General features: G+C 72.1%; 33 protein-coding genes and 1 riboswitch. Of the genes, 17 read left to right on the top strand and 16 right to left on the bottom strand.

The genetic code is table 11. The annotated features are described in order from the left end of the window. Nucleotides 1–82: 82 nt before the first annotated feature. Nucleotides 83–3,643, bottom strand: a complete 3,561-nt coding sequence (locus FQY79_RS06270) for a sensor histidine kinase (RefSeq protein ID WP_342779008.1) — start codon at nt 3,641–3,643, stop codon at nt 83–85. Nucleotides 3,644–3,827: 184 nt separating this feature from the next. Here FQY79_RS06270 and FQY79_RS06275 point away from each other — a divergent pair, with 184 nt between their 5' ends. From FQY79_RS06275 to FQY79_RS06285, 3 genes are read left to right on the top strand one after another with little or no spacing between them, the layout of a single operon-like run. Beyond that, nucleotides 3,828–4,490 carry a YceI family protein gene (locus FQY79_RS06275; RefSeq protein ID WP_146311932.1) on the top strand — a complete coding sequence of 221 codons (663 nt, stop codon included), beginning with the start codon at nt 3,828–3,830 and terminating at the stop codon, nt 4,488–4,490. Beyond that, nucleotides 4,487–5,077, top strand: a complete 591-nt coding sequence (locus FQY79_RS06280; protein WP_146311764.1) for a cytochrome b — start codon at nt 4,487–4,489, stop codon at nt 5,075–5,077. The genes FQY79_RS06275 and FQY79_RS06280 overlap by 4 nt, the downstream gene beginning before the upstream one ends. After that, nucleotides 5,067–5,630: a YceI family protein gene (locus tag FQY79_RS06285; RefSeq protein ID WP_146311765.1), complete on the top strand. Its 564-nt coding sequence runs from the start codon at nt 5,067–5,069 to the stop codon at nt 5,628–5,630. Before FQY79_RS06280 ends, FQY79_RS06285 begins: the two co-directional genes overlap by 11 nt. A 24-nt stretch (nt 5,631–5,654) precedes the next feature. Here FQY79_RS06285 and FQY79_RS06290 read toward each other — a convergent pair whose 3' ends face one another. Then, the gene (locus FQY79_RS06290) at nt 5,655–5,882 is read right to left on the bottom strand and encodes a glutaredoxin family protein (protein WP_027072787.1); all 228 of its coding nucleotides are present in this window, start codon (nt 5,880–5,882) and stop codon (nt 5,655–5,657) included. A 104-nt stretch (nt 5,883–5,986) separates the two neighbouring features. Between FQY79_RS06290 and FQY79_RS06295 the strand changes: the two genes are divergently transcribed. Continuing rightward, complete coding sequence (locus tag FQY79_RS06295; RefSeq protein ID WP_146311767.1) at nt 5,987–7,369, top strand: L-serine ammonia-lyase; 1,383 nt, start codon at nt 5,987–5,989, stop codon at nt 7,367–7,369. Nucleotides 7,370–7,408: 39 nt separating this feature from the next. On the opposite strand, the gene FQY79_RS06300 is transcribed toward FQY79_RS06295, so the two are convergent. Genes FQY79_RS06300 through metX form a run of 3 tightly spaced genes read right to left on the bottom strand, consistent with a single transcriptional unit; the run spans nt 7,409 to nt 10,739 of the window. After that, nucleotides 7,409–8,500, bottom strand: a complete 1,092-nt coding sequence (locus tag FQY79_RS06300) for a homoserine dehydrogenase (protein ID WP_146311769.1) — start codon at nt 8,498–8,500, stop codon at nt 7,409–7,411. Further along, nucleotides 8,497–9,729: an O-succinylhomoserine (thiol)-lyase gene (locus FQY79_RS06305; RefSeq protein WP_146311771.1), complete on the bottom strand. Its 1,233-nt coding sequence runs from the start codon at nt 9,727–9,729 to the stop codon at nt 8,497–8,499. Before FQY79_RS06305 ends, FQY79_RS06300 begins: the two co-directional genes overlap by 4 nt. Further along, nucleotides 9,726–10,739: a homoserine O-succinyltransferase MetX gene (gene metX, locus FQY79_RS06310; protein WP_146311773.1), complete on the bottom strand. Its 1,014-nt coding sequence runs from the start codon at nt 10,737–10,739 to the stop codon at nt 9,726–9,728. The genes FQY79_RS06305 and metX overlap by 4 nt, the downstream gene beginning before the upstream one ends. A 99-nt stretch (nt 10,740–10,838) precedes the next feature. After that, a riboswitch (SAM riboswitch) is annotated at nt 10,839–10,966 on the bottom strand. A gap of 93 nt (nt 10,967–11,059) precedes the next feature. Here metX and FQY79_RS06315 point away from each other — a divergent pair. The 5 genes from FQY79_RS06315 (at nt 11,060) to FQY79_RS06335 (ending at nt 17,647) form a co-directional block, all read left to right on the top strand. Continuing rightward, a complete protein-coding gene (locus FQY79_RS06315) occupies nt 11,060–12,151 on the top strand; it encodes a 6-bladed beta-propeller (RefSeq protein WP_146311775.1) in 1,092 nt (363 codons plus the stop codon). Then, the gene (locus tag FQY79_RS06320; protein ID WP_146311777.1) at nt 12,148–13,065 is read left to right on the top strand and encodes a M23 family metallopeptidase; all 918 of its coding nucleotides are present in this window, start codon (nt 12,148–12,150) and stop codon (nt 13,063–13,065) included. Before FQY79_RS06315 ends, FQY79_RS06320 begins: the two co-directional genes overlap by 4 nt. A gap of 127 nt (nt 13,066–13,192) precedes the next feature. Next, the gene (locus FQY79_RS06325; RefSeq protein ID WP_146311779.1) at nt 13,193–14,794 is read left to right on the top strand and encodes a peptide chain release factor 3; all 1,602 of its coding nucleotides are present in this window, start codon (nt 13,193–13,195) and stop codon (nt 14,792–14,794) included. A gap of 173 nt (nt 14,795–14,967) precedes the next feature. After that, nucleotides 14,968–15,606, top strand: coding sequence for a PAQR family membrane homeostasis protein TrhA (gene trhA / locus FQY79_RS06330; RefSeq protein ID WP_146311934.1), 639 nt, complete (start codon nt 14,968–14,970; stop codon nt 15,604–15,606). A gap of 94 nt (nt 15,607–15,700) precedes the next feature. Further along, entirely contained in the window at nt 15,701–17,647 is a 1,947-nt protein-coding gene (locus FQY79_RS06335) for an AsmA family protein (RefSeq protein ID WP_146311781.1), read from the top strand. A 15-nt stretch (nt 17,648–17,662) separates the two neighbouring features. Here the strand turns inward: FQY79_RS06335 and FQY79_RS06340 are convergent, their stop codons facing one another. Genes FQY79_RS06340 through mtgA form a run of 3 tightly spaced genes read right to left on the bottom strand, consistent with a single transcriptional unit; the run spans nt 17,663 to nt 19,903 of the window. Further along, nucleotides 17,663–18,091, bottom strand: coding sequence for a CBS domain-containing protein (locus FQY79_RS06340; RefSeq protein ID WP_146311783.1), 429 nt, complete (start codon nt 18,089–18,091; stop codon nt 17,663–17,665). Continuing rightward, nucleotides 18,051–19,079: a glycosyltransferase family 2 protein gene (locus FQY79_RS06345; protein ID WP_146311785.1), complete on the bottom strand. Its 1,029-nt coding sequence runs from the start codon at nt 19,077–19,079 to the stop codon at nt 18,051–18,053. The genes FQY79_RS06340 and FQY79_RS06345 overlap by 41 nt, the downstream gene beginning before the upstream one ends. A 47-nt stretch (nt 19,080–19,126) precedes the next feature. Next, the gene (gene mtgA / locus FQY79_RS06350; protein WP_425463182.1) at nt 19,127–19,903 is read right to left on the bottom strand and encodes a monofunctional biosynthetic peptidoglycan transglycosylase; all 777 of its coding nucleotides are present in this window, start codon (nt 19,901–19,903) and stop codon (nt 19,127–19,129) included. A 58-nt stretch (nt 19,904–19,961) separates the two neighbouring features. Between mtgA and hslO the strand changes: the two genes are divergently transcribed. From hslO to FQY79_RS06365, 3 genes are all read left to right on the top strand, one after another. Continuing rightward, complete coding sequence (gene hslO / locus FQY79_RS06355) at nt 19,962–20,870, top strand: Hsp33 family molecular chaperone HslO (RefSeq protein WP_146311789.1); 909 nt, start codon at nt 19,962–19,964, stop codon at nt 20,868–20,870. Nucleotides 20,871–20,980: 110 nt separating this feature from the next. Further along, entirely contained in the window at nt 20,981–21,826 is an 846-nt protein-coding gene (locus tag FQY79_RS06360; RefSeq protein WP_146311791.1) for an XOO1806 family protein, read from the top strand. A 217-nt stretch (nt 21,827–22,043) separates the two neighbouring features. After that, nucleotides 22,044–24,920, top strand: coding sequence for a TonB-dependent receptor domain-containing protein (locus tag FQY79_RS06365; protein ID WP_146311793.1), 2,877 nt, complete (start codon nt 22,044–22,046; stop codon nt 24,918–24,920). A 189-nt stretch (nt 24,921–25,109) separates the two neighbouring features. Here FQY79_RS06365 and FQY79_RS06370 read toward each other — a convergent pair whose 3' ends face one another. The 4 genes from FQY79_RS06370 to FQY79_RS06385 form a co-directional block, all read right to left on the bottom strand. Beyond that, complete coding sequence (locus FQY79_RS06370; protein WP_146311795.1) at nt 25,110–25,850, bottom strand: 2OG-Fe(II) oxygenase; 741 nt, start codon at nt 25,848–25,850, stop codon at nt 25,110–25,112. 87 nt (nt 25,851–25,937) lie between these two features. Beyond that, entirely contained in the window at nt 25,938–26,273 is a 336-nt protein-coding gene (locus FQY79_RS06375; protein ID WP_146311797.1) for a hypothetical protein, read from the bottom strand. After that, nucleotides 26,266–28,191 carry a tetratricopeptide repeat protein gene (locus tag FQY79_RS15775; RefSeq protein WP_146311799.1) on the bottom strand — a complete coding sequence of 642 codons (1,926 nt, stop codon included), beginning with the start codon at nt 28,189–28,191 and terminating at the stop codon, nt 26,266–26,268. Before FQY79_RS15775 ends, FQY79_RS06375 begins: the two co-directional genes overlap by 8 nt. Next, nucleotides 28,188–28,673, bottom strand: a complete 486-nt coding sequence (locus FQY79_RS06385) for a hypothetical protein (RefSeq protein ID WP_146311801.1) — start codon at nt 28,671–28,673, stop codon at nt 28,188–28,190. The genes FQY79_RS15775 and FQY79_RS06385 overlap by 4 nt, the downstream gene beginning before the upstream one ends. 122 nt (nt 28,674–28,795) lie before the next feature. Between FQY79_RS06385 and FQY79_RS06390 the strand changes: the two genes are divergently transcribed. Next, entirely contained in the window at nt 28,796–30,310 is a 1,515-nt protein-coding gene (locus FQY79_RS06390) for a tetratricopeptide repeat-containing sulfotransferase family protein (protein WP_146311803.1), read from the top strand. Nucleotides 30,311–30,329: 19 nt separating this feature from the next. On the opposite strand, the gene FQY79_RS06395 is transcribed toward FQY79_RS06390, so the two are convergent. Then, nucleotides 30,330–30,971 carry a TetR/AcrR family transcriptional regulator gene (locus FQY79_RS06395; protein WP_146311805.1) on the bottom strand — a complete coding sequence of 214 codons (642 nt, stop codon included), beginning with the start codon at nt 30,969–30,971 and terminating at the stop codon, nt 30,330–30,332. A 158-nt stretch (nt 30,972–31,129) separates the two neighbouring features. On the opposite strand from FQY79_RS06395, the gene FQY79_RS06400 reads away from it, so the two are divergent. Then, on the top strand, nt 31,130–33,607 hold the full coding sequence (locus tag FQY79_RS06400) for an acyl-CoA dehydrogenase (RefSeq protein ID WP_146311807.1): 2,478 nt from the start codon (nt 31,130–31,132) through the stop codon (nt 33,605–33,607). Between the two features lie 109 nt (nt 33,608–33,716). Then, complete coding sequence (locus tag FQY79_RS06405) at nt 33,717–34,187, top strand: hotdog fold domain-containing protein (protein ID WP_146311809.1); 471 nt, start codon at nt 33,717–33,719, stop codon at nt 34,185–34,187. Between the two features lie 182 nt (nt 34,188–34,369). On the opposite strand, the gene FQY79_RS06410 is transcribed toward FQY79_RS06405, so the two are convergent. Further along, nucleotides 34,370–35,749, bottom strand: a complete 1,380-nt coding sequence (locus FQY79_RS06410) for an NTP/NDP exchange transporter (RefSeq protein ID WP_146311810.1) — start codon at nt 35,747–35,749, stop codon at nt 34,370–34,372. A 74-nt stretch (nt 35,750–35,823) separates the two neighbouring features. On the opposite strand from FQY79_RS06410, the gene FQY79_RS06415 reads away from it, so the two are divergent. After that, the gene (locus tag FQY79_RS06415) at nt 35,824–37,434 is read left to right on the top strand and encodes a GMC family oxidoreductase (RefSeq protein ID WP_146311812.1); all 1,611 of its coding nucleotides are present in this window, start codon (nt 35,824–35,826) and stop codon (nt 37,432–37,434) included. 22 nt (nt 37,435–37,456) lie between these two features. On the opposite strand, the gene FQY79_RS06420 is transcribed toward FQY79_RS06415, so the two are convergent. Beyond that, entirely contained in the window at nt 37,457–39,349 is a 1,893-nt protein-coding gene (locus FQY79_RS06420; RefSeq protein WP_146311814.1) for a M48 family metallopeptidase, read from the bottom strand. A gap of 123 nt (nt 39,350–39,472) precedes the next feature. Next, on the bottom strand, nt 39,473–40,075 hold the full coding sequence (locus FQY79_RS06425; RefSeq protein ID WP_146311816.1) for a LemA family protein: 603 nt from the start codon (nt 40,073–40,075) through the stop codon (nt 39,473–39,475). Between the two features lie 85 nt (nt 40,076–40,160). Here FQY79_RS06425 and FQY79_RS06430 point away from each other — a divergent pair, with 85 nt between their 5' ends. Then, nucleotides 40,161–41,555, top strand: coding sequence for a serine hydrolase domain-containing protein (locus FQY79_RS06430; RefSeq protein ID WP_342779010.1), 1,395 nt, complete (start codon nt 40,161–40,163; stop codon nt 41,553–41,555). Nucleotides 41,556–41,866: the final 311 nt, after the last annotated feature.

The following is a 41,866-nucleotide window of genomic DNA, read 5'->3' on the forward strand; positions in this document are numbered from 1 at the left end:
CGCACGGCCTCGCGCGTATCGGCCCCACTCCGACGCTCGGGTCGGATCATGGCGCGTGCGCGCGTCGGTCCCGACCCTGCGACTAGGCCGACGGCCTGGCCGGAAGCACGGCCGCCAACGCCTGCGCCAGCATCGCCCCGGTGACCGGCTTGCGCAGGAATGCGTCGAAACCCGCCTTGGCCGCAGCGGCCTCGGCGTCGGCGTCGGTGCGGGCGGTGACGGCGACCAGGGGCCCGGCGAAGCCGTTCTGGCGCAGCAGCGGCGCCAGGGCCAGGCCGTCGATGCCGGGCAGGTCGAGGTCGAGCAGGGCCGCGTCGAACGGCTGGCCGGCGATCTCCGACAAGGCGGCCAGGCCATGCGCGACGCGGCGGACACGATGGCCCTGGCCTTCGAGCAGGCCGGCGATCACGTCGGCGACGGCATCCTCGTCCTCGACCAGCAGCAGGCGCAGGCCGTGCGGTGCCCGCCCCTCGGGTGGAGCGTCCGGAGCGCCGGGTGGGGCGGCGGCGGAACGCAGCGGGAGCAGCACGCGGAACGTCGTGCCCTCGCCCGGCGCGCTCTCGAGTTCGATCCGCCCGCCCATCGCCGCGGCCAGCTCCTGCGAGATCGCCAGTCCCAGCCCGCTGCCGCCATAGCGGGCGCTGGTGCGCGCGCCCTCGGCCTGCTCGAAGCGGCGGAACAGGCGCTGCTTCTGCTCCTCGTTGAGGCCGGGGCCGGTATCGCGCACGGTCAGGCACACGCCGCCGGGATACGGTGCAGCCTGCAGCGCGACGCTGCCGCGCTCGGTGAACTTGGCCGCGTTGCCGAGCAGGTTGAGCAGGATCTGCCGCACCCGTCCGGCGTCGCCGAGGACCCAGCGCGGCAGCGCCGGGTCGATGCTGCAATCGAACCCGAGCCCCCGCCGTTCGAGCAGCGGCGCGTGGAACGCCGCGGTCTCGCGCACCAGCGCGTGCAGGTCGAGCGGCTCGTCCACCAGCTCCAGCCGGCCGGCCTCGATCTTCGCCAGGTCGAGCGCGTCATTGACCAGGCGCAGCAGGTGCTCGCCGGCGCGGCGGATCGACTCGACGTGGCCGCGCTGGCGGGCGTCCAGCTGGGTGCTCGCCAGCAGCTCGCTCATGCCCAGCACCGCGGTCATCGGCGTGCGCACCTCGTGTCCCAACGTCGCCAGGAACCGGGTCTTGGCGACCGAGGCCTGGAGTGCGAGTTCGTGCCGCTGTTCGGCCAGCTGCCATTCGTGGCGCCGCTTGAGCCGCGCGCGGTACTGCAGCCCGAGCAGACCGAGCAGCGCCAGCGCGGCCAGCGTCCAGGCCGCCATCGCCGCCGGCGTGCGCCACCAGGGCTGCTGTACCTCCAGCGCCAGGCGCCGCGCCGGCATCCAGTCGTCGTCGGCGGTGCGCGCCTGCACCTCCAGCCGGTAGCGGCCGTGGTCCAGGCGCGGGAACTGGCGCTCGCCCACCGCGCCGACCTCGACCCAGGCCGGGTCGTAGCCCTCGAGCCGGAAGCGGTAGCGATGGGCGTGGGCGTCGGTGAACGAGAGCAGGCGCGCGGACACGCGCAGGTCGCGGTCGTCGTGGCGCAGCCGGATCGGGGCATCGGGCGCGAAGTCGACCGTGCGGTCGCCGCGGCGCACGCTCACCGACTCGATCGCCAGGTTCGGCGAGCGTGCACCCTCCTGCACCTGGCGCGGATGGAACAGCAGCAGGCCGTCGGCGGTCCCGACCGCGATGTAGCCGCGGGCCGAGGGCTCGAACTGGTATTCGCTGAACTGCTGGCTGGGCAGGCCGTCGAGCACGCTGTACAGGCGCAGGCGGTCGTGGCCGGGGTCGTAGCGCACCAGGCCGCGCGGCGTGCTCATCCACACCACGCCCTGGCCGTCGGCGACCAGGCCGCCGGGCGCCACCGCCGGCAACCCCTGGCGCGCGTCGACGGTGCGCTCGGCCACCAGTTCGGCGCCGTCCCAGCGGTAGGCCACCAGCATGCCGTTGCCGCCCACCCACACCCGGTCGCCGGCGCCGAAGCCGAACGCGAACACCTGCCAGTCCGGGCCGCCGGGCACCGGCTCGAACCGGCGCGCGCCGGCGTTCCACATCAGCAGGCCGACGCGGGTCGCCAGCCACAGCGCGCCGTCGGGGCCGCGCGACATCTGGCGCAGGGCGTTGTTGGCGGGGAAGCCCTCCGGGCCGCCGGCCTCGATCACCTGGCGGACGCGGCCGTCGGCGTCGCGCCGCTGCAGCATGTCGTTCGCGCCCAGCCACACGCCGCCATCGGGTTCGCCCACGATGTAGCCCACGATGCCGCCGGGCGCGGCGTCGACCGCGTCGCTGCGATGCCAGCGCGACACCCGGCCGCTGCCCGGCTCCCAGCGCGTCACCGTGCCGTGGCAGCCGATCCACACGCTGCGGTCGACCATTTCGCGCGCCACGTACGGCAGCCGGTCGCCACAGACGCGCTCGAGCCGGTGCTCAAGCCGCGCCGAATGCGGATCGAGCCAGTCGAGCACGCCGCCGGTCCCCACCAGCCACAGCCCACCGTCACGCGCGGCGGTGACGCTGTAGACGAAGGCGTTCGCCGCCGAGGCCGGGTCGTCCAGCACCCGCCGCAGCACGGTGAAGTTGCGCCAGTTGGCCGGCAGGTGCCACAGCCCCATCTCGGAGCTGGCGAACCACAGGCCACCCTCGCGGTCCTCCAGCGCCGCCGACCACGACGGACGCACCAGGCCGCGGCTGGTGTTGCTGTAGAGCGGGACGTCGTGCACCACACCGTCGCGTTCGACCGACAGCCCGCTGCGCGTGTCCAGCCAGTGCGCGCCCTGGCGGTCCTGCACCAGCATGCCCAGCGGCGGATGGCCCAGCACCGGGTCGCGCCAGGGCGCCTGCTCCATGCGCCCGCTGGCGGCGCGGTGCACGAAGGCGCCGGCGGCGGTGGCGATCCACATGTCGCCGTCGCGGTCGGGCACCAGCGCGTTCACCGCCGGGGGCGGGTGCATGTCGTGCATCAGGCGCTCGAAGTCGCGGCCGGTCCAGCGCGCCACGCCGTGGTAGGTGCCGACCCACAGCCGCCCCGCGGCGTCGGTCCGCAGCCAGGTCACCGAGGCCGAGGGCAGGCTGCGCGGGTCGCCCGGCTCGGGCATGAAGCGGGTGATGCGCCCGTCGCGGCCGAGCCGGTGCAGGCCACCGTCGGCGGTGCCGAACCAGATCGCGCCATCGGACGTCTGCGCCAGCGACCAGACGTCGTTGCTGCCGATGCGCGGATCGCCATCGCGGCCGTAATGGGTGAAGGCCCGGCGCTGCACGTCGAGCATCGACAACCCGCCGTTCTGGGTGCCCACCCACACCCGGTCCTCGCGGTCGACCAGCACCGTCCACACGTGGTTGTCGCGCAGGCCGTCGCCCACGCGCCAGACGCGGTAGCCCACGCCGTCGTAGCGCGCCAGCCCGTCGCGGGTGGCGATCCAGAGATAGCCCTGGCGGTCCTCGGCCAGCGCATTGATGCGGTTGGACGGCAGCCCGTCGTAGACGCTGATCTGGCGCGGCATCGGCAGCGGCGGCCCGCCCGCCGCCATGGCGGTCTCCACGCCGGCCGCCGGCGGCGCGCACAGCGCCAGCGCGGCCAGCAGCCCGCCCGCGCATGCTGTCGTGACCAATCCCCGCACCCGGCCTCCCGGTCTGTCGTGCCTCCCTGGCGCCCGCGGCACGTGGCCCGGCATCCTCGCAACGCAACGTTGCCGGTGCAAGTGCGCGCGGCCGGCCTAGAATGCCCGCGTGCAAGCCGCCACCGCCACCGCGCCTTCCCCACGCCGACGCCGGCGTCCGCCGCCGGCCTGGCTGCTGCTGGCGCTGGCGGCGCTGCCGGCCTGGGCGCAGCCGCCCGCCTGGACGCTGGACCCGGTTCACACCCGGGTGCTGGTCGCGGTCGACCACGCCGGGTTCTCCAGCGCGCTGGGCACGCTGTCCGGGGCCACCGGCACGCTGCGCTACATGCCTGGCGACTGGACCGGCGCGGAGGTGGAGGTCGAGATCCCGCTGCAGCGCCTGGACTTCGGCGACGCGGCCTGGAACCGGGCCACGCTCGGCCGCGGCCTGCTCGACGCTTCCACCTACCCGGTGGCCCGCTTCCGCTCCACCCGGGTGGAGCCGATCGACGAGCGGCATGCGCGCGTCGCGGGCGTGCTCAATCTGCGCGGGATCGAGCGCGAGGTGGTGCTGGAGGTGCGCATGAACGCCGCCAGGCGCCACCCGCTGCCGCCGTTCCGGCGCACGGTCGGCTTTTCCGCCGCCACGGTGCTCAGCCGCAGGGCGTTCGGCGTCGACGCCTGGCCGTCGATGATCGGCGATCGGGTCGAGCTATGGATCGAAGCCGAGGCAACGCGCACCCGCGGCAGCCGTGACGAGGCGCCGGACGATCCCGATCCCGCGCAGGCCGCGGACGCCGCCGCAAACCACGACGCCACCCCGACTCCCCCGCCCTCCGACACCGATCCAGGACCATGACCCTGAAGAACACTCCCGAACGCTGGGGCGCGGTCAGCCAGGCCTTCCACTGGCTGGTCGTGCTGCTGATCCTGGCCGTGGCCACCGTCGGCCTGGTCATGGATGAACTGCCACGCACGCCGAAGTACTTCTGGGTGTACACCGCGCACAAGTCGCTGGGCATCACCGTGCTGGCGCTGATGCTGCTGCGGCTGGCCTGGCGGCTGTACGCCGGCGCCGCGCCGCCGCTGCCCGGCACGCCGCGCTGGCAGCGCGCGGTGGCCAGCGCCACGCACTGGGCGCTGTACGTACTGGCGCTGGCGATGCCGCTGTCGGGCTGGCTCTACGACTCGGCCAGCGGCCTGCGGCCGTTCCGCTGGTTCGGCCTGTTCACCATGCCCAAGCTCACCGGCCCGAATGAATGGCTGGCCGACCGCGCGCGCGACGCGCATGAACTGCTGTTCCTGCTGCTGGTCGCACTGGTGGTGCTGCACGCCGCCGCGGCGCTGTGGCACCACCTGATCGTGCGCGACGAAACCCTGGCGCGGATGCTGCCCCGACGCCGCACGCGCACCCCCGAACCCGAGGACCCGGACCATGACGCCTAGGCTCACCACCCCCGCCGCCGTCGCCGCCATGCTGGTGGCGATGATGGCCGCCCCCGCCCGCGCCGCCGACTACGTGCAGGCGCCGGGCTCCTCGCTCGCCTTCGCCACGAAGTACGACGGCGAGGTGTTCAGCGGCCGCTTCGGCGGATTCGACACGAAGCTGCGCTTCGACCCCGAGCGGCTCGACGACGCGCGTCTCGAGGTGACGATCCAGCTCGCCGGCACCTCGACCGGCAACGCCGACCGCGACTCCACGCTGGCCGGCAGCGACTTCTTCAACGTCGGCAGGTTCGCCCGCGCGACGTACGTGGCCGAACGCTTCCGCGCCGTGGACGACGGGTACGTGGCCGACGGCACCCTCACCCTGCGCGGGGTGAGCCGGCCGGTCGCGCTCCACTTCACCTGGACGCCGGGCAACCCGGCGCTGCTCTCGGGCCGGGCGACGGTGAAACGGCTGGAATTCGGCGTCGGCGGCGGGGACTGGGCCGATACCGCGCTCATCCCCGACGAGGTCGCGATCAGCACCCGGGTGTTCCTGCATCCCGCGCCCTGATCGGGGACCAAGGGCGGCGTGCGTTCAGCGGGCCCAGTCGCGCACGGTCCCGGGGTCGAACGGCCAGTCCAGCTCCCGCCCGGTCTCGACCTGGCGCAACACCGGCACCCGCGTGCCGTAGCGCGCCTCCAGTGCGTCGTCGCCGTCGATGAACACGCTGCGCGGCTCCGGGAACCGGGCCCGCGCCAGCAGCTCCAGGGCCTGGTCGCACAGGTGGCAGTCGTCGCGCTGGTAGAGGATGTAGCGGTCCATGGCCGTTCGTCGCACGGGGCCGGCGAGTGTAGCGGCCGCCGGGTCGCGCCGACAGTTGCGACGGCAACCAATACAATGCGGGCCAGGACTCCACGGATTCCGCCATGGCCGTCAGCACCTTCGACATCTACAAGATCGGCATCGGACCGAGTTCCTCGCACACGGTCGGTCCGATGCGCGCGGCCGCGCGCTTCGTCCAGCGCCGCCTGGCCGAGCCGGGGCTGCTGCCGCGGGTGGCGCGCATCCGCGCCGAGGTGTTCGGATCGCTGGCGCTGACCGGGCGCGGCCACGGCACCGACAAGGCGCTGCTGCTCGGGCTCGAAGGCCACCAGCCCAACCTCATCGACCCCGACATCATCCCCGCCGCGCTCGAACGCATCCGCGGCGAGCGCCGGGTGGTGCTCGGCGGTACCCATCCGGTCGCGTTCGAGGAAAAGCGCGACCTGGTGATGAACAAGCGCCAGAAGCTGCCGCACCACCCCAACGGCATGCGCTTCACCGCCTACGACGCCGGCGACGCCATGCTGGCCACCCAGGACTACTACTCGGTCGGCGGCGGCTTCGTGGTCAACCAGGACGAGGCCGCGCGCGACCGCATCGTCGCCGACACCACGCCCCTGCCGTACCCGTTCTCCAGCGGCGCGGAACTGCTGCGCCAGGCCGAGGCCAGCGGCCTGGGCATCGCCGGGCTGATGATGGCCAACGAGCGCGTGTGGCGCAGCGACGGGGAGATCGTCGCCGGCCTGCGCGAGCTGTGGGCGGCGATGCAGGCCTGCGTGGCGCGTGGCATCCGCGAGGAAGGCACCCTGCCCGGCGGCCTGCACGTGCCGCGGCGCGCGCCGGCGCTGCACCGCGAGCTCAGCTCCCGCCCGGAGGCCTCGCTGCGCGACCCGCTGACCGTGCTCGACTGGGTGAACCTGTACGCGCTCGCGGTGAACGAGGAGAACGCCGCCGGCGGCCGCGTGGTCACGGCGCCGACCAATGGCGCGGCCGGCATCATCCCGGCGGTGCTGCACTACTACGACCGATTCTGCCCGGCCAGCAGCGAACAGGGCGTGTTCGATTTCCTGCTCACCGCCGCGGCGGTGGGCATCCTCTACAAGGAGAACGCCTCGATCTCCGGCGCCGAGGTCGGCTGCCAGGGCGAGGTCGGTGTGGCCTGCTCGATGGCCGCGGCGGGCCTGACCGCGGCGCTGGGCGGCACGCCCGCGCAGATCGAGAACGCGGCCGAGATCGGCATGGAGCACAACCTCGGCCTGACCTGCGACCCGATCGGCGGCCTGGTCCAGATCCCCTGCATCGAACGCAACGCCATGGGCGCGGTGAAGGCGATCAACGCCAGCCGCATGGCCCTGCGCGGCGACGGCAAGCACAAGGTCAGCCTGGACAAGGTGATCAAGACCATGCGCGAGACCGGCCGCGACATGCAGGACAAGTACAAGGAAACCAGCCGCGGCGGGCTCGCGGTCAACGTCATCGAATGCTGAGCCCGGGCCACCGGCCTGCGCCGGCGAGGCGCACTGCGCTCAGGCGTGCGGCGCGGCGCGGGCGATGCGCAGCACGTCGTCGAGCAGCGCCGCCGCGGTCACCTCCGCGCCCGCGCCGGGGCCTTGGACCACCAGCGGCTGCTCGCGGTAGCGGTCGCTGAAGATCGCGGCCCGGTTCTCGGTGCCGTGGCCGCTGACCAGCGGATTGGACAGCGGCAGCGCGCGCAGCGCGACCGAGGCGCCGCGTCCGGCGTCGAAGCGGGCAACGAAGCACAGCCGCGCGTCGCTGCGATACGCGGTGAGGAAGCGCTCGCGCAGCGGCGCGTCGAGCGCGGCCAGGCGTGCGTCCACCTCGTCGGGCGCGGCGTCGCGCAGCGCATCGGGTACCAGCGAGGAGACCCGCACGTCGCGCGCCTCCAGCATCGCCCCCGACGCGCGGGCCAGGATCAGCAGCTTGCGGCGCACGTCCTCGCCCGACAGGTCCACGCGCGGATCGGGCTCGGTGTAGCCGGCATCGCGCGCCTCGCGCACCAGGTCGGAGAACGGGCGGGTGTCGTCGAAGCGCGAGAGCAGCCAGCCCAGCGAGCCCGAGAGCATGCCCTCGACGGCATGGATGCGGTCGCCCCCCGCCACCAGCTCACGCAGCAGCCGCAGCAGCGGCAGCCCGGCGCCCACCGTGGCCGAATCGCCGTAGCGGCCGCCTTCGCGCTGGGCGTCGACGATGGCCTGGGCCCGGGTCAGGTCGCCGCCGGCACCGAGCTTGTTGGCCGTCACCACGTGGATCCCGCGCGCCAGCCATTCGGGGTGCCATCCGGCGACGGTGTCGCTGGCGGTGGCGTCGATGACGATGTCGCCACGGGCCAGGGCCTCGCCCTCGGCCCAGGGCGGCACGGTCCCCGTCCGCCGCGGAGCCGCGTGCGCCGTGGCAATGGCCGATTCGAGCGAACCCTCGTTGGCCACCTGCACGCGCGAATTGCTCAGCCACGCGAACGGCGGCAGCGCCACGCCGCGCTCGGCCAGCTGGCGGTAGCGGGCGACCACGGCGCTGCCGACCACGCCGGTCCCGAGCAGGGCGATGCGGCCGCCGCGCGTGCCGGCGGCCGGGGTCCGGATCCTCGTCACCTTGCTCATGCGTCCACCCGCTGCAGCGCGCCGGCCTCACCGGCCACGGCGCGCGCGGCGCGCTCGAGCGCAGCGGCGAGGTCGGCCTGCAGGTCGGCCTGGGCCTCGATGCCGACCGACAGCCGCAGCAGCCCGTCCGGGATGCCGGCCGCGGCGCGGGCCTGGGGCGTCATCGCCGCGTGGGTCATCGAGGCCGGGTGCGCGACCAGGCTCTCCACCCCGCCCAGCGACTCGGCCAGGGTGAAGTACCGCAGTCCGTTGACGAAGGCGCGCACCGCCTCGGTGCCGCCCTCGAGCTCCAGCGACAGCATCGCGCCGAAGCCGGCCTGCTGGCGCGCGGCCAGGGCGTGGCCGGGGTGCGATTCCAGCCCCGGGTAATGCACGCGCGCCACCGCCGGATGCGCCTGCAGCTGTTCGGCGATCGCCTGCGCGTTCTCCTGGTGCACGCGCAGGCGCGCATCGAGCGTGCGCAGGCCACGCAGGGTCAGGAAGGCGTCGAACGGCGCGCCGGTGATGCCGAGCGCATTCGCCCACCACGCCAGCCGCTCGTGCAGCTCGGCCGTCGCGGCCACCACCGCGCCGCCGACCACGTCGCTGTGTCCGTTGATGTACTTGGTGGTCGAGTGCACCACCACGTCGGCGCCGAACGCGATCGGCTTCTGCAGCGCCGGCGACAGGAAGGTGTTGTCCACCACCGCCAGGGCGCCGGCGCGGTGGGCGGCCTCGATCACGAAGCGCAGGTCGGTGATCCGCAGCAGCGGATTGGACGGGGTCTCGATCAGCACCAGCTTCGGCGACTGCGCCAGCGCCGCGGCCAGCGAGCGCGGATCGGTGAGGTCGGCGGTGACCAGGTTGAAATGGCCCTTGGCCGCGAGCGCGTTGAACAGGCGCCAGCTGCCGCCGTAGGCGTCGTGCGGCACCACCAGCGTATCGCCGGCCTCGAGCAGGGCGTGCAGCACCAGGGTGATCGCGCCCATGCCGGTGGCGGTGACCACGCCGCCGGCGCCGCCCTCGAGCCCCGCCAGGGCCTCGCCCAGCAGGTCGCGGGTGGGATTGCCGCTGCGGGTGTAGTCGTAGTCGCGCTTGTTGCCGAAGCCATCGAAGCTGAAGTTGCTCGACAGCACCAGCGGCGGGGTGACCGCCCCATGCGCGGTGTCGCAGTCGATGCCGGCGCGCACGGCGCGGGTGGCCGGACGGCACTCGGCCAGGCCGGCGGCGGGGATGGGGCTGGCGGTCATGCGGACTCTCCGTGTTGGCGCAGCACGCCGGCGAGGATGGCGTCGATGCGGTCGGTTTCTTTCAGGAAGGCGTCGTGGCCGTAGGGGGAGCGCAGCACGCGCAGCTGGCCGTGCGCGCCGAGGCCCTCGACCAGGGCGACCGAGTCGGACAGCGGTACCAGCCGGTCGCCCTCCACGGCCACCACCACGGTCGGGACCCGCACCCGGGCGGGATCGACGCGGTGCAGGTCGATCGATTCGGACAGCCGCAGCCAGGCGGTGACCGGCGTGCGCGCGACGAAGCGCGCGCCGGCGACGTCCAGGTAGTCCTCGGCGGCCACCCGCACCCGGCCATTGGCGACCTGGGGCGGCGCGTCGAAACGCTCCTCGAACTCCTCGGGCGTGCGGTAGCTGAGCATCGCGAACTGGCGCGCCAGCGACAGCCCCTGCACGTCGGCGCACTGCAGCTGCCCCAGCGCCACGGCCTTGCGCTGCAGCGCGCGCCAGGCGGCGGCATAGGGGTGCGCACGGTGCGCGCCGCTCACCGCCACCAGGGCCTCCACCCGCAGCGGATGCCTGGCCGCGAACTGCAGCCCGACCAGCGCCCCGTAGGAATAGCCGACGAACGCCCGCAGCCGCTCGATGCCCAGCGCGTCGAGCAGCAGCGCGACGGCGTCGGCCTGGTCGGTGGTGTCGATCGGCGCGTCGAGGCGGCCATCCGCGCCCACGTAGTCGAAGCCGAGCACGCGCACGTGCGCCGGATCGAGCGTGCGTCCGGCGCGCACCAGGTCGCCAGCCCAGCCGGGCTCCGGGAAGTCGGGGCTGGGGCTGGCATGGCGGTGGGCCGAGATTCCGCCGGCCACCAGCACCACCGGGGCACCTTCGGGCCCGGCCAGCTCCCAGGCGATGCGCACCCGCGGCGTGCCGCCGTGGCGCAGCGCCAGGGTGGCCTCGAACTCGCCACGGCGCGCGGCCGCGGGCGCGGCGGCCCCGGCAGGCGGGAGGTCGGCGGTGCGGGCGGCAAGACTCATGGCGCGTTCCGGTCAAGGGCAGCCAGCGAGCGCATGCGGGGGACCGGAAGTGCCGGCGGCGCCGGCCAGATGCGCATCGGCCGCCGAAGGGGCGACGCGCAACCATCTTCCGGTGGACGCTCAGGTCCCCGCAGGACTTGGCACCGCGACGGGCACGGCCGCTGGCCGCGTCCCATCAGGTTGCCCCGGCGTCTCAGGGCCTGTCCCTCAGCCGGTCTCGATGGATGCCGCGCAGATTGCCCGCGCCGCGGGGGTTTGTCAATCGCTTCATGCCGATGAAGCGATATGCGTTCGGATGGAACCTTCGGCGATAATGGGCCATGCGCACCGTCCTCCCCCTCCTGGCGGCCCTGCTCCTGGCCGCCTGCGCCACCCGGAGCCCCCCGAGTCCCGTCGCTGTCGCGACGACGGCGGCACCGGCCTCGGCCAGCGTCGCAGAACGCTTCCTGACCCCCGAGATCCCCGGGGACGAGCTCGATTCGCTCGCCACCTGGCCCACCGAGGACGGGGCGGTCTGGCTGATCGCCAGTGCCAAGAACGTCCACCAGCTGCTGGTGTTCGATGCCGACAGCGGGGAGCTGCTGCGGCGGGTCGGCGGACGCGGCGGCGGGCCGGGCGAATTCCTGCGGCCGAACGGGGTGTTCGTGCACGGCGACCTGCTGCTGGTCTCCGAGCGCGACAACCGGCGGGTGCAGATGCTCTCGCTGCCCGGCTTCGAGCCGCTGGGCAGCTTCGGCGCCGGCCGGCTGCGCAGCCCCTACGGGGTATGGGGCTACGAATCCGCACCGGGCGCGCTGCAGGTCTACGTCACCGACAGCTTCATGCTGGGCGAGGCCTTCGACGTGGTGCCGCCGCTGCACGAACTCGACCGCCGCGTGCACCGGTTCGGGATCCGCCTGGACGAGGACGCCCGCCCCCGGGTGCGGCCGCTGGGCACCTTCGGCGACACCAGCGCGGAGGCGGCGCTGAGGATCGTCGAGTCGCTGGCGGGCGATCCGGCGCACGACCGCCTGCTGGTGGCCGACGAGCATCTGGGCCACGGCACGGCACTGCGCGAGTACACGCTGGACGGGCGCTACACCGGCGGCGGGGTAGCGCCGGGCGTGTTCGCCGCCGAACCCGAGGGGCTTGCGCTGTGGCCCTGCACGCCCGACTCCGGATACTGGATCGCCGCCGACCAGCTGCATCCCCTGACCGTGTTCCGGGTCTTCGACCGCACCACCCTGGCTCCGCGCGGCAGCTTTTCCGGCAACGTCACCGCCTGGACCGACGGCATCGCCCTGCATGCCAGCCCCACCGCGCGCTTCCCGGCCGGGGCGCTGTACGCGGTGCACGACGACCGCGCGGTGGCGGCCTTCGACCTGCGCGACGTGGTCCAGGCGCTCGGACTGGACCCTGCCTGCCTGGAATGAATCGCGCGCTGGCCGGCGCGATCGCCATCGCGGCCCTGGCCGTCGCCGGCGCGTCGGCCGCGCAGTCGCTGCGCTGGCCCGACCTCCGCGACCGGCCGCGCGATGCGGGGGTCGACGCACCGGCCAGGCGCATCGCGCCGCGCACGGTCATGACCGCCGGGGACGGCGCGGCCGCGCGGCTGCGGCTGGTGCCGGCCGACGACGCCGTCGAGGCCTGGGTGGACAACCTGCTCGCCGGCCCGATCGAAGTCGTGGTGCGCGCCGCCGACGGCGCATCGCCGCCGAGCGACCCGCCGCTGCCGGCGCGCGGCAGCATCCCGGCGCAGTCCTCGGCCCTGCTGGCCCGCGTCGCCCACGGTCATCCCCGCCTGCAGGTGGCGGTGGTGCCCGGCAGCCCGAACGCGCGCCCGCGCGACGTCGAATACGCCTGGCCGCTGCAGACCGGCAGCCTGCGCATCCAGCAGGCCTGGGGCGGCGGCTTCAGCCATGCCGACGAGGCCAACCGGCACGCGGTGGATTTCGCGGTGCCGACCGGTACTCCGGTGCTGGCGGCGCGCGAGGGCGTGGTGATGCAGGCCGAGGACGGCTTCGCCGACGCCCTGCCCGGCGACGGCGACGCGGCCCTGCCCGGGCGCGCCAACTTCGTCCGCATCCTGCACGACGACGGCACCATGGCCCTGTACGCGCACCTGCAGCGCGGTGGAGTGCTGGTGGAACCGGGCCGGCGCGTGCGCCGCGGCGAACCGATCGGCCTGTCCGGCAACTCCGGGCGCAGCACCGCGCCGCACCTGCACTTCGTGGTCCAGGCCAACCGCGGCATGCGCTTGCAGTCGCTGCCGTTCCGCATGTTTGGCCCGCGGGGGATCCTGCGCTTCACCGACACGCAGGCGGTCCAGGCACCTGCCGGCCGCTAGGGGCGGCCCGGCCCCGGCCGGCACGCCTGCCGCCTCCCCGCCCCCGTTCCCCGCGGGCGCCGGGCGCGAGCCCGTATAATCCACGGCCTCCCCACACCTTCCCGGCGCCACCGCGGCGGGACCGGCCATGCCCGACGTTTCCACCGAAGCCGCGCGCCGCCGCACCTTCGCCATCATCTCCCACCCCGACGCGGGCAAGACCACGCTGACCGAGAAGCTGCTGCTGTTCGGCGGCGCGATCCAGATGGCCGGCTCGGTGAAGTCGCGCAAGACCGCGCGCCACGCCACCTCCGACTGGATGGCGCTGGAGAAGGAGCGCGGGATCTCGGTCACCTCGTCGGTGATGCAGTTCCCCTACGCCGGCCGCATCATCAACCTGCTCGACACCCCCGGCCACGCCGACTTCGGCGAGGACACCTACCGCGTGCTCACCGCGGTGGACAGCGCGCTGATGGTGATCGACGTGGCCAAGGGCGTGGAGGAACGCACGATCAAGCTCATGGAGGTGTGCCGCATGCGCGACACGCCGATCATGACCTTCATCAACAAGCTCGACCGCGAAGGCAAGGACCCGATCGAGCTGCTCGACGAGGTCGAGCGCGTGCTCGGCATCCAGTGCGCGCCGGTGACCTGGCCGATCGGCATGGGCCAGCGCCTGAAGGGCGTGGTCCACCTGCTCACCGGCGAAGTGCACCTGTACGAGCCGGGCCGCAACTTCACCCGCCAGGATTCGACCATCTTCCCCTCGCTCGATGCACCGGGGCTGGAGGAGAAGGTCGGCAGTCAGATGCTGGCCGGCGTGCGCGACGAACTCGAGCTGGTGCAGGGCGCCAGCCACCCCTTCGACAAGCAGGCCTATCTTGACGGCAGGCAGACGCCGGTGTTCTTCGGCTCGGGCGTGAACAACTTCGGCGTGCAGCCGCTGCTGGACTTCTTCGTCGAGCACGCCCCCTCGCCGCGGCCGCGCGCCACCACCAGCCGCGAGGTCCGGCCGGAGGAGGAGAAGCTGACCGGCTTCGTGTTCAAGATCCAGGCCAACATGGACCCGCAGCACCGCGACCGCGTGGCGTTCATGCGCGTGTGCTCGGGCCGCTTCAGCGCCGGCATGAAAGCCTTCCACGTGCGCAGCGGCAAGGAGGTCAAGCTCACCAACGCGCTGACCTTCATGGCCAGCGACCGCGAGATCGCGGCCGAGGCCTGGCCCGGCGACGTGATCGGCATCCACAACCACGGCACGATCTCGATCGGCGACACCTTCACCGAGGGCGAGCAGCTTTCCTTCACCGGCATCCCGAACTTCGCGCCCGAGCTGTTCCGCCGCGCCCGCCTGCGCGACCCGCTCAAGCTCAAGCAGCTGCAGAAGGGCCTGGCCCAGCTGTCGGAGGAAGGCGCCACCCAGTTCTTCCGCCCGCTGATGAGCAACGACCTGGTCCTGGGCGCGGTCGGCGTGCTGCAGTTCGACGTGGTCGCCTACCGCCTCAAGGCCGAGTACGGGGTGGACGCGATCTTCGAACCGGTGCAGGTGGCCACCGCCCGCTGGGTGAAGTGCGACGACGAGAAGACGCTCGAAGAGTTCCGCGACAAGCACGCGATGAACCTGGCGATCGACGCCGCCGGCGAGCTGGTCTACCTGGCGCCCACCCGGGTCAACCTGCAGCTGGCCGAGGAGCGCTCGCCGGCGATCCGGTTCCTGGCCACCCGCGAGCACGCGCACGCCGTCCCGGCCTGACCGGCCCGGCGGGCATTGCCCGGCCGCCGGACCCGGGCCGGGCCCGGCGACGCCACCTTGCGGAGCGGCCAGCGCACCCGTCCCACCCGCGGCCACGATCCGGTAACGTATGGAGCGTGAGCAGTTCCCACGGTGAGTCGAGGCAGTCGCGACAGCACGTCCGCGAGCGCCGCCTGGCCCAGCGCCTGGCGCGCGTGCGCGACGAGATCGCCAGCGCCCTGACCCACGGCGTCGGCGCGGCCGCCGCGCTCGCCGGTGGCGCGGTGCTGATCACCCTGGCCGCGATCCGCGGCGACGCCTGGCAACTCGGTGCCGCGATCGTGTTCGGCGTCACGCTGCTGCTGCTCTACCTGGCCTCCACCCTCTACCACGCGATCCGGCATCCGGTGGCCAAGGGCCGGCTCAAGGTCTTCGACCACTGCGCGATCTACCTCCTGATCGCCGGCACCTACACCCCGTTCACCCTGGTCGGTCTGCGCGGCCCCTGGGGCTGGGGGCTGTTCATCGCGATCTGGACCCTGGCCCTGGCGGGCGTCGTCTTCAAGCTGTTCTACACCGGCCGCTTCAAGCGCCTGTCCACCGCGATCTACGTGGCCATGGGCTGGCTGGTGCTGGTGGCGATCAAGCCGGTGATGGCCTCGCTCGATGCCTGGACCTTCGGCTGGCTGATCGCCGGCGGCGTGTTCTACACCCTGGGCACCTACTTCTACCACCGCGAGTCGATCCCCTACGCACACGCCATCTGGCACCTGTTCTGCATCGCCGGCAGCGTCTGCCACTACGTGGCGGTCATGGCGCAGGTCGTGCCCTGACCACACGCGCTTCGCGAAACTGAATCTTCGCGCCGCGTTCGCGCGGGAATGACGCCGGGCGCGCAAGCCTAGCGGCATGGCAACGGATCCAGACATGGCCACCGGAGGGCCGCAGCCGCGGCATCGCTGGCGCCGTCCGTCGCGGCGCGCGCTCGCACTGGCCGTTGCGGTGGCCATCGCGGCGGTCGCGGTGCTCGTACTGCTGTGGGACTGGAACTGGTTCAAGGGCCCGATCGAACGCATCGTCGAGGCGCGGACCGGGCGCAGTTTCGACATCCGCGGCGACCTCAACGTCGACCTGGGCAGGCTGACCACGGTCACGGCCGGGCAGCTGCGGCTGGGTAACGCCAGCTGGTCGGAGCACGAGGACATGGCGACGGCCGAACGGCTCGCCCTGCAGGTCGAACTGTGGCCGCTGCTCATCGGCCGCGTGCGCCTGGCCGAACTGCGCCTGGACGCACCGGATGTGCGGCTCGAAGCGCATCCAGAAGGCGGGCCCGGCAACTGGGACTTCGGCTTCGAAGGCAACGGCGAGCCGCTCCACCTGCGCCGCCTGTGGATCCGCGACGGCCGCCTGCGCTACGACAATCCGGGCCGCGACACCGGCATCGACATCCACGTCGCCAGCCGCGAGCCGCGCCGCGAGGACGCCGCGCCGCCGGTCGAGCTCGAGGGCGAGGGGCGCTGGCGTGGCGCCGGGTTCAGCCTCGAGGGCCGTGCCGAATCGCCGCTCGAGCTGCGCGACGCCGACCACCCCTACCGCCTCGACCTGCGCGCCCGGGCCGGCGCCACCCGCGCCCATGCCCGCGGCAGCCTGACCGCGCCATTCAACCTCCAGGCCTTCCAGGCGCAGTTCGCGCTCGCCGGCCGCAACCTCGCCGAACTGTATCCACTGTTCGGCGTGGCCATGCCCGATACGCCGCCCTACGCCTTCGACGGCCGCCTCGAGCGCGACGGCGCCACCTGGCACTACCGCGGTTTCGAGGGCAAGGTCGGACAGAGCGACCTCTCCGGGTCGGCCTCGCTCACCACCGGCGGCGAACGCCCGGTGCTCGTCGCCGACCTGGTATCGAAGCGCCTGGATCTCGACGACCTGGCCGGCTTCCTCGGCGCCGCGCCCGACGCGGAGGGCGAGGAGCTCGACCCGGAACTGACCCGCCGTGCGCAGGCGCAGCGCGCGCGCGGCAAGGTGCTGCCCGACACCCCCTACGACCTGGCCAAGCTGCGCGCGATGGATGCCGACGTGCGCCTGCGTGCGCAGCGCATCAACGCGCCGCGCCTGCCGCTCGACGACATGGATGCACACCTGGTGCTGGAGAACGGCCTGGCGCGGCTGGAACCGGTCAACTTCGGGGTGGCCGGGGGCGACATCCGCGCCGACGTGCGGATGGACGCGCGCACCGACGCGATCCGCACCCGGCTGCGCGCGCAGCTGCGCGGGATCGAACTGGCGCAGCTGTTCCCCGACGCCGAACTCACCCGCGACGCCGCCGGACGCCTGGGCGGCAACATCGCACTCACCGGCGGCGGCAACTCGATCGCAGCGATGCTCGCAGGCGCCGACGGCGACGTCGCGCTCGGCATGGGCCGCGGCGAGATCAGCAACCTGCTGCTGGAGCTGGCCGGCATCGACATCTACGAGTCGCTCAAGTTCCTGCTCGGCCGCGACCGCAAGGCCCAGGTGCGCTGCGCCTTCGCCGACTTCGACGTCGCCTCGGGGACGATGCAGGCGCGCGCGCTCGCCTTCGACACCAGCGACACGATCATCGTCGGCCAGGGCCAGGTCGACCTGGAAGCCGAAACCCTGGACATCGAACTGCGCCCCCAGCCCAAGGACCGCAGCATCCTCGCCCTGCGTTCGCCGCTGCACCTGGGCGGCACCTTCGCCGCCCCCAGTTTCCGCCCGGATTTCGCCCGCCTGGGGCTGCGCGGGGCGGTCGCGCTGGCACTGGGCAGCATTGCGCCCCCGGCCGCGCTGCTGGCCACGCTGGAACTGGGCCCGGGCGAGGACAGCGACTGCGGCGGGCGCTACGCGAAGTAGCGGCCCGCGCGATGCTCAACCGGCGATGTAGCGCTGCAGCTGGTCGAGCTCGTACTGCTGGTCCTCGATCACCGCCTTGACCAGGTCGCCGATCGAGATGATGCCCACCACCGAGCCGCCTTCGAGCACCGGCAGGTGGCGGATGCGCTGCTCGGTCATCAGCTGCATGCACGCGGGGACGACGTGGTCCGGGGTCACGGTGACCACATCGCGTGTCATGATCGCGCTCACCGGGGTGTCCTTCGACGAGCGGCCCTCGAGCACGATCTTGCGCGCGTAGTCGCGCTCGGACAGGATCCCGCGCAGCTGCCCGGCTTCCGTCACCAGCACCGCGCCGATGCTCTTGAGCGCCATCAGCCGGATCGCTTCGATCACCGGCGCATCCGGCGCCACCGCGTAGACCTCAGGACTCTTGCCGTCCAGCAATTGCCGCACCGTACGCATCTTGGCTGCCTCCCGTTGCCTGCGACACGACCGAGGATACTCCGCCGGGCGCGGGGCGCCAGTCGTCGACCAGGTACAGCGGCCGCTGCTTGGATTCCTCGTACAGCCGGCCCAGGTACTCGCCGATCATGCCCAGCGCGACCAGCTGCACCCCGCCCAGGAACAGGATCACGACCATCATCGTCGGCCAGCCGGCGACCGGATCGCCATACAGCAAGGCCTTGGCCGCGATCCACACCGCGTACAGGAAGGCCAGCAGCGCCGCGCCCAGCCCGACATAGGTCGCCAGCCGCAGCGGCGCGGTCGAGAAGCTGGTGATGCCTTCGAGCGCGAAGTTCCACAGTTTCCAGAAGTTGAACTTGCTGCGGCCGGCCAGGCGCGGCTCGCGCCGGTACGGGATCGCGACCCGGTTGTAGCCGATCCAGCCGAACAGCCCCTTCATGAAGCGGTGCCGCTCGCGCAGCTGCGCCAGGGCGGCCAGCGCGCGCGGCGACAGCAGGCGGAAGTCCCCGGTGTCGGTCGGCACCGGGGTGCGCGACAGGCGCTGGATGACGCGGTAGAACAGGTGCGCGGTCAGGCGCTTGAACCAGCCCTCGCCGTCGCGCTGCTCGCGCATGCCGTAGACGTCGTCGTAGCCCTCCCGCCACTTCTCCACGAAGCGCGGGATCAGCTCGGGCGGATCCTGGCCGTCGGCGTCGAGCAACACCGCCGCACCCTCGGCCACGTGGTCGAGGCCGGCGGTGAGCGCGGCCTCCTTGCCGAAGTTGCGCGACAGCCGCAGCAGCGACACCCGGCGGTCGCCGCTGGCCAGCCCGCGCATCACCTCCCAGGTGCCGTCGCTGCTGCCGTCGTCGACGTACAGGATGCGGCCGTCGACCCCCTCCTCGCGCAGGCCATCGAGCACCCGCGCCACGCGGGCGTGCAGCAGCGGCAGGGCTTCGGCCTCGTCGCGCGCGGCCACCACGACGGTCAGGACTTCACGGCTCATGGCGGCATCGTATTCGGTTTCGCGCCACGCCGGCGTCGCGGCCGGCCTCAGTCCAGCGCCTCGACGTAGGCGGTGCCGCCGATCTGGCGCATGTTGCGCTCGATCGCCGCGGTACGGCGCTGGACGTAGGGCCCCGGCCGGGTGGCGCTGTAGCGCCGCGGGCTGGGGAGCACCGCGGCCAGGCGCGCACACTGGGTGTGGGTCAGCGCCGACGCGTCGCGGCCGAAGAAGCGGCGCGCCGCGGCCTGCGCGCCGTACACGCCGTCGCCGAACTCGGCCACGTTGGCGTAGACCTCCAGGATCCGGCGCTTGGGCCACAGCAGTTCCAGCAACACGGTGTACCAGGCCTCCAGGCCCTTGCGCACCCAGCGCGAGGCGGCGCCAGACCCTTGCCAGAGGAACAGGTTCTTGGCCACCTGCTGGCTGATGGTGCTGCCGCCGCGCAGCCGGCCGCCCCGCGCGTTGCGTTCGCGCGCCTGGCGGATGGCCTCGAAGTCGAAGCCCGAATGGGTGGCGAAGTTCTGGTCCTCGGCGGCGATCAGCGCCACCGGCAGGCAGGGCGCCATCGCACCGAGGTCGCGCCAGTCATAGGCCAGCCGGGCATCCCGCTCGCCGGCCAGCCAGGCTTGCGCCTGGCGGATGGCCATGAACGATGAGAACGGCGGATCGACCACCCGCAGCACGGCGACCTGCAGCACGCTGGCCAGGAGCAGCCACAGCGGCAGACACCACAGCCGCCTGCGCCAGCGCCGGCCCCGCGTCGCCGCACGTGCCGGCGAACCGCCGGCTTGCGCCTGCCTCATCACGCCCCCATCTGTGTCCAACGCCCACGCTGGGCGCTCCCCTATTCGACCACGCCCTGCGCGAGCGCGCGATCACGCCATGACCGAACCCAACCCTTCCGGCAGCGACCGGCTGACCCGTTTCCTCCTGCCCGGCGCCGGCGTGCGCGGGGTGCATGTCCGGCTCTCCCGCAGCTGGCAACGGATCCGGTCCACCGACGAGTACCCCGGTGCGATCGCCGAACTGCTCGGCGAGGCGGTGGTCGCTTCGGCGCTGTTCACCGGGCACGTCAAGGTCGACGGGCGACTGTCGATCCAGTTCGGCGGCGAGGGCGCGCTGCGCACCCTGTTCGCCGAATGCAGCGCCAGCGGCACCCTGCGCGGCATCGCCCGCCTGGCCGAGGACGCACCGGCGCCGCCCAGCCGCGACCTGCGCCAGCTCGGGAAGGACGCGGTACTGGCCATTACCATCGAGAACCCGGGCCTCAGCGCCCGCGACCCGGTCCGCTACCAGGGGCTGGTTCCCCTCGAGGCCGATTCGCTGGCGGGGGCGTTCGAGGACTACTTCCGCCGGTCCGAGCAGCTGCCGACCCGGTTGCTGCTGGCCGCGGCCGGGAACCGCGCGGCCGGGCTGATGCTGCAGAAGCTCCCGGGCGACGAGGGCGATGCCGACGGCTGGACCCGGGCCGGCGCCCTGTTCGACACCCTGCAGGCGGGTGAACTGCTCGAACTGCCCGCCGCGGACGTGCTGCGTCGCCTGTTCCACGAGGAGGGGGTCGAGACCGTCGGCGGCCGCGACCTGGCCTTCGGCTGCTCCTGTTCCCGCGAACGGGTGGCGGCGATGCTCGGCGCGCTCGGGGCGGACGAGGCCCGCGCGGCGGTGATCGACGGCGCGGCCCGGGTGCGCTGCGAGTTCTGCGGGGAGCGCTATGCGTTCGACCAGGCCCAGGTCGAGGCCCTGCTGGCCGAAGAAGCGCCCACGCTCGAAGCCCCCGCACGCGTTCAGTAACCGTGCAGCCGGGTTGTGATTGGCCCATTGTTAAATAACCATAAATGCGCTAGCCTGCCTGCAGGATCGCATCGGGAACTCCGACCACCGCCCACGGTCATAGGCTCGCCATGCCAAGCTTCGCTGCGCGACTGACGACGACCCTGCTCCTGGCCCTCGGCCTGGCGGCGGGCGCGCACGCGCAGGCCAAGCGCGACCAGACCGTGCTGCCGGTGGTCGACAACAGCAGCGGCAAGGTGCAGGCCTACCTGCTGCTGGAGCCGACCGCGGAAGGATCGGTGGCCGGAGCCCGCTGGCGCGCCGGCGACTCCACGCTCGATGCCACCTTCGGGCTCGAGGCGGGCGACTCGCTGGCCCTGCTGTGCAACCGGCGCAACGGCGTGTTCAGCGCCGTCGGCAGCCTGGTCAACAACTGCCAGCTGGCCTCGCTGGGCGAGCACGGCGGCAACGGGCGGGCCAGCGCCACGGCGGCGTTCAACCGCCCCGGCGGCGGCTTCGGCCTCACCGTGGGCCAGGGCAAGGACAGCCTCCCGGCGTGGATGAGCCGGGACCGGCAGCAGCACGACGTCGACCTCAACGACCTCACCATCTTCGCCCAGAAGAACCTCGGCGATGCCGCCTACGTCAGCATCGCCGGGACCGTGGCCAAGGCCACCCTGATCCCGTTCTCCGAGGCCCCGGCCGACATCAGTGACCGCTGGAGCAGCAAGAGCCTGTCGCTCGGCGGCGGCTACGGCGCGTTCAGCGCCAACGTCATCGGGCGCGTGATCGAGACCCCGGGCCAGCCGCGCTTCGAGGGCGTGGGCCTGGGCGTCACCTGGCGCACGCCCTGGAGCGGCCAGCTCACTCTCGGCGCCGAGAACGTGCTGACCCGGGGACGCAATCCGTTCTCACCAGCGGGCGAGACGGAAGACGAGGGCGCCGTGCCCTACGTCCGTTACGAGCAGGATCTCTGACGTCCGCGCGGCGGCGCCTGCTTCCCGCCGCAATCCGGCTGTTCCCCGCCTGCGACCCGCGCTGCGTCACGCATCGCAGCCGAATTATTAACGACACTTTAATTTCTCTCGACAGGCTAGTAGTATCCGGCGCAACCTTGCCGGGTTTGGCGTCTGCCTTGATTCCACCGGGGAGGTTTCCATGGGAAACACCCAATTCTCACGTTGGAGAGAGAGAATGAGACTGAAGCGAAACCAGCTGCGGGACGCGATCGTCGTCGCTTTGCTCGCAGGCACCACGATGACCGCAGGTTCTGCGCTTGCGCAGGAAGAAGGCCAGCAGCCGCAGCAGCGGGCAACCGAGCTCGACGCGATCACGGTCACCGGTACCCGCATCCAGAGCCAGACCGTCACCGCGTCCGCCCCGATCGCGGAAATCACCGCCGAGGAGTTCAAGTACTCCGGCACCACCCGCGTCGAGGACCTGCTCAACCAGTTCCCGCAGATGTCCCCCGGCTTCGACGCCTTCACGGTCAACCCGACCACGGGCTACCCGACCGCCGACCTGCGCGGCCTGGGCTCCAACCGCACCCTGGTGCTGGTGAACGGCCACCGCCTGCCGCCGGGCGGCATCCGCTCCGAGGCCCGTGACCTCAACCAGGTCCCCGCCGCTCTGGTCAAGCGCGTCGACGTGCTGACCGGCGGCGCCTCCGCCGTGTACGGTTCGGACGCGATGGCGGGCGTCGTCAACTTCGTGCTCGACACCGAGTTCGAGGGCTTCAGCGCCAACATCGGCTACTCGGGCTACCAGCACAAGAACGACAACGCCTACATCCAGGGCCTGATGGACGAGGTGGGCTTCGAGTACCCGAGCGGCAGCACCTCGCTCGACGGTGTCGCCCGGACCTTCGACATGGCCGTGGGCAGCCGCTTCGCCGACGGCCGCGGCCACGCCATGGCGTGGGTGACCTACCGCGAGAACGACGAGCTGCGCCAGGGCGCCCGCGACTATTCGTCCTGCGCACTCGACGCATCGGGCACCGCGTGCGGTGGGTCGGGCACCTCGCCGATCCCCAACTTCCTGATCATCGGCGCCACGGACGAGAACGGCGAGCCGTTCAGCGGCTACGGCCACCAGGATCAGACCACCGGTGAATGGCTCGCCGGTTCGGCCCCGCCGTACAACTACGCGCCGATCAACCACTACCAGCGTCCCGACGAGCGCTACACCTTCGGCACGTCGATCAAGTTCGAGGTCAACGAGCATTTCCGTCCGTACATCGACGCGATGTTCGCCAACACCAACACCTCGGTGCAGATCGCCGAGTCCGGCACGTTCTTCGTGAACTCCCCGCTCAGCTGCGATGACGACCTCGCCGCTGACCTCTGCGCTGCGCTGGGCATCACCGGCGGCGACATCTACGTCGGCAAGCGCAACGTCGAAGGCGGCCCGCGCGTGGCCAAGCTCGAGGCGTCGAACTTCCGCTTCGTGTTCGGCTCCGAGGGTGCGATCAACGACTTCTGGTCGTACAACCTGTCGGCGCTGTACGGCCGCAACCACTCGACCGAAGCCAACATCAACGACTTCATCACCACCTGGGTGGACGATGCGATCCGCCTGTGCCCGCCCGACTCGTTCGCCGGCTGCGTGCCGTACGACGTCTGGTCGCCGGGCGGCGTGACCCCGGAGGCGGCGGCGGCCCTCAGCGGCACCGGTATGCGCCAGGGCACCACCACGATGAAGGTCGTCAACGGCTACGTGACGGGCGGCTTCGACTGGGGCCTGCCCAGCGCCAACGGCCAGGGCATCGCGCTGGTGGCCGGCGTCGAGTACCGCAAGGAGACCTACGACGTCGACACCGACGTGAACATGGCGACCGGCAACTTCACCGGTCTCGGCGGCCCGCGCCTGCCGATCAGCGGTGAGATCGGCGTCAAGGAGATCTTCCTGGAAAGCCAGGTGCCACTGTTCGCCAACGACGACAACAGCACCAACGTCTTCCTCGACCTCGGCTACCGCTGGTCCGACTACGACACCTCGGGTTCGGTGAACACCTACAAGGCCGGTTTCGCGGCGACCTTCGCCGACAACTACCGCCTGCGTGGTGGCTACAACCGTGCGATTCGCGCGGCCAACACCGGCGAACTGTTCTCCGACCAGCAGATCGCGCTGTTCAGCGGCAACGACCCGTGCGCTGGCCCCAACCCGGCCATGACCCTGGCCCAGTGCCAGAACACGGGCGTGACCGCGGCGCAGTACGGCAACATCCTGGCCAGCCCGGCGTCGCAGTACAACCAGTTCATCGGTGGTAACCCGAACCTGACCCCGGAGAAGGGTGACACCTGGACCCTGGGCTTCGTGGCCACGCCGATCGACAATCTGTCGCTGGCCGTCGACTTCTACGACATCAAGATCGAAGACCGCATCGGCACCATCGGCGCCTCCACCATCCTCCAGTTCTGCGCCCTCACCGGCGACCCGTTCCTGTGCGACAGGGTCCACCGCAACGCCAACAGCGGCGACCTCTGGGTGGGCAGCAACGTCGAGAGCTCGGGCTACGTCGAGAACCTGACCGCGAACTTCGGCGAGCTGCACTTCCAGGGCGTCGACCTGAACGTGAACTATGGTTGGGACATGTGGGGCGGCCGGATGCACGCCGCGTTCATCGGCACCCACACCACCAAGGCCGAGATCGCGCCGCTGCCGGGCGTCAACGACGATGCGACCTACGACTGCGCGGGGGTGATCAACCTCTCCTGCCAGACGCCGGACTGGCGCCACATGGTCAACCTGCGCTACTCGGCGCCCAACTACTCGGTGGGCGTGCGCTGGCGCTATGTGGGTGAGCTGGACTACGTCGACAACAACGGCAACCCGCTGACCACCGACCAGCTGCTGGTCAACAACGGCAACAAGCTGAGCGCGGCGAACTACTTCGACGTGTCCGGCTCGCTGTTCCTGACCGACAACATCGAGATCACCGCCGGCGTCAACAACATCGCGGACAAGGAGCCGCCGATGGTGGGTTCGACCCTGGTGCTCAACGCCAACTCGGTCGGTGGTTACGACCAGCTCGGCCGGTACGTGTTCGCCAACATCAACTTCCGCTTCTGATCCCGGAAGCCAACTGCAACACCTTCAGCGGCGGACTTCGGTCCGCCGCTTTTTTTGCCCGGCGCCTGGGCGGCGGCGACATCCATGCATCCGCCCGGCAACGGGCCTCCGGGCTAGCGGACAGGGAGTGGGAGAGACGTGGCAGGACCGGCGCCGGAGCAGGTTCCGCGCCGCGACCCTCCGGGCCCGTCAGCCGGTCCGGAACCAGCCGGTGATCGCGTAGCGCCCGCGGTCGACGAACGGCGCCACGCTGCTGACGAGGTGCGGGCTGGGCACCGCGAACACGGTCAGGGTATTGAAACTGGGCGTGACCACCGACTGGACGCGACCCTGGGCGTCCGCGAACTGGAGCTGCCCGCCAAAGTCGGCCGCCCACTCCGGTGTCAGGTTGAGCACGTAGGCGGCCACGCGCTGCATCTCCTCGGCATGGTCGTCGTGCAGGGTGAGGAAGTGCCCTCGGCGGTAACGCGTCACCTGCCCGTCCGCGAGCCGGATCTGCGGGACCCCGGTCACCTCCCGCGCGAAGTCGAGGAAGCTGTCGTGGCCCAGCATCGCGAACGCCTCCGCCAGGACCGGGTCGGTCAGCCGCCCGGCACGGCCGTGGTCGAACAGCGGATAGCGCTCGTACAGGTACTGGAAGCCGTTGCGGGCCTCGGCCGCGACGAGTTCGTCGAACGCCGCCCGCCGCGCAGGGTCGAGCGCGTCCATGCCGGCCGCGTCGAAGGTCCGGTGTTCGCCCTGGATGCGGGTGACCAGCGCCCATTCGCTCCAGGACAGCAGCCGCTCGTAGAGCCTCGCGGCGAACGCGTCGTCCAGGAATCGCGGGATGACCACATGGCCACGATTGCTGAATTCGGAAGACAGCTGCGCGAGGTCGAGGCGGGGACCCAGGTAAAGCCCGGGCCCGGCAGATCCGGGACTAGTGGTCACGTCATTCGGCCAAGATCGGGGGGCAGCGCACCGTGTGCGTGCCTCCGCGCAGCGGTGCGGGCGCCGGCGCGCGAAGGCGCGCGGCGCTCAATTGCCCTCATTCCACCCTTGGGGGGTGCTTTCGAGGTCGCGCATGGCATCGCGGGTTCTGCCGTCAATGACGTCCCACTGCTCGCGCGTGTGGCAGACCTTGCGTCCGAAACGGCTGCCGGTCACCTGCATGTTCTTGCAGATCCGCTCGTTGGGATCGGCAGCGGCGACTTTGGCGTCGGCCCCCGGGTCGGCACGGACTTCCTCGGCCGGCGGCGCTGACGATGCAGCGGCCGACTGGGCCAGCACGCCCGCCGCTGCGGGCAGCGCGACGACAGGCAGGGCCAGCAGGAGAATGAGTGCGGTCTTGGTGTGTGCTGGAAGGCTATGCATGTCGTTCGATCCTGGTTGAGTCGAGCGGCGCGGGCGTCAGGCGATCCCATGGCGACTCCGGCACCATGTCGAAGGCTATCGTAGTCCGCGGAGCCTGATCGGTAAAAGGCAGGGTCCCGTGCCAGAAGTAGGAGGGGAACAGTGCCAGGCAGCCGCGTTCAGGCTTGACCACCCGCCTGGGCGGCAGGTCGATGCCCAGGGTCTCCAGGGGTTGGCCGAACTGGAGCCAGCCGGCGCGGTCGCCCTCGTCGCGGCCCGCGCCGATCGCGGCCGGCAGGCTGACGTAGAACGCCGAACTCAGCCAGCCTTCCGGGTGGACGTGGCTGGCATGCCGGCCGGAGGAGCGCAGCCTCACCGACCAGGAGCCGGCGAAGCGCAACTGCCCCGCGCGCCGGGACAGGAACGGGTGGGTCGGGTCGGTGGGCAGGTTCGCGACCCACCGCTCCGCGGTCCGCTTCAACGCCTGGCCGGCGGCCACCAGCAACGGCTCGGGACGGCCGAACAGCCGGCCCGGGGTCTGGGTGCCCTCGCGCAAGCTCTGCGCGACCGGTTCGCGCGCCGCGGCGTGGATCCGGGCCAGCACGGGCTCGAGTTCGTCCAGGAAGGCGTGGATCGACGCGAAACCTTCCGGCGGCGCCACCTCCAGGTAGCCGACGAAGCGCTCGTAGTCGCACAGCCAGTGCTCGCGCGGATCGTCGAGCAGTCGCCAGACCACGCCCAGGTGGGCCCAGCCTTCCTGGTTGCGGGGGTCCAGGCGCACCGCCTCGGCGGCATGGGATTCGGCCTCCCGCCAGCGGCCCTGGGCGAGCAGGTGGCGGGTGCGCGCGTTGCGGAAGCCGGGATGGTTGGCGTAGTGCGCGGTGAGCGCTTCGTACAGGCCTTCGGCGCGCTCGGCCAGCCCGAGCGCCTGGCATGCATCGGCTTCCTGCCAGGCGAGCACCGGATGGTCGTCGCGACGGCGTAGCGCCCCGATCCGTTCGAGCGCTTCGTCGGCCCGCCTGGATTGCAGCAGGAAGGCGACCAGGGCGACCTGCAGCTCGCGGTTGTCCGGCTGCCGGTCCGCGGCGGCCCGGAAGGCGTGCAGCGGATCCTCGTCGGCGGCCAGGACCGGACCGTACTCCCAGAGGATGTGGGCGAGCGTGGCATGGCCCGCGGCGAAGCCGGGATGGCGCGCCACCAGTTGCCGCGCCTCGCCCAGCGCCTCGCCCGGCCGCCCGACATCCACCAGCGTGCCGGCCAGCGCGTCGCGCAGTTCGGGGGAGTCGAAACCGGCGTCTCGCGCGCGGGTGAAGCAGGCGAGGGCTTCGTCCGCCCTGCCCTGCAGCCGCAGCACCGCGCCCAGGTTGACCCAGGCCGGCGCGTGGGCCGGCGCCGCGTCGAGCACCTTGCGCAACGCCTGTTCGGCGCGCTCCAGGTTTCCCGTCGCCCGGTGCGCCGCGGCCAGACCCATCCATGCATCCAGTGCACGCGGCTGCGCGCGCACCGCCCGCTCCAGTGCTTCGAGCGCCTCGTGCGGACGGCCGGCATCCAGCTCCATCAGCCCGACCTGGGCCCAGGCCGGCGCATGCCCCGGGGCCAGCGCCGCCGCCCGGCGGAAACCGTCGAGCGCCTCGGCGGTCCGCCCCACCCGGCGCAACCAGGTGGCGAAGTTCACCAGTGGTACCGGATTGCCGGGCGCCAGCCGCACCGCCGTGCGGAAACTGGCATCCGCACGCTCGGCGTCGCCGGTGTCCGCCAGGCACATCGCCAGCAGCTGGTGGGCATCGGCCACCGCCGGGGCCTGCGCCACCAGCTGCCGCGCCAGCGGCAGTGCCGCAGCCGCGCTGCCCCCGCGCAGTTGCTGCAGCGCGGCGTTGAACAGACCCGCCTGCGCTGCCGTGAAGGTCCTGGCGGCGCCCGCCCGCCCGGGCCCCGTCATCGCACCCGGCGCACCCGCAGCGCCACCGAACCGGTGCTCAGCATGTAGGTGCCAAACGCGGCCTTGCGTACGGTGACGGTATCCCCCTCGCGGACGAGGCCGCTGCTGCGCGATTCGGTCTGGGCCCAGACCTGGCCGTTGTCGAGGCCGATCACGCGCTGCTGCCTCGGGCCATAGGTCACCGAAGTCACCACCGCCTGTACCTGATCGGGCCCGGCATCGTTCGCACCCACAGCGTCAACGCCCGACGCCTCCCGTGCGCGCTCGCGGCCGAAGGCGGCCACAGCGCCCCTTGCGGCTTCCTCCTGCGCCTTCTCGGTCGGCGGAAACGCGCGGTCATAACACGCCAAGCGCGTGGCCGCGTCGCCGATCTCGGCGCAGGGGTGGGAGGATCGATCCTGCCCCGCAGCCCCCGCAGGCAGGTACGCCATCGACGCAAACGCAATCGCCACGGGGAAAACGCGCTTGATTCGGTTGGACATCTGTGCTCCCGGACATTGTGATGGACCCCCGCGGCAAGCATACTCCCGACACCCGGGCCGACGCGCCGTCGCGGTGCTCCCGGCGCCGCCATGCGCGGCCGGTCCCTCCGCCGGAACCGCCCATGTCCCGATCCCACCCGCCCCTGTTGCGGGATGCCATGCAGCTGCTCGGCGCAGGCCGCCACCGCGCGGCGATCGACGCCTTCCGCCGCGCGCTCGCGCAGCATCCCGGCCATGCCGACGGCTGGTACAACCTGGCCTGGCTGCTGAAGGCACAGGGCCATCACGATGAAGCGCTCGAGGCCTACGCGAAGGCCCTCGCCCACGGCGTGGCCGCGCCCGAGGAAGTCCACCTCAACCGCGCGGTCATCTATTCCGACCACCTGCGCCGCGACGACGAGGCCGAGCGCGAACTCCGCGCGGCGCTCGCGCTGTCGCCGCGCTACCTGCCCGCATGGCTCAACCTCGGCAACCTCGCCGAAGAGCGCGGGCGGCGCGAGCAGGCGATCGAGTGCTACGCCGCCGTCCTCGACCACGCGCCGGCCGACGACGCGCGCTACCGGCTCGAAGCGTTGGCCCGCCTGGCCCACCTGCGGCCGCCGGCCGATGCCGGCGACCCGCTGCTGGCGCAGTTGCGCATCGCTGCCGTGTCGGGCGCGACCGGCGACGACGCCACCCGCGCCAACCTGTGCTTCGCCCTGGGCCGGGCCCTCGATCGGCTCGGACTGCATGACCAGGCGTTCGAGGCCTTCGCCCGCGGCAACCTGCACGCGGGCCGCACCGGCCCCGGGTACGACCCGGCGCGGACCGAACGGGCGATCGACGCCCTGGTGGCGGCGTTCCCGGGCGCGACCCCGCCCCCCGCCGCCCCCGCGCAGGATGCAGGCCGCCCCGCGCCACTGTTCATCTGCGGCATGTTCCGCTCCGGCTCGACCCTGGTGGAACAGGTCCTCGCCGCGCATCCGGCGGTGGTGCCCGGCGGCGAACTCGACCTGCTCCCGCGCATGGCCGCGCGCCAGCTCGCGCCGTTTCCGGCCGCCATGGCCACGCTGGACGCCGCGCGCGCCGCGGCGCTGGCCGCCGCCTACCGGACCGAAACCGCGCGCCTGTTCCCGCATGCGGCCGAGGCGGCCTACCTTACCGACAAGCGCCCGGACAACTTCCTCCTGGTCGGGCTGGCCAAGCGGCTGTTCCCCGCGGCGAAGATCATCCACACCGTGCGCCATCCGCTCGACAACGGGTTGTCGATCCACATGCAGCACCTGGATCCGCGCGGGTTCGCCTACGCCAACGACCTGCGCGACACCGGGCACTACTACGGCCAGTACCGGCGCCTGATGGCGCACTGGAAACGGCTGTACCCCGACAGCATCCACGAATTCGACTACGACGCCTTCGTCCGCGATCCGCAGGCGACGGCCGAGGCGCTGCTCGCGTTCCTCGACCTGCCGTGGGACCCGCGCTGCCTGGAGTTCCACCGCCTCGACAACACGGTCAAGACCGCCAGCTACTGGCAGGTCCGGCGGCCGCTGTACGCGGAGGCATCGGGCAGGTGGCGCCAGTACCGCCGCCACCTCGAGCCGCTCGCCGAGGCGCTGCGGGCAGCCGGGGTCGATCCCGATCCCGGACCGGTCTGACCCCCCTTGCACCTGGCGGCTAGGCGGGGACCAGCGTCCGGCTCAGGTGTTCGACGTAGGCCTCGAACTCCTCCTGCGGCATGCGCGCCTGGTGCAGTTGCAGGTTGAGCTGGAGGAAGCCGACGTAGGCGGCGTAGGTCAGGCGCGCGCGGTGCAGTGCATCCTCGCGGCCCAGCCCGGTCTGGCGGAACGAGGCGGCCAGGTAGTCCAGGCGGCGCTTGGAGACGCGGTCGATCACCGGCTGCACCACCGGGTGGTCGAGCGCCTTGAGCAGCGCGCTGTAGATCACGTGCGACTGGTACTCGTGGGCCACCATCTGGAACAGCGCGCGCAGGCGCTCGCGCGGATCGGGCACCCGCTCCAGGGCGCCGAACACCGCTTCCTGCTCGACGCTTTCCCAGCGGTCCAGCGCCGCCTGCAGCAGCGCCTCGCGCGAGGGGAAGTGCCAGTAGAAGCTGCCCTTGGTGACGCCCAGCCGGCGTGCCAGGGGCTCGACCGCGACTGCGGCCACACCCTGCTCGGCGATCAGGTCGAGTGCCGCCTGGGCCCAGTCATCGGCGCTCAGGCGGCCACTGCGCTCGGGCTTGCCGCGGCCCTGGGCGGGCGGTGTGGCGCCGGTTTTGCCGGCGGCCGCAGGAGGAGTCGCGGCAGGTCTGGCCATGTCGATCGCTGTCCATACGCCTGGGTCAAGAATCGTATCGTCGCCCATCCGCCAGCGTGTTGACAAGCCTGCGGGGCGATTCCATACTCAACCGTACGGTCAGTTCGTCACGCGTCGCTCCCACGCGTGGCGCCACCATCGAGCTGGAGACAAACGTGATGAGCGTCGTGATTCCCTTCCTTGCGGTGCTGCTGGCCGGCGCGTTCGCCGCCTACCATCGACTGCGGCTCGCGACCTGGGTGGCCATCAGCGCCGTCGTGCTGGCGGCGTGCTGGTTCCTCGGCGCGCACCCCACCGCCACCCTGGTGGCCGCGGGCATCGTCGCCGCGGTCGGCGCGCTGCTGCTGTTGCCGTTCCTGCGCAAGCCGCTGGTCACCGCGCCGCTGCTGAAGTTCTTCCGCAAGGTCCTGCCGCCGCTGTCGCAGACCGAACGCATCGCGCTGGAAACCGGTTCGGTCGGCTTCGAGGGCGAGCTGTTCACGGGCGACCCCGACTGGGACAAGCTGCTCGGCTACCCGAAGCCGATGCTCACCGAAGAGGAGCAGGCGTTCCTCGACGGCCCGGTCGAGGAACTGTGCCGGATGGTGGACGAGTGGGAGATCAACCACGTCCGCGCCGACCTGCCCCCGGCGGTGTGGAACTTCATCAAGCAGCACCGCTTCTTCGGCATGATCATCCCCAAGGAGTACGGCGGCCTCGGCTTCTCGGCGCTCGCCCACCACAAGGTGATCCAGAAGCTTGCCTCCGTGTCGAGCGTGGTCAGCTCCACGGTCGGCGTGCCCAATTCGCTGGGGCCCGGCGAACTGCTGATGCACTACGGCACCGAGGAACAGAAGCGCTACTACCTGCCCCGCCTGGCGGTGGGCGAGGAGATCCCCTGCTTCGCCCTGACCGGCCCCTTCGCCGGCTCCGACGCCACCTCGATCCCCGACTACGGCATCGTCTGCCGCGGCGAGTGGAACGGCGAGCAGGTGCTCGGCGTGCGCCTGACCTTCGACAAGCGCTACATCACCCTGGCGCCGGTGGCCACGCTGATCGGACTGGCCTTCCGCATGTACGACCCGGACGGCCTGATCGGCGACAGGCGCGACATCGGCATCACCCTGGCGCTGATGCCGCGCAGCACCCCGGGGCTGGAGATCGGCCGTCGCCACTTCCCGCTCAACTCGCCGTTCCAGAACGGCCCGGTGCGCGGCAAGGACGTGTTCCTGCCGCTGGACCAGCTCATCGGCGGCGTGGACAAGGCCGGCCTGGGCTGGAACATGCTCAACGAGTGCCTGGCCGTGGGCCGCTCGATCACCCTGCCCTCCACCGCCAGCGGCGGCACCAAGTGGGCGGCGGTGGTCGCCGGCGCCTATGCCCGCATCCGCAAGCAGTTCGGCCTGTCGATCGGCCGCTTCGAGGGCGTCGAGGAGGCGCTGGCGCGGATCGGCGGCAAGGCCTACGCCACCAGCGCGCTGTCGCAGGCCACGGCCGCGGCGGTGGACCGCGGCGACGTGCCGTCGGTGCCCTCGGCGATCGCCAAGTACCACTGCACCACGATGGGCCGCGAGGTCGCCGGCGACTTCATGGACATCGTCGGCGGCAAGGGCATCATCCTCGGCCCGCGCAACATCGGCGGCCGCGCCTGGCAGGCCTCGCCGATCGCGATCACGGTCGAGGGCGCCAACATCATGACCCGCAGCCTGCTGATCTTCGGCCAGGGCGCGATCCTCTGCCATCCATGGGTGATGAAGGAGATGAAGGCGGCCCAGGACCCGGACCACGCCGCCGGCCTGCGCGAGTTCGACCGCAACCTGTTCGGCCACATCGGCTTCGCCATCTCCAACGCGGTGCGCTCGTTCTGGTTCGGCATCACCGGGGCGAAGATCGGCAAGGCGCCCGGCGACGACTACACCCGCCGCTACTTCCGCAAGCTCGACCGCTACTCCGCCAACCTGGCGCTGATGGCCGACGTGTCGATGCTGCTGCTGGGCGGCAAGCTCAAGTTCAAGGAGTCGCTGTCCGGGCGCCTGGGCGACGTGCTCAGCCACCTGTACATGGCCAGCGCGATGCTCAAGCGCTACCACGACGAGGGCGCGCCGCACTCCGATCGCACCCTGCTGGCGTGGGCCTTCCACGACAGCGTGCACAAGATCGAGACCGCGCTGTCGGCGGCGCTGCGCAACTTCCCGATCCGTCCGGTGGGCTGGCTGCTGTGGGCGCTGGTGTTCCCGCTCGGCCGCCGCGCGGTGCCGCCGGGCGACCGCCTGAGCCATCGCGTTGCCGCGCTGCTGATGGCCCCGAACGAGGCCCGCGACCGCCTGGCCCAGGGCGTGTTCCTGACCCCGGGCCCGAACAACCCGGGCGGCCGGATCAACAGCTACCTGGCCAAGGCCATCGCCGCCGAGCCGGTGGAGCGCAAATTCCTCAAGGCGCTCAAGAACAGCGACATCGAGGCGCTGGACTTCAGGTCGCAGCTCGACGAGGGCGTGCGCGAGGGCTGGATCACGGCCGAGGAACGCGCCCAGCTCGAAGAGCTGCGCGAGCTGACCCTCGACGCGATCATGGTCGACGACTTCGACACCGAGGAACTGCGCTCGGCCGGCTACCGCAACCTGCCCGATTCCGAACGCGCGCGGCGCGAAGCCGCCTGACCGGCCTCCGATCCGCGCGGCGCGCGCCGCGCGGACCGTTCCCGCGGCCCGCGGCATCCCGTGGGCCGCGCCACCACTCCGGCACCGCGCAGACCAGGGACGCCACGCCATGGCCCCGCAAGTCCTCCGCCTGTACCAGTCGCTCGAGCGCCGGCCGCTCGGCAAGTGGCTGTTTTCGCGCCTGGTCTGCCTCAAGGCGCCCTACTTCTCGGGCATTGCCCCGCGCATCGTCGAGCTGCGGCCCGGCCATGGCGAGGCCACCATCGCCCACCGCCGGCGGGTGACCAACCACCTGGGTACCGTGCACGCGATCGCGCTGTGCAACCTGGCCGAGTTCATCGGCGGCCTGACCACCGACGTGAGCCTGCCCGCATCGATGCGCTGGATCCCGCGCGGCATGCAGGTCGAGTACCTGGCCAAGGCGGTGGGCACGATGCGTGCCGTGGCCACCCCGGCCTTCGCGCCCCACGAGGCCGCGCAGGGCTACGAGCTTCCGGTGGAGGTCGAGGTTGCCGATCCGTCGGGCAAGCCGGTGTTCCGGGCACGGATCGCGATGTGGATCTCGCCGCGCAAGGCCTGACGCCCGCCGCGCCCAGGCCCGCGCGCAATGGCGCGGCGCTGGCGGGGACGGCTGGCTCTGCTGCCGCCGCCCTCGACCATTGTAGGAGCGGCTTCAGCCGCGACTTCGGCGGTGAAGCTGGATGCATGCCCGGTCGCGGCTCAAGCCGCTCCTACAGAGTCGGGAGCGAGCCGGGGCGCCCTTCAGGCGCGTTCTGCCGCGCCTGCCGCATCGGCGGGTAACGGCCGCTCCGACGGCAGCTTCGCCTCCTCGCGCAGCAGCCGCCAGGCGCTGAAGGTCATGGCGGAGGCGATGACGATTCCAGCGCCGAACACGAGGTTCGAACCCAGGGTCGAGAGCGCCTTGTGCATCCAGACGAACACCAGGTCGCCGCCGCGGTAGATCACGGTGTCGATCGCGGCGCCGGCCTTGTAGCGCCATTCCCGGCCAACCCGGGTGTAGATCGTCTCGCGCGCGGGCTTGGCCAGCGAGAATTCGCTGGCACGGGTCACCACCTGCACGATCGCCACCAGCACCGGCAGCGGCGAGGCCGCCAGTACCGAGAAGCCCAGCACCACCGCGCCGGCGGGGACCAGGAGCGCCGGCGCGATGCCGAAGCGCGACAGCAGCGCGCGCGTCACCAGCAGCTGCACCACCAGGGTGAGCGTGTTCACCGCCAGGTCGATGCGGGAGAAGAACGCGGTGCGCTGCTCGGCGTCGGCGAAGGCCGAACGCGCGATCAGGATCTGCTCGTTGTACAGCAGGGTGCCGACCCCGATCCCCAGCACCACCATCAGCGCCAGCCAGCGCAGCAGCGGCTCGCGCGCGACCAGCTTCAGCCCCGCCCAGACCTCGCCGCCCATCGGCACCTCGCCGCTGCGCCGGCCGTCGGCCTGCTCGCGCTGCACGGCGTACGGACGCAGGCGCAGGATGCAGAGCATGCACACCGCCAGCAGCGCGCACGAGACCAGCATCATGTTGGCGATCCCCAGCCGCTGCACCAGCAGCCCCGTCAATACCGGGCCCAGGAACGCGCCCACGGTGCCGGCGGCGCCGATGTAGCCGTAGTAGCGCCGCGCCTCGGCATTGCTGTACACGTCGGCCATGAAGCTCCAGAACACCGCCACCGCGAACAGGTTGAACACGGTCAGCCACAGCACAAAGGCCAGGCCGCGCCCCGCCACCCCGCTGTCGAACAGGGCGTGGAACACCAGCAGCGTGGCGATGAAGAAGCCGTAGATCACCGGCAGGAACACCCGCCGCGGGAACCGGCTGACCAGCCAGCCGTAGGCCGGCTGCAGCGCCAGCATCGCCACGAACACCGAGGTGAAGATGAACTGCGGCACGAACTCGCCCAGGGCCACGCCGCGACGGGCGAAGAACTCCACCAGTGCCGGCGGGAACACCGCGGTGACGTCGCTGGAGGCGACCATCGCCTCGCGCACCGGGCGCAGCACGTAATAGCCGCTGAGCAGGCAGAAGAAGTACAGGAACGACCACAGCAGCGGCGGCGACTCGGCCAGCGCGGCGCGCAAGCGCGCGGGACGGCCGGTGCCTGCGGGTTCGTCGATCGGAGTTGCCATGCCCAGGCCCGGAGCCGCGAAAACGTTGGCCAATTGTCCCACCATCCGCCACCGGCGCGGATATGCTGTGCGCCATGGCCCGGCACGACCGCACGCACCAGTACGACTACGTGGTCGTGGGCGCCGGGTCCGCCGGCTGCGTCCTGGCCGCGCGGCTCTCGCAGGATCCCGGGGTGCGCGTGCTGCTGCTCGAGGCCGGCCCGCGCGACTGGCACCCGTTCATCCACATGCCGGCCGGCCTGTCGAAGCTGGTCAACCGCAAGGACGTGAACTGGGACTACAGCACGGCGCCCGAGCCGGGACTGCGCGGACGGCGCCTGTGGTGGCCGCGCGGACGGGTGCTGGGCGGATCGAGCTCGATCAACGCCATGTGCTACATCCGGGGGGTGCCGGCCGACTACGACGCCTGGGCCGCGGCCGGCGCCACCGGCTGGCACTGGGACGCGGTGCTGCCCTGGTTCCGCCGCAGCGAGGGCAACACCCGTGGCGCCGACGCCCTGCACGGCGGCGACGGCCCGCTGACCGTGTCCGACCTGCGCCACGTCAATCCGCTCTCGGAAGCGTTCATCGAGGCCGCAGCCCAGGCGGGCTATCCGCGCAACGACGACTTCAACGGCCCCCGGCAGGCCGGCGTCGGCCTGTACCAGGTCACCCAGCGCGACGGCGCGCGCTGTTCGGCCGCGGTCGCCTACCTCCACCCCGCGCGCGCGCGACCGAACCTCGAAGTGGTGACCGGCGCGCTGGCCCATCGCGTGACGTTCTCGGGTGCGTGCGCCGACGGCGTGGGCTACAGCGTCGGCCGGCGCAGGGTCCACGCCCGGGCCACGCGCGAGGTGCTGCTGTGCGGGGGCGCTGTCAATTCACCGCAGCTGCTGATGCTCTCGGGCATCGGACCGGCCGACCACCTGCGACAGCACGGGATCGAGGTGCTGCACGACGCCCCCGGGGTCGGCGCCAATCTGCAGGACCACCTCGACATCTGCACCCTGTACCGCGCCACGAAGCGGGTCACCTACGACCGCGCCAGCGAGCTGCGCATCGCCTTCGACTACTACCTGCGCGGCCGCCGCGGCGCGGGGACCAGCAACATCGCCGAGGCGGGCGGCTTCGTCCGCTCGGCGCTGGCGCCGGACGCACGCGCCGACATCCAGTTCCACTTCGTCCCGGCGATGCTCGACGACCACGGCCGCAACCGGCTGCCCGGCGACGGCTTCACCCTGCACGCCTGCTTCCTGCGCCCGCGCAGCCGCGGGCGCATCGCCCTGGCCAGCGCGAACCCGTCCGATCCGCCGCGGATCCAACCGCGGTACCTGTCCGACCCGGAGGGCTTCGACCTGCGGATGATGGTCGAGTGCGCGCGCCTCTCCCGCGACATCCTGACCCGGCCCGCCTTCGCCCCCTGGCGCGGCGCGCCGCTGTTCCCGGACCGCGAAGACCTCGACGACGCAGGCCTGGCCGCCTTCGTCCGCGCCAAGGCCGAAAGCGTGTACCACCCGGCCGGCACCTGCCGCATGGGCGGCGACGAACTGGCGGTGGTCGATCCGCAGCTGCGCGTGCGCGGGGTCGAGCGGCTGCGGGTGGTGGATGCGTCGGTGATGCCGACCCTGCCGGGCGGCAACACCAACGCGCCGGTGATCATGATCGCCGAGCGCGCGGCCGACCTGATCGCCCGGTCGCGCGGTTGAGGGCGGCCCGCGCCACCGCCGCTCAGGCGTGCTCGAGCATCGGCGGCAGCGGGCAGTGGAACACGCCGCAGATCGTGCGCAGCAGTTCGGCCTCGGCGACCGTCACCTTGCCATCGTGGGAGATCGCGTCGGTGATCGCCTCCACCGCGACCTGCTTGGCCAGCGGGTCGAGCGCGTCGAGCGGTTCCCACACCGCGTCCAGCGCGAGCACGCCCTCGGCCGGGGGGGCGTACGGCAGGTGGTCGCGCGGCAGCACCCGCTGCATGCCGGCCAGGTAGGCGCGCCGCGCGGCGTCCGGATCGCGCGGATGGCCCGCCTGGGCCACGACCGCGAGCAGGGTCGCGAACTCCTGGCGGACGTTGCCGGGCTTGCGCCGGCCGAAGCGCGCGTAGCGCGACGGATCCAGCGCCTCGCGCAGCTGCACTTCCAGCAGCCGCCCGAGGCAGTACTCGAACAGCGACACCCGCCCGTCGGCATGGACCACGGCGTGCACGGTATCGAGGAAGGTCGCCAGCTCCGGGCGCGGGCGCAGGCGCAGGGTCGGGAACGCGAGCGAGGCCAGCGGCAGGCGCAGCATCGGATGCAGCGACGCCAGCGGGCCGTCGCGCAGGCGCCGGGCCTCGGCCGCGACACCGACCCCGAGCCGGGCGACGATCTCGCTGCGCTGCAGGTCGGCGACCTCGTCATCCGGCGCCAGCAGCAGCCCCAGCAGCAGCGGCATCGCGCCCTCGCGCAGCGAGGCCATCGCGCGCAGCTGCCCGGGCAGGCCGGCGACGATCGCGTCGGCGCGGCGGTAGTCCTCCTCGTCCGGGTCGGCCACCTGCGCGGAGACCATCGGCGGGGTGAGGTCGATGTCCGCGCCGTGCGCCGGCAGCGGCCCGTGGTCGGCGGGCGCCGCCAGGCCCAGGCGCAGGTCTTCCTCCAGGCCGTTGGGCGGGCGCGCGAGCCACTGCGCCTTGAGCTGCTCCAGGCCTTCGGGCCGGAAGCCCGGCTCGAGCGCGCGGATGCGCTCGAGGATCGGCGGGTGGGTGGCGAACAGGCCGCTCAGGCCGGTGCCGTCGCCGAACAGCATGTGGCTGACTTCCTCGGCCTCGGCGCGCGCGGTCAGGCGCGAGCCGTCGTGCAGCCCGGCGATCTTCTTCAGCGCCCCGGCCAGCCCCGTCGTCTGCCGGGTGAACTGCACCGCCGAGGCGTCGGCCAGCACCTCGCGGCTGCGGCTGACGCCGGCCTTGATCATGCGGCCGAAGAACAGGCCCACGTAGCCCACCACCAGCGCCAGCAGCGCGGCGACCAGCAGCGGCATCGCGTTGCGGCCACGCACCGCGGCGCCGTGCTGGAGGATCTTGCGCCCGATCAGGCCCAGCATCAGGATCCCGAACAGCACCCCGACCAGGCGGATGTTCAGGCGCATGTCGCCGTTGAGGATGTGGCTGTACTCGTGCGCGATCACGCCCTGCAGCTCGTCGCGGTTGAGCCGGTCGAGCGCGCCGCGGGTGACCGCGATCACCGCGTCGGAGGGCGAATAGCCGGCGGCGAAGGCGTTGATCCCCGGCTCGTGCTCGAGCACGTAGACCCTGGGCACCGGCACGCCCGAGGCGATCGACATCTCCTCGACCACGTTGCGCAGCCGGCGCAGCTGCACGTCGGTGGTGTCCTCGGGCACCGGCACCCCGCCCATCTGCAGCGCCACCGAATCGCCGCCGCCACTGAGCGAGGCGGTGCGGTACATCGAGCCGATGCCGATCACGCCCAGCGCGAGCAGGGTGGACACCGCGAGCAGGGCCGGGTCGCTGCCGAACACCAGCAGCACGCCCAGGTCGACGGCCACCACGATGCCGACCACCGCGAGCGCGAACAGCACCACCAGCCGGGTGGTGTTGCGGCGCGCCTGGGCCTGGCGTTCGAAGAAGTTCATCGCGACGCGGCGGCGGGCGGCAGGCAGGTCACGGCCGCGGCGCGCGGCAGCGGACCGGTGGCGACGACGCCACCCGGCCCCCTTCCGCCTGCACTCACCGCGCCCCGACCACGGACCACGGCCTCAGAACTGCACTTTGGGCGCCTCGCGCACCTCGGCGCGGTCGGCCGGGATCTCGAGCAGCGCGGCCGGCGCGAAGTTGAACATCCCGGCGACGATGCTCGACGGGAACACCTCACGCCTGTTGTTGTAGGCCATCACCGCGTCGTTGTAGGCCTGGCGCGCGAACGCGACCCGGTTCTCGGTGCTGGTCAGCTCCTCGGTGAGCTGCATCATGTTCTGGTTGGCCTTGAGGTCGGGATACGCCTCGACCACCACCATCAGCCGACCCAGCGCGCCGTTGAGGGCGCCCTGCGCCTGCGCCAGTTCGGCCATCGCCGCCGGATCGCCGGGATTGGCCTTGGCCGCCGCCAGCCCCGCCTGGGCCGCACCGCGGGCCGCGGTCACCGCCTCGAGCGTGCCGCGCTCATGCGCCAGGTAGCCCTTGGCGGTTTCGACCAGGTTCGGGATCAGGTCGAAGCGGCGCTGCAACTGCACGTCGATCTGCGCGAAGGCGTTCCTGAACGCGTTGCGCGCGGTCACCAGCCCGTTGTAGATGCCGATCGCCCAACCGCCCACGAGCACCGCGAGCCCGACCAGGACCGCCAGCAGAATCAATGCGCTCACGGTGATTCCTCCACTTGTTCATGCAAGTCCGGAAACAGGCGCCTATGATCGCCTGAAGCGAGAGCATACGCAGGGGGCCGACCCGATGAAAGCCAAGCACCACCGATCCCCCGGCTCCCGCCTCGTCCGCGCGATGCTGGTGGGGATGCTGGCCGCGATCGCGCTTTCCAGTGCCGCCCAGACTCCGCTGGCCTGGAACCCGGACGCGCGCGGCGACGCCGATGTGACCGCGGCGGCCCGGCAACTGGCCCACGCCCAGGACCGCCCGGCGCCGCTGCCGGCAGAGGTCCAGCGCATGCCCCTGGCCAACGGCTTCGACGTGCGCGTGTTCGAGGCGATGGCCCAGGACCTGGTGGCCAACCAGCGCGTGCCCGGGCTGGCGATGGCGATCGTGCACGAAGGCCGGGTGCTCAGCGCGCGCGGCTACGGCATCACCGACGTGGACAACGCCGAGCCGGTGGACGCGCACACCGTGTTCCGGCTGGCGTCGCTGTCGAAGTCGTTCGCCGGCACGCTCACCGCGATGCTGGTGGCGGAAGGCGCGCTGCGCTGGGACAGCCGGGTGGCCGACTTCATCCCCAGCCTGCAGCTGGCCGATCCGGACGCCGCCCGGCAGCTCACGGTGGCCGACGTGCTGAGCCACCGGGTCGGGCTCAGGCACCACACCTTCGACCGCGACATCGAGGCCAACGCCGACTACCACAGCCTGGTGCAACGCCTGTCGGCCGCGCCGATGGTATGCGCGCCGGGCGAGTGCTACGGCTACCAGAACGTGGCCTTCAGCCTGGTCGGCGACGTGGTGTTCGCCGCCAGCGGGCAGTTCTACAACGAGGCGGTGGCGCGGCGGATCTTCAAGCCGCTGGGCATGGACGACGCCAGCGTCGGGCTTGAAGGCATCCTGGCCAGCCCGCGCTGGGCCCGTCCGCACGTGCGCGCAGGCGCGGGATGGAAGCCGGTGATGCCCAAGCCGACCTACTACCGGCTCGCGCCGGCGGCCGGGGTCAACGCGAGCATCAGCGACATGGCGCAGTGGCTGATCGCGCAGAGCGGCCGCCGCCCGGACGTGCTGCCCGCGCCGCTGCTGGCCACCGTGCAGTCGCCGATCGTTGGCACGCCCGGCGAGATGCGCGGCACGTCCTGGCGGCGCGAACGCCTCAACGCCGCCGGCTACGGGCTGGGCTGGCGGATCTACGACTACGCCGGGCATCGCCTGGTCTTCCACGGCGGCGCGGTGCAGGGGTACCGCGCCCTGATGGCGCTGCTGCCCGAACGCGACCTGGGCGTGGTGATCCTCTGGAACAGCAACAGCGCGCTGCCGTCCGGGCTGCTGCCCACGATCCTCGACCGTGCCATCGGCCTGCCGCCGCAGCAGTGGCTGGACGTGGACCCGCGGATCGAGAGCATGTTCGCGTCCGAGGACGGCGAGACCCCCGCCAGCGGCGGTCCGCAGTCCAGCTCGGCGAACGCACGGCCGGACTGAGCCCGCGCCGCAGCGCCCCCACCACGGGCACGCGATTCGCCGGCGCCAGCACGGCGCCACCCGCCGCGCACGCCCGCGCCTGCAGCGGACGGTGCTGCGGCACGTGCACCCCCGGCCCGCCGGCGCCCCCGGGGATGGCTTCCGCGCCGCCGCGTCACTCCCGTTCCGAACGGCCAAAATAAAGGGTTCTTCTCCCAACTGAGGGGAGAGAGGCGCACGGCCGACCCGGCAGAATTGTTGTTCTCGAGGCAACAAAACGGGGCCGGCCGTGGCCGAAGTGGATTGTATGTCCCAGCTGGGTGGCTGGAAGG

The sequence above is a fragment of the Luteimonas wenzhouensis genome (assembly GCF_007859305.1).
Taxonomy (GTDB): Bacteria; Pseudomonadota; Gammaproteobacteria; order Xanthomonadales; family Xanthomonadaceae; genus Luteimonas; species Luteimonas wenzhouensis.

Excerpts from the sequence above, each read along its gene's own strand:
- FQY79_RS06415 (WP_146311812.1), top strand. The coding sequence starts at position 35,824 with ATGGCCCGGCACGACCGCACGCACCAGTACGACTACGTGGTCGTGGGC.
- FQY79_RS06345 (WP_146311785.1), bottom strand. The coding sequence starts at position 19,079 with ATGAGCCGTGAAGTCCTGACCGTCGTGGTGGCCGCGCGCGACGAGGCC.
- FQY79_RS06325 (WP_146311779.1), top strand. The coding sequence starts at position 13,193 with ATGCCCGACGTTTCCACCGAAGCCGCGCGCCGCCGCACCTTCGCCATC.
- FQY79_RS06280 (WP_146311764.1), top strand. The coding sequence starts at position 4,487 with ATGACCCTGAAGAACACTCCCGAACGCTGGGGCGCGGTCAGCCAGGCC.
- FQY79_RS06305 (WP_146311771.1), bottom strand. The coding sequence starts at position 9,729 with ATGACCGCCAGCCCCATCCCCGCCGCCGGCCTGGCCGAGTGCCGTCCG.
- FQY79_RS06290 (WP_027072787.1), bottom strand. The coding sequence starts at position 5,882 with ATGGACCGCTACATCCTCTACCAGCGCGACGACTGCCACCTGTGCGAC.
- FQY79_RS06300 (WP_146311769.1), bottom strand. The coding sequence starts at position 8,500 with ATGAGCAAGGTGACGAGGATCCGGACCCCGGCCGCCGGCACGCGCGGC.
- FQY79_RS06320 (WP_146311777.1), top strand. The coding sequence starts at position 12,148 with ATGAATCGCGCGCTGGCCGGCGCGATCGCCATCGCGGCCCTGGCCGTC.
- FQY79_RS06285 (WP_146311765.1), top strand. The coding sequence starts at position 5,067 with ATGACGCCTAGGCTCACCACCCCCGCCGCCGTCGCCGCCATGCTGGTG.
- FQY79_RS06385 (WP_146311801.1), bottom strand. The coding sequence starts at position 28,673 with ATGTCCAACCGAATCAAGCGCGTTTTCCCCGTGGCGATTGCGTTTGCG.
- FQY79_RS06395 (WP_146311805.1), bottom strand. The coding sequence starts at position 30,971 with ATGGCCAGACCTGCCGCGACTCCTCCTGCGGCCGCCGGCAAAACCGGC.
- FQY79_RS06430 (WP_342779010.1), top strand. The coding sequence starts at position 40,161 with ATGAAAGCCAAGCACCACCGATCCCCCGGCTCCCGCCTCGTCCGCGCG.
- FQY79_RS06335 (WP_146311781.1), top strand. The coding sequence starts at position 15,701 with ATGGCCACCGGAGGGCCGCAGCCGCGGCATCGCTGGCGCCGTCCGTCG.
- FQY79_RS06295 (WP_146311767.1), top strand. The coding sequence starts at position 5,987 with ATGGCCGTCAGCACCTTCGACATCTACAAGATCGGCATCGGACCGAGT.
- metX (WP_146311773.1), bottom strand. The coding sequence starts at position 10,739 with ATGAGTCTTGCCGCCCGCACCGCCGACCTCCCGCCTGCCGGGGCCGCC.
- FQY79_RS06405 (WP_146311809.1), top strand. The coding sequence starts at position 33,717 with ATGGCCCCGCAAGTCCTCCGCCTGTACCAGTCGCTCGAGCGCCGGCCG.
- FQY79_RS06360 (WP_146311791.1), top strand. The coding sequence starts at position 20,981 with ATGCCAAGCTTCGCTGCGCGACTGACGACGACCCTGCTCCTGGCCCTC.
- FQY79_RS15775 (WP_146311799.1), bottom strand. The coding sequence starts at position 28,191 with ATGACGGGGCCCGGGCGGGCGGGCGCCGCCAGGACCTTCACGGCAGCG.
- hslO (WP_146311789.1), top strand. The coding sequence starts at position 19,962 with ATGACCGAACCCAACCCTTCCGGCAGCGACCGGCTGACCCGTTTCCTC.
- FQY79_RS06390 (WP_146311803.1), top strand. The coding sequence starts at position 28,796 with ATGTCCCGATCCCACCCGCCCCTGTTGCGGGATGCCATGCAGCTGCTC.
- FQY79_RS06365 (WP_146311793.1), top strand. The coding sequence starts at position 22,044 with ATGAGACTGAAGCGAAACCAGCTGCGGGACGCGATCGTCGTCGCTTTG.
- FQY79_RS06375 (WP_146311797.1), bottom strand. The coding sequence starts at position 26,273 with ATGCATAGCCTTCCAGCACACACCAAGACCGCACTCATTCTCCTGCTG.
- FQY79_RS06340 (WP_146311783.1), bottom strand. The coding sequence starts at position 18,091 with ATGCGTACGGTGCGGCAATTGCTGGACGGCAAGAGTCCTGAGGTCTAC.
- FQY79_RS06420 (WP_146311814.1), bottom strand. The coding sequence starts at position 39,349 with ATGAACTTCTTCGAACGCCAGGCCCAGGCGCGCCGCAACACCACCCGG.
- FQY79_RS06400 (WP_146311807.1), top strand. The coding sequence starts at position 31,130 with ATGAGCGTCGTGATTCCCTTCCTTGCGGTGCTGCTGGCCGGCGCGTTC.
- FQY79_RS06315 (WP_146311775.1), top strand. The coding sequence starts at position 11,060 with ATGCGCACCGTCCTCCCCCTCCTGGCGGCCCTGCTCCTGGCCGCCTGC.
- FQY79_RS06410 (WP_146311810.1), bottom strand. The coding sequence starts at position 35,749 with ATGGCAACTCCGATCGACGAACCCGCAGGCACCGGCCGTCCCGCGCGC.